This is a genomic window from Nocardia sp. NPDC050408 (assembly GCF_044458905.1).
Classification (GTDB): Bacteria; Actinomycetota; Actinomycetes; order Mycobacteriales; family Mycobacteriaceae; genus Nocardia.
On sequence record NZ_JBITIL010000028.1, the window covers coordinates 1 to 57227 of the forward strand.

At 65.0% G+C, this 57227-nt stretch carries 49 protein-coding genes and 2 pseudogenes (1 of these 51 running past the window's edge); 23 read left to right on the forward strand and 28 right to left on the reverse strand.

Annotation, left to right across the window (positions count from 1 at the left end; all coding sequences use genetic code 11):
• Positions 1-165 precede the first annotated feature (165 nt).
• The gene (locus ACIBJI_RS39100; RefSeq protein WP_397088090.1) at positions 166-639 is read left to right on the forward strand and encodes a nuclear transport factor 2 family protein; all 474 of its coding nucleotides are present in this window, start codon (positions 166-168) and stop codon (positions 637-639) included.
• Between the two features lie 85 nt (positions 640-724).
• On the opposite strand, the gene ACIBJI_RS39105 is transcribed toward ACIBJI_RS39100, so the two are convergent.
• From ACIBJI_RS39105 to ACIBJI_RS39115, 3 genes are all read right to left on the reverse strand, one after another.
• Positions 725-1243 carry a cytochrome P450 gene (locus ACIBJI_RS39105; protein ID WP_397088092.1) on the reverse strand — a complete coding sequence of 173 codons (519 nt, stop codon included), beginning with the start codon at positions 1241-1243 and terminating at the stop codon, positions 725-727.
• Positions 1212-1544: a hypothetical protein gene (locus ACIBJI_RS39110; RefSeq protein WP_397088094.1), complete on the reverse strand. Its 333-nt coding sequence runs from the start codon at positions 1542-1544 to the stop codon at positions 1212-1214. The genes ACIBJI_RS39105 and ACIBJI_RS39110 overlap by 32 nt, the downstream gene beginning before the upstream one ends.
• 262 nt (positions 1545-1806) lie before the next feature.
• A complete protein-coding gene (locus ACIBJI_RS39115; protein ID WP_397088096.1) occupies positions 1807-2691 on the reverse strand; it encodes an NmrA/HSCARG family protein in 885 nt (294 codons plus the stop codon).
• Positions 2692-2803: 112 nt separating this feature from the next.
• Between ACIBJI_RS39115 and ACIBJI_RS39120 the strand changes: the two genes are divergently transcribed.
• Both ACIBJI_RS39120 and ACIBJI_RS39125 read left to right on the forward strand, forming a co-directional pair.
• Positions 2804-3025 carry a hypothetical protein gene (locus tag ACIBJI_RS39120; RefSeq protein ID WP_396956343.1) on the forward strand — a complete coding sequence of 74 codons (222 nt, stop codon included), beginning with the start codon at positions 2804-2806 and terminating at the stop codon, positions 3023-3025.
• On the forward strand, positions 3022-3849 hold the full coding sequence (locus tag ACIBJI_RS39125) for a helix-turn-helix transcriptional regulator (RefSeq protein ID WP_364344779.1): 828 nt from the start codon (positions 3022-3024) through the stop codon (positions 3847-3849). The genes ACIBJI_RS39120 and ACIBJI_RS39125 overlap by 4 nt, the downstream gene beginning before the upstream one ends.
• Here ACIBJI_RS39125 and ACIBJI_RS39130 read toward each other — a convergent pair.
• The 3 genes from ACIBJI_RS39130 to ACIBJI_RS39140 are packed head-to-tail and all read right to left on the reverse strand — an operon-like array spanning position 3842 to position 4996.
• Positions 3842-4030, reverse strand: a complete 189-nt coding sequence (locus tag ACIBJI_RS39130; RefSeq protein WP_364345202.1) for a DUF6886 family protein — start codon at positions 4028-4030, stop codon at positions 3842-3844. The two genes, ACIBJI_RS39125 and ACIBJI_RS39130, sit on opposite strands and share 8 nt — an antisense overlap.
• Positions 4031-4033: 3 nt before the next feature.
• Positions 4034-4399, reverse strand: coding sequence for a hypothetical protein (locus ACIBJI_RS39135; RefSeq protein WP_397088098.1), 366 nt, complete (start codon positions 4397-4399; stop codon positions 4034-4036).
• Between the two features lie 33 nt (positions 4400-4432).
• Positions 4433-4996, reverse strand: a complete 564-nt coding sequence (locus tag ACIBJI_RS39140; protein WP_397088100.1) for a TetR/AcrR family transcriptional regulator — start codon at positions 4994-4996, stop codon at positions 4433-4435.
• Positions 4997-5096: 100 nt separating this feature from the next.
• Between ACIBJI_RS39140 and ACIBJI_RS39145 the strand changes: the two genes are divergently transcribed.
• From ACIBJI_RS39145 to ACIBJI_RS39155, 3 genes are all read left to right on the forward strand, one after another.
• Positions 5097-5534, forward strand: coding sequence for a DoxX family protein (locus ACIBJI_RS39145; protein WP_364344770.1), 438 nt, complete (start codon positions 5097-5099; stop codon positions 5532-5534).
• A gap of 278 nt (positions 5535-5812) precedes the next feature.
• Positions 5813-6916 (forward strand): MAB_1171c family putative transporter, encoded by a 1104-nt coding sequence (locus ACIBJI_RS39150; RefSeq protein WP_364344767.1) that lies wholly within the window; start codon positions 5813-5815, stop codon positions 6914-6916.
• Positions 6917-6962: 46 nt separating this feature from the next.
• Positions 6963-7721 (forward strand): dienelactone hydrolase family protein, encoded by a 759-nt coding sequence (locus tag ACIBJI_RS39155; protein WP_396956338.1) that lies wholly within the window; start codon positions 6963-6965, stop codon positions 7719-7721.
• Positions 7722-7858: 137 nt separating this feature from the next.
• Here the strand turns inward: ACIBJI_RS39155 and ACIBJI_RS39160 are convergent.
• A pseudogene (locus tag ACIBJI_RS39160) lies at positions 7859-8965 on the reverse strand (transcription termination factor Rho, short form); the annotation flags it as partial.
• A 410-nt stretch (positions 8966-9375) separates the two neighbouring features.
• Between ACIBJI_RS39160 and ACIBJI_RS39165 the strand changes: the two are divergent.
• A complete protein-coding gene (locus ACIBJI_RS39165) occupies positions 9376-10233 on the forward strand; it encodes a cyclopropane mycolic acid synthase family methyltransferase (protein ID WP_397088103.1) in 858 nt (285 codons plus the stop codon).
• Between the two features lie 93 nt (positions 10234-10326).
• Here ACIBJI_RS39165 and ACIBJI_RS39170 read toward each other — a convergent pair whose 3' ends face one another.
• From ACIBJI_RS39170 to ACIBJI_RS39185, 4 genes are all read right to left on the reverse strand, one after another.
• The gene (locus ACIBJI_RS39170) at positions 10327-10728 is read right to left on the reverse strand and encodes a PaaI family thioesterase (protein ID WP_364344758.1); all 402 of its coding nucleotides are present in this window, start codon (positions 10726-10728) and stop codon (positions 10327-10329) included.
• Between the two features lie 4 nt (positions 10729-10732).
• Positions 10733-11932 (reverse strand): MFS transporter, encoded by a 1200-nt coding sequence (locus ACIBJI_RS39175; RefSeq protein WP_397088105.1) that lies wholly within the window; start codon positions 11930-11932, stop codon positions 10733-10735.
• 145 nt (positions 11933-12077) lie between these two features.
• On the reverse strand, positions 12078-12827 hold the full coding sequence (locus ACIBJI_RS39180) for an SDR family oxidoreductase (RefSeq protein ID WP_364344752.1): 750 nt from the start codon (positions 12825-12827) through the stop codon (positions 12078-12080).
• A gap of 54 nt (positions 12828-12881) precedes the next feature.
• Entirely contained in the window at positions 12882-13247 is a 366-nt protein-coding gene (locus ACIBJI_RS39185) for a hypothetical protein (protein ID WP_364344749.1), read from the reverse strand.
• A gap of 220 nt (positions 13248-13467) precedes the next feature.
• Between ACIBJI_RS39185 and ACIBJI_RS39190 the strand changes: the two genes are divergently transcribed.
• From ACIBJI_RS39190 to ACIBJI_RS39205, 4 genes are all read left to right on the forward strand, one after another.
• Positions 13468-13989, forward strand: a complete 522-nt coding sequence (locus ACIBJI_RS39190) for a sigma-70 family RNA polymerase sigma factor (RefSeq protein WP_397088108.1) — start codon at positions 13468-13470, stop codon at positions 13987-13989.
• Between the two features lie 207 nt (positions 13990-14196).
• Entirely contained in the window at positions 14197-15705 is a 1509-nt protein-coding gene (locus ACIBJI_RS39195; RefSeq protein ID WP_397088110.1) for an N-acetylmuramoyl-L-alanine amidase, read from the forward strand.
• A gap of 219 nt (positions 15706-15924) precedes the next feature.
• Positions 15925-16986: a CobW family GTP-binding protein gene (locus ACIBJI_RS39200; protein WP_364344740.1), complete on the forward strand. Its 1062-nt coding sequence runs from the start codon at positions 15925-15927 to the stop codon at positions 16984-16986.
• Between the two features lie 198 nt (positions 16987-17184).
• Positions 17185-17376, forward strand: coding sequence for a hypothetical protein (locus ACIBJI_RS39205; protein ID WP_364344737.1), 192 nt, complete (start codon positions 17185-17187; stop codon positions 17374-17376).
• A 33-nt stretch (positions 17377-17409) separates the two neighbouring features.
• Here ACIBJI_RS39205 and ACIBJI_RS39210 read toward each other — a convergent pair whose 3' ends face one another.
• From ACIBJI_RS39210 to glp, 4 genes are all read right to left on the reverse strand, one after another.
• Positions 17410-18420 carry an AraC family transcriptional regulator ligand-binding domain-containing protein gene (locus ACIBJI_RS39210; protein ID WP_396956324.1) on the reverse strand — a complete coding sequence of 337 codons (1011 nt, stop codon included), beginning with the start codon at positions 18418-18420 and terminating at the stop codon, positions 17410-17412.
• Positions 18421-18568: 148 nt separating this feature from the next.
• Positions 18569-19006, reverse strand: a complete 438-nt coding sequence (locus ACIBJI_RS39215; RefSeq protein ID WP_364344731.1) for a molybdenum cofactor biosynthesis protein MoaE — start codon at positions 19004-19006, stop codon at positions 18569-18571.
• Positions 18993-20033 carry a bifunctional molybdenum cofactor biosynthesis protein MoaC/MoaB gene (gene moaCB, locus ACIBJI_RS39220; protein ID WP_397088113.1) on the reverse strand — a complete coding sequence of 347 codons (1041 nt, stop codon included), beginning with the start codon at positions 20031-20033 and terminating at the stop codon, positions 18993-18995. The genes ACIBJI_RS39215 and moaCB overlap by 14 nt, the downstream gene beginning before the upstream one ends.
• A complete protein-coding gene (gene glp / locus ACIBJI_RS39225; protein WP_397088115.1) occupies positions 20030-21298 on the reverse strand; it encodes a gephyrin-like molybdotransferase Glp in 1269 nt (422 codons plus the stop codon). Before glp ends, moaCB begins: the two co-directional genes overlap by 4 nt.
• Before the next feature lie 155 nt (positions 21299-21453).
• Here glp and moaA point away from each other — a divergent pair, with 155 nt between their 5' ends.
• From moaA to ACIBJI_RS39240, 3 genes are all read left to right on the forward strand, one after another.
• Entirely contained in the window at positions 21454-22497 is a 1044-nt protein-coding gene (moaA, locus tag ACIBJI_RS39230) for a GTP 3',8-cyclase MoaA (protein WP_396956498.1), read from the forward strand.
• Entirely contained in the window at positions 22490-22732 is a 243-nt protein-coding gene (locus ACIBJI_RS39235) for a MoaD/ThiS family protein (protein WP_364344718.1), read from the forward strand. Before moaA ends, ACIBJI_RS39235 begins: the two co-directional genes overlap by 8 nt.
• A gap of 83 nt (positions 22733-22815) precedes the next feature.
• Positions 22816-23223: a DUF1003 domain-containing protein gene (locus ACIBJI_RS39240; protein ID WP_364344715.1), complete on the forward strand. Its 408-nt coding sequence runs from the start codon at positions 22816-22818 to the stop codon at positions 23221-23223.
• On the opposite strand, the gene nadE is transcribed toward ACIBJI_RS39240, so the two are convergent.
• Complete coding sequence (gene nadE / locus ACIBJI_RS39245; RefSeq protein ID WP_364344712.1) at positions 23224-24090, reverse strand: ammonia-dependent NAD(+) synthetase; 867 nt, start codon at positions 24088-24090, stop codon at positions 23224-23226. It abuts the gene before it with no gap.
• Between the two features lie 6 nt (positions 24091-24096).
• Complete coding sequence (locus tag ACIBJI_RS39250) at positions 24097-24738, reverse strand: helix-turn-helix domain-containing protein (protein ID WP_364344709.1); 642 nt, start codon at positions 24736-24738, stop codon at positions 24097-24099.
• A gap of 115 nt (positions 24739-24853) precedes the next feature.
• Here ACIBJI_RS39250 and ACIBJI_RS39255 point away from each other — a divergent pair, with 115 nt between their 5' ends.
• The 4 genes from ACIBJI_RS39255 (at position 24854) to nrdE (ending at position 28782) form a co-directional block, all read left to right on the forward strand.
• Positions 24854-25468 (forward strand): NAD(P)H-dependent oxidoreductase, encoded by a 615-nt coding sequence (locus ACIBJI_RS39255; RefSeq protein ID WP_397088117.1) that lies wholly within the window; start codon positions 24854-24856, stop codon positions 25466-25468.
• Between the two features lie 426 nt (positions 25469-25894).
• Positions 25895-26128 carry a glutaredoxin-like protein NrdH gene (gene nrdH / locus ACIBJI_RS39260; protein WP_062985026.1) on the forward strand — a complete coding sequence of 78 codons (234 nt, stop codon included), beginning with the start codon at positions 25895-25897 and terminating at the stop codon, positions 26126-26128.
• A gap of 48 nt (positions 26129-26176) precedes the next feature.
• Positions 26177-26638: a class Ib ribonucleoside-diphosphate reductase assembly flavoprotein NrdI gene (gene nrdI, locus ACIBJI_RS39265; protein ID WP_364344702.1), complete on the forward strand. Its 462-nt coding sequence runs from the start codon at positions 26177-26179 to the stop codon at positions 26636-26638.
• A 38-nt stretch (positions 26639-26676) separates the two neighbouring features.
• Positions 26677-28782 carry a class 1b ribonucleoside-diphosphate reductase subunit alpha gene (gene nrdE, locus ACIBJI_RS39270; protein ID WP_364344699.1) on the forward strand — a complete coding sequence of 702 codons (2106 nt, stop codon included), beginning with the start codon at positions 26677-26679 and terminating at the stop codon, positions 28780-28782.
• A gap of 60 nt (positions 28783-28842) precedes the next feature.
• On the opposite strand, the gene ACIBJI_RS39275 is transcribed toward nrdE, so the two are convergent.
• The 4 genes from ACIBJI_RS39275 to ACIBJI_RS39290 form a co-directional block, all read right to left on the reverse strand.
• Positions 28843-29211 (reverse strand): RDD family protein, encoded by a 369-nt coding sequence (locus ACIBJI_RS39275; protein ID WP_364344696.1) that lies wholly within the window; start codon positions 29209-29211, stop codon positions 28843-28845.
• A gap of 247 nt (positions 29212-29458) precedes the next feature.
• Entirely contained in the window at positions 29459-30451 is a 993-nt protein-coding gene (locus tag ACIBJI_RS39280) for an LLM class F420-dependent oxidoreductase (RefSeq protein WP_364344693.1), read from the reverse strand.
• Positions 30452-30512: 61 nt separating this feature from the next.
• Complete coding sequence (locus ACIBJI_RS39285; RefSeq protein WP_364344690.1) at positions 30513-30956, reverse strand: RDD family protein; 444 nt, start codon at positions 30954-30956, stop codon at positions 30513-30515.
• Between the two features lie 287 nt (positions 30957-31243).
• Positions 31244-32236 carry an LLM class F420-dependent oxidoreductase gene (locus ACIBJI_RS39290; RefSeq protein ID WP_364344687.1) on the reverse strand — a complete coding sequence of 331 codons (993 nt, stop codon included), beginning with the start codon at positions 32234-32236 and terminating at the stop codon, positions 31244-31246.
• A gap of 156 nt (positions 32237-32392) precedes the next feature.
• Between ACIBJI_RS39290 and ACIBJI_RS39295 the strand changes: the two genes are divergently transcribed.
• The 3 genes from ACIBJI_RS39295 (at position 32393) to ACIBJI_RS39305 (ending at position 35210) form a co-directional block, all read left to right on the forward strand.
• Positions 32393-32902: a hypothetical protein gene (locus ACIBJI_RS39295; protein ID WP_364344684.1), complete on the forward strand. Its 510-nt coding sequence runs from the start codon at positions 32393-32395 to the stop codon at positions 32900-32902.
• Positions 32903-33236: 334 nt separating this feature from the next.
• Positions 33237-34601 carry a magnesium transporter gene (gene mgtE / locus ACIBJI_RS39300; protein ID WP_364344681.1) on the forward strand — a complete coding sequence of 455 codons (1365 nt, stop codon included), beginning with the start codon at positions 33237-33239 and terminating at the stop codon, positions 34599-34601.
• 165 nt (positions 34602-34766) lie between these two features.
• Positions 34767-35210 (forward strand): hypothetical protein, encoded by a 444-nt coding sequence (locus ACIBJI_RS39305; protein WP_397088121.1) that lies wholly within the window; start codon positions 34767-34769, stop codon positions 35208-35210.
• A 61-nt stretch (positions 35211-35271) separates the two neighbouring features.
• Here the strand turns inward: ACIBJI_RS39305 and nrdF are convergent, their stop codons facing one another.
• On the reverse strand, positions 35272-36234 hold the full coding sequence (gene nrdF, locus ACIBJI_RS39310) for a class 1b ribonucleoside-diphosphate reductase subunit beta (protein WP_364344675.1): 963 nt from the start codon (positions 36232-36234) through the stop codon (positions 35272-35274).
• Between the two features lie 58 nt (positions 36235-36292).
• Complete coding sequence (locus ACIBJI_RS39315; protein ID WP_364344672.1) at positions 36293-36445, reverse strand: hypothetical protein; 153 nt, start codon at positions 36443-36445, stop codon at positions 36293-36295.
• Positions 36446-36670: 225 nt separating this feature from the next.
• Between ACIBJI_RS39315 and ACIBJI_RS39320 the strand changes: the two genes are divergently transcribed.
• Both ACIBJI_RS39320 and ACIBJI_RS39325 read left to right on the forward strand, forming a co-directional pair.
• Positions 36671-38791, forward strand: a complete 2121-nt coding sequence (locus ACIBJI_RS39320; protein ID WP_397088123.1) for an MMPL family transporter — start codon at positions 36671-36673, stop codon at positions 38789-38791.
• 87 nt (positions 38792-38878) lie between these two features.
• The gene (locus ACIBJI_RS39325; RefSeq protein ID WP_364344666.1) at positions 38879-39292 is read left to right on the forward strand and encodes a hypothetical protein; all 414 of its coding nucleotides are present in this window, start codon (positions 38879-38881) and stop codon (positions 39290-39292) included.
• Between the two features lie 56 nt (positions 39293-39348).
• Here ACIBJI_RS39325 and ACIBJI_RS39330 read toward each other — a convergent pair.
• From ACIBJI_RS39330 to ACIBJI_RS39350, 5 genes and pseudogenes are all read right to left on the reverse strand, one after another.
• A pseudogene (locus ACIBJI_RS39330) lies at positions 39349-40224 on the reverse strand (dioxygenase).
• A 435-nt stretch (positions 40225-40659) separates the two neighbouring features.
• Positions 40660-53967, reverse strand: a complete 13308-nt coding sequence (locus tag ACIBJI_RS39335) for an amino acid adenylation domain-containing protein (protein ID WP_397088125.1) — start codon at positions 53965-53967, stop codon at positions 40660-40662.
• Between the two features lie 264 nt (positions 53968-54231).
• On the reverse strand, positions 54232-54690 hold the full coding sequence (locus ACIBJI_RS39340; protein ID WP_364344657.1) for a hypothetical protein: 459 nt from the start codon (positions 54688-54690) through the stop codon (positions 54232-54234).
• Positions 54691-55081: 391 nt separating this feature from the next.
• Positions 55082-56287: an ABC transporter substrate-binding protein gene (locus tag ACIBJI_RS39345; protein ID WP_397088127.1), complete on the reverse strand. Its 1206-nt coding sequence runs from the start codon at positions 56285-56287 to the stop codon at positions 55082-55084.
• Between the two features lie 136 nt (positions 56288-56423).
• Positions 56424-57227, reverse strand: partial view of a VOC family protein gene (locus tag ACIBJI_RS39350; protein WP_364345200.1) — the 3' portion only. Its footprint extends 21 nt past the window's final position; only the last 804 of its 825 coding nucleotides appear in the window; its start codon lies off the right edge, out of view; it ends in the stop codon at positions 56424-56426.

Genomic DNA, 57227 nt, shown 5'->3' on the forward strand with positions numbered 1-57227 from the left:
CCGGCGCACCACCACCCGGCTCGGACCCAACGACTCCATCCAACAACCCCTTCGATCACTCGACGGTGCTGTTGCAATCACCCCTTGAGCCCAAGTCGGGCGATGCCGCCATGGATTCCACCTGATCTTGTTCGGGGGACTACTCGAGCACCAGGAGAGGCTGAGATGACGAGCAGCGAGCTGGCCGACATCGCTATCGAAGCGATGCGATTGCAGAACGGATATGCGCGTGCGATCGACACGCGCGACTGGGATCTCTTTCGGGCGTTGTTCACCCCCGACGTTGTCGCGGAGTATCCGGGCATGCCGTTCGCGGGGATCGAGCAGTGGTTGGAGTTTTTCGTGCCCTTTCACGACGACTGCACATGGATCCAGCACGCCATGACCAATCACGTCGTGGGTGTGGACGCCGACGGTATCTGGGCGACTTGTTACGGGTTCGTCGAGTGGACGATGCGCGATCGACCGAAACTCATCAATCGCTCACGAACGCTATACCGTGACCGATTGATTCAGCAGAACGGATCGTGGGTCATCGCCCGGCGCAAGTGCGATCTTCTGATGCATCAGCCCGATGCCCCCATTCCTGATGGCATCACCTACCCCAGCTCCGTTCTCGACCTTGCCGACATCTCGTAGACCCTTAGGCGCGCAGCCGATTTCACGGCTTCCAGGTCGTGGCACCTCGCTGAAACCGCATCGGTGCCACCGGCGACTCCCGGCGCTACCCGCGGGGGTCGAGAACCATCGGTAGGGCGAGCGGCCCGCAGGTGATGAATTGCGGGCTATAGGGAATGGCGGCGGGGTCGCAGGCCAGGCGCAAGCGCGGGAACCGGTTGAACAGGGCGGACAATGCCGTACGGCCCTCCAGTCTGGCCAACGGCGCACCGAGACAGAAATGCGGTCCCCGGCCGAACGCCAGCTGGTCTCGGTGATCGTGGTCTATGTCGAAGTTATCCGCGCTCGGGTAATGACTCGGATCCCGCCCGACGCCGCCGTACCATCCCACAATGGCCCCGGCGGGAATATCGACGCCGTCGATCGTAACGTCCTGTAGCGCATACCGGTTGAACATGTTGCCCACCGGGGAGCGGAAACGCAGCATTTCTTCGACGACATCCTCCCACCGGTCCTCGGCCCGAGCCTTGGCCAGCTGCTCGGAGTGGGTACACAGTGTGACCATCGCATTGCCGAGCAGATGCACCGAGGTCTCATGTCCGGCCATGATGACCAGCCACAACATGTCGACCAGCTCCTTGTCGGTCAAACCGTTGTTGCATCGGCCAATCCGCGGGAATCGTACCGTCGTGCAGCGCCGGGCAGTTTCGCGCATTCTTGCTGAACAATGTGCCGTCACCGGCGAGGATCTCACCGACTGCCTGGTAGCTCACCGCGACCCAGGCCGCGACGTTGCCAGCCAATTCGATCGGAACGACCGGACCGCGCCGGCGGATTCGCTCGAACGTCTCGAACATTGGCTCGCCAGCGGTCGGCAGCTGAATGACGGACTCGTTCATTGTGTCTCCAAGGGTGCGATCGGTCATGCGAGACCCGGCCGGTGTGTGCCCGACCAGTGTCGCGCGCGGCCGCTCATCGGACGGTGGGAACCGTGATCCGTTGCCTCGCAACGAAACTTTGACGCCACCTCGCCGAAGTTCGGGCAACCGCCATCAGCGCCCACCTGCCCTGGCCTTCGGCACCGTCATCTTCCGGCCAGGTGTCCTCGATGACGAGGCGGCCGGATTGCATTGCCTGCGTGCACTTTCCTGTGCAGTGTGCTCGATATCCACACGCGCGCAGCCATTTTCACGGCTTCCAGTTCGTCGCCCGCAGCCAGGTCGCCAGATCCATCAGCTCCGGGTGCTCCGACCGCAACGCCGCGAGATCGAGCGGCTCGTCCGGCCGCTCGTTGAAATAGCCGAACATCTTGCCCACCTGCTCGTCGAATGCGCGGACCTGTTCGATCGGCACCTGGAAACTGCGCGCGGGTAATCCCGCTGTCCGGCCGAATGTTTCGGCGATCTGCGGTGGAGTCAGCCGGTCGCCTGCAATGGGGACCGTGCGGCCGAGGAAGTCCGTCGGCCGGTCGAAGGCGATGGCGGCGAAGGCGCCGATATCGTGTACCGAGATCAGTGATACCGGAATATCCGCACGCACAGCGAGATTCAGTACGAGCCCGTCCGCGTCGAGCACCGGACGGTTGAACGCGTTGAAATTGTCCATGAAGAAGACCGGACGCAATACGGTGGCCGGAAGGTCGAGTGCTTTGATGTGTGCTTCGATCGCTTCCTTTGCCGCGTAGTACTCGACACCTGAATTCTCGCCCGCACCCTTGAGCGAGCTGTATACCAAATGCTCGATGCCGGACTCGGCGGCGATCTCGGCCACCGCCTTGCCCCGCCGTTGTTCGGCCGCAATGCCCTCGGCGGTGATGTGCACGCCAGTCATCATGGTCAGCATCAGGAAGATGCCGTAGGTGCCGTCCATGGCCGCTCGCACCGACGCGGTGTCGTCCAGATCGCCTTCGATGAGGTTCGCACCGCTTTCGCGCAATGCGCTGGCTGCGGGCGAGGTCAGATCACGCACGAATGCGTGGACTTCCCAACCGCGTTCGAGCAGTTGTCCCGTGGTCGCCCGGCCCTGCTGTCCGGTCGCGCCGATGACGAGAACCGGTCCCTTGCTGCCTGTCATGCCAAACTCCTTGTGCTGGGTGATCGTTTCTCGATCTCCTGTTGCACTCGACGCTAGAGACGGGCGGTGGCGCGGTCCTGTTACCGATACTGCTACCCACAGAGGGCATGTGATGACAGATAACGACCGCGCCGAACTTGCCGCATTCCTGCGTGCGCAACGCTCCCGGCTGCGGCCGACCGATGTCGGGATGCTGCCGGATCTGGAACCGGGCCGACGGCGCACGCCCGGCCTGCGTCGTGAAGAAGTCGCCGAACTCGCCGGGGTGAGATGTCGGTTACACACTCCGAGTGTCCAACTCGGCAAACGTGCAACCCACAAGGGATCTCGATGACCGACAAGCATCGCGCCGAACTCGCCGACTTTCTCAAGGCGCACCGCTCCCGGTTGCAGCCCACCGATGTCGGTCTGCCCGGGGATCTGATCCCGGGGCGTCGGCGCACCCCGGGCCTGCGTCGCGAAGAGGTTGCTGAGTTGGCCGGGGTAAGTCTCACTTGGTACACGTGGCTCGAACAGGGCCGCAAGATCGCGGCGAGTCCGCAGGTGGTCGACGCGCTGGCCAGGGCATTGCGTCTCGATGACGGACGGCACCGCCATCTGCGCCGCCTCGCCGGTCTCGCCGATCCGGTCGCCGCGCCTCAGCCTGGAGAGGCGATATCGCGCCTACAGCGTCTGGTCGATTCGATGATGCCGAGTCCTGCGGTAATCCACGACGGGCACTTCGATTTCGTGGTCTGGAACGAGGCCTACACACGCCTGCGCCTCGACCCCGCCGAATTCGACCCGGATCACCGCAACCTGCTCTGGATGATGTTCACCCACAAGGAGAACCGCGCCGCCATGCGCAACTGGGAGCCTGCGGCCCGCGCGGTCCTCAGCCAATTCCGTGCCCTGGTCGGCCGCCGCCCCGACGACCCCCGCCTCACTGCCATCGTCGGCGCACTGACCGAGGCCAGCCCCGAATTCCGCACCTGGTGGTCGGAATACCCGGTCCAAGACTTCCGCGCCGCCACCATCGGCATCGACCACCCCGAAGCGGGCCCGGTGAACTTCGAACTATTCCAACTCCGCCTCGCAGAAAACCCGGATCTCCTTCTGGTACTACAACTCCCAGCCGCCGATACCGATCACACCACCATCGCCACCCACCTCACCTGACCCGCGGCTGCGCCCTCCCCAGCCGAATCCCACTGAAGCCGAGTGAGCTTGCGGTCACCGCATCCCGGAACGCACACAGGTTGGCCAGCATCCGGAGTTGAATTCCCGCCTGCGCGTGCAGCGCTAGAAGGTCGCCGACCTGTTCGGGCGGTCCGAGCGGATCTGACCCGGGTCGGGGTATACCTCAGTCGCCCTCAGCGGCGTCGTCCTCGTCTGGCCAGCTGTCCTCGATGATCAGGCGGCCGGATTGCATTGCCTGCGTGTACTGTTCGGCGACTACGGCGGTGGGGTAGGTGGGCCAGTAGGAGATGGCGCCGGTGGGTTTGTCGATGACGCAGACCGAACCGCCGATGGCCGGGGGGAGTGGGGGTTTGTGTGGGTCGATGCCCGGTGGTGGCGGGAAGATGGCGACGACGGTGAAGCCCACCTCGAATTCGGTGAGCAGGTTGCTGATGCCGTCCTCGGTGGGCAGGTAGTGGTCGGCGAGGCGTTGTGCCTCGGGGAGATCCACCGGGATGTTCGCCTCGGTGGGGTAGGCGTGGATATCCATGCCTGAGAATTTACGGCCAAGGCGAACGGGTGGTCATTCGAAGTGGACGGTGGCGATCATCCGGCGGGCCAGGGTTTCCGGATCCGAGCTATCCGCCGCATCCTGTAGTGCCCCGTCGCGCCATAGTGCCGCGAAGCCGTGGACCAGCGACCAGGCGGCGAGGCGGGTGGCTTGTTGCTGCTCGACGGTGTTGTCGGGTTGCATGAGCGAGACCCCGGAACGCAGCGCCGCACCCGCCGCGGTGCGGGCGGCGACCAGGCGCTCGTCGTCGGCGTGCAGGAGCTCGCGTCGGAACATCACATCGAAATGGCCCGGATGTTCGCGGGCGAAGCGGGTGTAGGCGACCGCGACCTCGCGAAAGTCCGGTCCGGCCGCGGTCAGCTGTTCGGCGAGCAGATCGAAACCTTCGATGGCGAGCGCGGTCAGTAGTCCGGCGCGATCACCGAAGTGGTGCGCGGGGGCCGCGTGCGAGACATCGGCGCGGCGCGCCAGCCCACGCAGGGATATCGCGTCGATGCCATCGATCGCGATCTGGTCGGCGGCCGCGGCCAGGATGGTGGCCCGCAGATCGCCGTGGTGGTAGCCGCTCTTCGCCATGTCTCGATGGTCGCCGAAAATCTAGTCATTGACAAGTTCCCGGCGGAAACCCTAATCTAGTCACTGTCAAGATTAGGTGTTCGACCCACAGGAGACTCTGATGGCACCGCTGGTTGTACTCATCGTCATCGCCGGACTCGCGCGGTTCATCGGCTGGCTCGGCAACCTCGGTTGGCTCGACTCCTGGCCACACGCCGCCGCACTCGGACTGGCCGCGATGTTCGCCCTCACCTCGAGCGCGCACTTCGTCGAGCCGAAGCGCGGCGCACTGATCGCCATGGTTCCGCCGCGGTTGCCCAATCCGGCGGCCTGGGTGAGCTTCACCGGCCTGCTCGAAATCGGCGGCGCGATCGGCCTTTTGATCCCGCCCATCGCCAAACTGGCGGCTGCGGGCCTGATCCTGCTGCTGATCGTGATGTTCCCGGCGAATATCCGTGCGGCACGGGCGGATATCGGCATCAAGACCATGCCGCTGCCGCTACGCACCATCGTGCAGTTCATCTTCCTCGGGGCAGGCGCGCTCGTCCTGCTCGGCTGACCTCTAAACCACCGTCGGCACACCGGATTCCGGTGTGTCGACGCTTCTTTGTGTCGGAGCCGCACGGGCTGCTGGTGTAGTGATACGCATCGTGTGTTGCGGCTTGATCGGCAGCACTGCGACATCCCTTGATAGCGACATCCCTAGATTTGGATACCGACCTGCGACAGTTGCTCGGCCTGACTCGTGCCGAGGCCAGCGGTCCGCAGCACGATGGCGTGGGAGTTCGCAGCTGTATCCTCCGACAGGCACGAGTTCCGCGGCCGAGGAGGGTATCGATGGCATCACTGATTCCCGCGACACTCGGCTGGCTGGTCCTCGGCTACGTCGGCATCATCACGCTGGGTCGGCTGATGTTGTTGCGGGACACGATCATCGATCAGCTCATCAATAGCAACCTGCTCTGGAGCATCGCCGCTCTGCTGTGCTACCGATGCGCCCAGGCGAGTGTCACCAGTCCGGTCTACGTCCTCGCGCTGGGGTGCGTGGTAATGACAACCATGCACCTGTTTGTCATAGCCCGATATATTCTCGCCGAGACCGATTCGACAGTGGTGTGGCGGCGGCTGCGTCGGTGCGGTTTCGTCGCCGCGGCGGCCACAGTCGTCATGTTGCTCGCCGGAATGATGGCACAGGACAACGGACGACCGGTCGATCTGAGCGCACACGGGCCCGCGGCGATCTTCGGGATCGCCTATGCCGCACCGCTTGCGGTCAGTATGGTCGTTTTCCTGCTCTCGGGCATCCACGAGCTGCGCTTGGGCGACCTCAGCGCCAAGATGCAGGTGGTCTGCTGGATTCTGGGCATCAGCGGCGGCTTCGTCTTGAGTAGTCAGGCACTTTCCACCGCGCAGTTGCTGACGGGGCGACCCGCCCTCGGTCCGCATTTGCCGCGTGGAGAACTCGATTTCGTGCTCTGCGTGACCCTCAACGTGACCCTGCTCGCCATCCCTTTGCTCAGCGCGCTACTCTCGCTGGCCGGTTGGGATCGCGACGCTCGAATCTGTCGCCGACTGCGGCCGCTGTGGCGCGACCTCACCGCGGCGGTCCCGGAGATCGTGCTGCCCGCCGACGCACGACACGGGGCGGATTCGGTCACCCGACTGTTCCGCATGACCGTTGAAATCCGCGATGCACTGCTGCACCTCGGCTCATACCTTCCCGCCGAGACCGCGAAACCGCAGCATCAGGTCGAATCGGACTGGGAGATAACCGATTACGCTCACCGCTTGGCACACGCCGTGCGCGCCAGAAAGGCAGGCGAACTCCCCGCCACCGTCGGATCCAGCTCCCGGCTGGCCATAACCGCACACGATTTCGACGCCGAACTCCGGCATCTGCTCGGCCTGGCCCGCGTCTGGCCGAAGACGGCGGTGCGTTGAAGTTGCATCAGGCGCCGCACACCACGCACGGCCATAGGCTGTATCCATGACCTACAAGATCGTTTCTCGGCAGTTCGACCTCGATGTGGACGGCTCACCGCTGACCGGCTATCTGGCCCGCCCGGAAGGTGACGGCACTTTTCCCGCCGTGCTGGTCGGCGCCGAGCTGTGGGGACTCACCGAGGACGCGCGCCGGATCGTCGATCGGGTCGCTGAACTCGGCTACGTGGCCTTCGTGGTGAACGTCTATCACCGCTCGGGTCCGGAAACGGCCGCGGGACTGGCCGAGACCGATGAGAACCGGACGCGTGCCTTCGGCCTGCTCGGCGAGCTGACCCGCGATGGTGTCGAGGCCGACTTCCGGGCCGCCATCGCCTACGCCCGCGAGCACGGTGGCGCCACCGATAAGACCGGTGTGCTCGGCTTCAGCCTCGGCGGCCACCTTGCTTACTTCGCGGCCACCCGACTGGAACTGGATGCCGCAGCGATCTTCTACCCGGGCTGGCTGACCACCGCGGGCACCGCCCTGAGCAGGCCGGAGCCGTTGCTGGCCGCGACCGAGAACATCGCCAAGGGGGATGTGCGGATGCTGCTGTTCTTCGCCGAACTCGATCACGTCATCGATGCCGAACAGCGCGAACAAGTCGAGGCGGCCTTGAATCAGGCCGGTGTGCGGCACGAATCGGTGGTCTTCCCGGGTGCGAAGCACGCCTTCTTCTTCCCTGGCCGGGAACCGTACGACGAAGCCGCCGCTCAGGATTCGTGGCAGCGGACCGCCGAACTGTTCGCCACCGAATTGGCCTGAGACCGAATCGAATACGACGAGAGCCCGACCGGCCCTGTCTCCCCCTCCGAAGACAGGCCCGATCGGGCTGTAATAAATATTCCTCGGAGAACTTGACAGGGCCTTAAAGGAGCCTTAATGGAGACGTGTCAGGCGGATCAGTGCCGCTTGGCACCGAGTTGGGCCAGGAACTCGGCATTGGTCGGAGCCTGACGCAGACCCTCCAGCAGCAGGTCGATGCTCTGCTGACCGTCCACTGCGGCGAGGGTGCGCCGCAACAGGTGCGTCGCCGCCAATTCATCCGGGGTGAGCAGCAATTCGTCCTTGCGGGTGCTGGAGCGTGCGATATCGATGGCCGGGAAGACCCGGCGGCTCGCGGTCGCGCGATCCAGTTTCACCTCGGCATTGCCGGTGCCCTTGTACTCCTCGAAGATCACGGTGTCGGCCAGCGAACCGGTCTCCACCAGCGCGGTGGCGATAATGGTGAGCGAGCCGCCGTTCTCGAAATTGCGTGCGGCGCCGAGAAATTTCTTCGGCGGCGCGAGTGCGGCTGCATCGACGCCGCCGGAGAGTACACGTCCGGAGGACGGGGCAGCGTTGTTGTAGGCGCGGGCGAGGCGAGTCAGCGAGTCGAGCAGCACGACGACATCTCGGCCCATTTCGGCCAGGCGCTTGGCATGTTCGATGGCGAGTTCGGCCAATGCGATCTGCTCACGCGGGGTTTGATCGAAGGTGGCGGCTGCGACATCGGCGGGAACCGACCTGGCCAGATCCGTAACCTCCTCGGGGCGCTCACCGACCAGTACGAGCATTAGTTCGCACTCCGGGTGGTTCTTCGCGATTCCGTGCGCGATCGCTTGCAGCACAGAGGTTTTGCCCGCCTTCGGCGGTGCGACGACGAGTGCGCGCTGACCTTTGCCGATGGGCATGACCAAGTCGGTGACCCGGGTGGTCATGGCATGCGGTTCGGTTTCCAGCCGCAACCGCTCATTGGGATAGATGGGAACGAGATTCTCGAAATTGGGCCTGGCCGGGGCCCGCTTGGGGCCCTGTCCGTTGACCGATTCGATGCGGGTCAACGGGTCGAGTTTGCCGCTGTGCGCGGGTTCGGCGATGCCGACGATGAAATCGCCACGGCGCAAACCGAATTCGCGAATGAGCCGAGGTGGCACGTGCGCGTCATGCGGGCTGGGGAGGTAGCCGTCGACCCGGAGGGTGGCGGCGCGGTTGTCGGTGATATCGAGGATGCCACTGACGGATCGGACGGGGTGCGCAGCGGTCTCGGCCGCCGTATCCCCGTCTTGTGGTACGGGAAATGCGTTGTCTTTCATGGTTTTCCTTTGCGTGGGTACGGCGAGCGGCCGTATGAGGCAGCGGCGATCGGGGTCGCTGCGGTGAAATGCCCTCTAGGCTCCGGGAACGAGGTGGACTACCATCGTGATCGGGGAATTGAGAGATCTTGTGGGGGTCCGGCGCTGATCGGCCGGGATACCAACATCCACAAGGACAAGGCCGAGGGTACATCGTCGAACGGCTGTTGCGCAACGATTACAGCCCGACTATGGCAACCGGAAAAGGCCACATTTTCGTATCGGTAGCCGACCATGCGAACGGTTCGGCGGTGTGTCTCGTATCAGTCCATATCCGGCCAGACCGACGGAAGGTAGGAGCTGCAATGGCCGAGTTCGAACCGTTCTACCGGCAAGTCCAATCGCACTACGACGTCTCCGACGACTTCTACCGGCTATTCCTCGACCCGTCGATGACCTACAGTTGCGCCTACTTCGAGCACGACGATATGACCCTCGAGCAGGCTCAACTCGCAAAGATCGATCTCGCGCTCGGCAAATTGGATCTGCGGCCCGGGATGACCCTGCTCGATATCGGATGCGGTTGGGGTACGACGATGTTCCGTGCGGTCGAGCGCTACGGGGTGAAGGTCGTCGGTCTCACCTTGAGCCGCAATCAGTACGAGCACGTCCGCTCGCAGATCGATCGGCGCGGTGTGGCAGGCGTCGAGATTCGGCTGCAGGGCTGGGAGGAGTTCGACGGGGGTGCGGACCGGATTGTCAGCATCGGTGCGTTCGAACATTTCCGCCGCCAGCGGTATCCGGCGTTCTTCGAGTGCTGCAGCCGCATGCTCCCGCCCGACGGCCGGATGCTGCTGCATACGATCATCGGCCATACCCTCAACGACCTGCGTCGCATGAATATTCCGGTGACCCGGGAGGCCGCGCTTTTCCACATCTTCATGAAGCGCGAGATCTTCCCCGGCGGACAGTTGCCCCAGCCCGCCGAGGTCACTCGCTTGGCCGGGCAGGCCGGACTCGGCACCGAACAGATCCAGCCGCTGCGCCTGCATTACGCGCGCACGCTGGATCAGTGGGCCGACGCGCTGGTGGACCATCACGATGAGGCGGTGCGGATCGCCTCGGAGGAGGTCTATGCCAGATACCTCGAGTACCTCACCGGATGTGCCCAGTACTTCCGCAGCGGGCACCTCGATGTCATGCAGTTCACAATGGTGAAGTGAGCCTCGAGGCTCCGGCGGTGAAGTGAGCCTCGAGGCTCCGGCGGTGAAGTGAGCCTCGAGGCTCCGGCCGTGAAGTGAGCCTGGGGCTCGGCGTCAGAGTACGGCCTGGGTCTGAGTGACCTTGGCGACGAGTTTGTCTGCGTCATTGTGGATTTCGGTTTCCACCACGATGAAAGACCGGCCCGCGTGTAGCGGTCGTGCCGTCGCGGTCGCATAGCCGGAACGCACGGCCCGCAGGAAATTCGTCTTGGACTCCACCGTCGTGGTCCCCTGCTTGCCCTCCGGCAGATTCAGGAACGCACACACCGCGGCGGTCCCATCGGCAAGCGACATCAGCACCCCACCGTGCATTACCCCGCCCAGCGTGCACAGCGACTCGTCCCACGCGATCCGACTGCGCACCAGTGCGACACCGTGTTCGAGCACCTCGACCCCGAGGCGCTCGGTGAACGGCATGGACTGGTGAAAGAGCTTGGTGCCCACTTCATCGATCATGGAGTCAGCTTGCCCGATCCACCCGCCGTGCGTCGATTACTCCAGAGGTAATGAGCAGTACGAGCAGCGCCGTCGCGCCGCCGCAGACCAGCACCGTCCCGGGTGAGGTCCGATCCACGATCACCCCGCCGACCAATGCACCGACACAGAAGGTCGCCTGGAACGAGGCGGTGAACAGCACCGACGCCACCTCGGGGGCATCGGGCTGCGCTACGGCGAACCAGGTCTGCAGTACCACCGGCACACCGCCGTATCCGATACCCCAGACGATGAGCAGCGCCACCGCACCGAACTCCCAGCGACCCAGCGTCGGCAGCAGTAGCATCGCGGCCGCCATCGCACTCGCCGCGAAGCCGAGCGCGAGGCGGGGACGACCGAGCAGAGTGCCGCCGAGGAAGTTCCCGGCAATGCCCGCCACACCGTAGATCAGCAGCAGCACCGTGATCGTGGCAGCGGTCACGTCGGTGACCTGCTCCAGGAACGGCGTGACGTAGGTGTAGCTGCCGAACTGCGCGATCACCACGAAAAACGTTGCGAGCAAAGCGGTTCGGACTTCCGCACGGCCTAGACCGACGCGCAGTGTGGTCAGGCGAAGAACCTGCTCGGCGGGCAGCGCGGGCAATGCGACCGCGAGCATCACCAGCACCACCCCGGACAGCACGCCCAAAACCACGAACGCGGCCCGCCAGCCCGCGATATTCCCGACGAAGGTGCCCACGGGCACGCCGAGCGCCGAGCCGAGCGGGACGGAGGAGAAAATCACCGCCGTCGCCCGGTGCACCGACTCCGCCGGCACCAATCGTCCGGCCAGTCCGGCCGCGATCGACCAGTAGCCGCCGATGGTGATCCCGATCAGTACGCGCGAAGCCAGCACCACCCAGAACTCAGGCGCGCTTGCGGCCACCGCATTGGCGATCACCAGCAATAGCGTGCAGCCGCACAGCAGCAATCGGCGATCGATCCGGGCTGCCGCGACGGTCACCATGGGCGCGGCGATCGCGGCCAGCAGTCCGGGCAGGGTCATCATCAGCCCAGCCATGCCATCGGAGATCGTGAAATCGGCTCCAATCGAGGTCAGCAGGCCGATCGGCAGAATCTCGGTGGTCACGATCGAGAAGATGCCGAGCATGACCGCGACGACGGCGAGCCACCGGATCAGCGGCGGCCGGGCGACGGTGGGGGAGGGCGCAAGGACTGTGGACATGTGCTCCAGTCCAGCAATCCCGCGCGCCGAGTTCTGGCGGGTTCCAGCCGCGAATGCCACTGTGGTGCCAACTATTCGGCGCGAGTGCGGTGCCCGGCGTCCGTCAGGAAGTCGACGGAGCCGATCGCTGTCGCGTCGACTGGCTTCAGCTCATGCGGGCAACGACCGCGCGCGGCAGATGTGGCAGCACCACATCGATGAGTCGCCACGGCCACCCCGGCACGCAAGCGCGAATCTTCTCGTGCTCGATCGCCCGCACCATCGACGCCACGCCCTTCGCCAGTGGCGCGACCATGCGCGCGTCACCGGCCTGCGCCGCCATATCGGTGGCGATGAATCCCGGAAGCAATGTGGTCACCGCGATCGGTGAGTTGGCGAACTCGACCGTGAGCGCCTCGCCGAGTGCGGCCAGTCCGGCCTTGCTCGCGGAATACGCGGCCTTCTTACCCGGCAGCCCGCGCACCGCGCTCATCGAGGACACCAGCACCAGGTGTCCCGACTCCTGGGGGCGGAAGATCTCCAAGGCCGCCTCGGTTTGGGCGAGAGCGCTGACGAAATTGGTGGTGGCCGTGGCGATATTGGCATCCGCACGTCCGGTGCCGAGCCGCGCGCCCTTGCCGATACCCGCATTGACGATCACCCGATCCAGTCCGCCGAGTTCATCGCGCAGTTCCGCGAAAACCCGTTGGACGGCCGCATGGTCATCGACGTCGAGCGCGCGGACCGCGACGGTAATGCCCGGGTGCGCGGCGGTGAGTTCGTCGCGCAGGGCTTCGAGCGCATCCAGGCGTCGGGCGCACAGGGCCAAGTTCCGGCCCTTTGCGGCGAAATCCCGCGCCATGGCCGCACCGAGTCCGGCGCTCGCGCCGGTGATCAGGATCTTGCTCCGCGTCATGGTTGCGAACCATAGCGGTTACTGAACGCGAGTCAATATCCCGTGGGGTTCGACTCAGCCGCCGAATGAGCCGGTGCTCGGTGGCAGCATGTGCCAAGCGCCGCAGTTCACGGTCTTGAAGGCGACATCGGTCGGCGCGATCTCGGCGCGGACCGGACTGTTCCTGGTGAACTCGTTATTGATGATGTAGTGCTGATCGGTGTTATCGCCCTCGACCTTGCGCAGCCGCCGCCAGTCACAGCCGACGGCCGGGTCGGGAGTGCCTTGGCCCTCCCAGACGCCGGGGAAGATATCGACGCCGACCAGATAGACACCGTCCTCGGTGATGGTGTTGCGGGGCTGGGCGGCCGCGGTGCCGGTGCCCAGCAGTGTCACGGTGGACGCCATCGCCCCCGCGATCACGAGCGTGCTTGCACGCATACTGCTGTCTCCTCGAATTGCTCTGGCCGCCACTGGCGGCTGACCTGCGGAGATCCCCGTATCTCCGGGGCCAAGGTCTACCAGACTCAGTGGTCGATTTCGGGGGAATCGTCAGATTTCGGTCGGGCGTGATTCCACTTGGCCGGATTCCCGCGATATCTGTTGTATGAGTGGTATTTGTCCGGTGGTCGATGTCGTGGGCCGGCGGTCGACTTGCGGGATGGCATGTGCTGGGCTCTGTACCGACGATGGGCTCGCCGCCGTGCTAGCCGCGGACCGGGCGCTCCTACATTGGCGCGCCATGCGTGGACTCGGCGATTCGGGCCTCGCCGAGCACGCGGTGCAGGAGACGCTGCTGCGAGCCTGGCGCTCATGCTCAGTGTTCGATGAACGCAAGGGCACGGTGCGCACCTGGCTGCTCGCGATCGAACGCAACGTCGTGATCGATATCGCCCGCGCCCGCGCCGCCCGGCCCGCGGATACCGGCTGGGATGAGATCACCGAACTCAGCGATGTCCGCTTCGCGAAGCCGGACTTCGCCGAGCGTCTCGTCGACGGCCTGCTCGTCGCCGATCTACTCGCCCGGCTGCCCGAATCGCAGCGCGCGGCGGTGGTGGAGGTGATCCTGCGGGACCGGGCCTATCAAGAGGTGGCCGATGACTTCGGAGTTCCGGTCGGCACGGTCAAGACCCGGGTGCACTACGCTCTGCGGTCTTTGCGCCGCTTGCCGATAGGCGCTTGAGCCCGCATCCGGTTGGCAAACCCCGTCTAACGGCGGTGTGATCCGAGTTTTGGTCGTCTGATCAGCGCTAATACGCTCGAATGCGCCGATAACATTTTGATAACGGAGCTTGCTTTGCTGATGCTGGCGTTGCCAGAGTGAACCACTGGGTTTGGTGTTACTAGTGGGAAGGGAGGGGTGCTCCGTCCCGGGGCACCGACACCGCACATGAAGCCAAGCATCATCAGTACCGGTATCTGCGGCGCCGTCACGGCCGCCGTGGTGGTGACGCTCTCGGGGCTGACCCCCGCCGCGATCGCCGATCCGACATCGCCGGACATGTCCGTGAAACTCGCAGGCAAGACAATATTCCTCGACCCGGGTCATCAGGGTCCCAACCACGCCGAGAACTTGGCGAAGCAAGTCGGCGACGGTCGCGGCGGCACCAAGGACTGCCAGACCACCGGCATGACCACCGTCAACGGCGTGCCCGAGCACACCGTCAACTGGAAGGTGGCCGAGCTGGTTCGGGCCGCCCTACAGGATCTGGGCGCCAAGGTGGTGCTCAGCCGTCAGGACGACTCCGGATGGGGCGGCTGCGTCGACGAACGCGCTCAGGCCGCCAATGTCTCCGGCGCCGATGTCGCGGTGAGCATCCACGCCGATGGCGCACCGGCGCAGGACCGCGGCTTCCATCTGATCGTGCCGCAGCTGCCGATCCCGGATCCGAAGGTCGATCAGGTCCAGTCCGGACTCGGTCTCGCGGCGAGCAAGGCGGTGCGCGACGCGTATATGGAGGTCGGATTCCCGGCCGCGAATTATGCGGGCGCACAGGACGGTCTGCAGACCCGTGCGGATGTAGCAGGTCCGGCAATGACCACCGTGCCAGATGTATTCATCGAGATGGGCAATGGCGCCAATGTCGAAGATGCCGCACTGCTGGAGACTCCGGAGGGGCAGGTCAAGCACGCCCTGGCCATAACGACCGGCCTGGTCGGCTTCCTGCTCGGCGCGCAGCAGCAGGCGACGACGGCACTCGGCACGATTCCGGCGCAGACCGGGTCGACCGATCGGCCGGCCTCGGCTCCGCTGTCGAATACACCGCAGGAACAGTCGGTTCCGCAGGATTCCGCCGCAGTTCCTGGTGGAGCACAGGCTGCGGCCGTCCCCGAACCCGCAACGGTGCCGAATGCCGCGGGGACGGTGCCGACCGCCCCCGCATCGTTGAATCCGCCGCAAGGGTATGCACAGGCACCGGGGTACGCAGAGCTGCCGAACTCGCCGGGCACGCAGACACCGGGGTCGGCGCAGTCCCCCAGTGCTCCGCAAGCAGGCACACCACAGTCGCAGGGGTTCGGGGTCTCGCCCAACACCCCACAGTCGCAGGGGTTCGGGGTCTCGCCCAACAGCCCGCAGTCGCAGGGGTTCGGGGTCTCGCCCAACAGCCCGCAGTCGCAGGGGTTCGGGGTCTCGCCCAACAGCCCGCAGTCGCAGGGGTTCGGGCTCTCGCCCAACACCCCGCAGTCACCCGGTTTGGGTCAAACACCCGGTTCCCAGTTCTCGCCGGGCCAGACCGCGCCGAGCACGACCGGCACCCTGCCAGCCCTCGTCGGCACGATCATGCAAATGATGCTGCCGTTGGCGAAGTCCCTCGGCATGGACAACACCGTGATTACCTCGGAGCTGATCAACCTGGCCTACACCTTGGCCAGCACCCTGCTCGGTCCAACGAAGTAACACGGCCGCCGGACTGTGGACAAGTCGCGAGTGGCCCGCATTCGTAACTACCACGGAAGCGAGTCCTACGAGTGACGTTCGCCGCCCGTCTCGCATCCGCGCCGAAGGCGCGGCCATCGAACACTTCGTCAGCGACTGCTCGCAGGTCGCTCGAAGGTTCGGACGCGAGACGGGCCGCGAACACGCAGCGCCGAAGGCGCTGCCAATAGACTCAGCCGGGTGGCTCAGCGGATTCCTGTTCTCATAGTCGCCGGGTTTCTCGGATCCGGGAAGACGACGCTGCTCAACCATCTGCTGCGCAACAACCGGGGTACGCGGATCGGGGTGGTGGTCAACGACTTCGGAGCCATCAATATCGATTCCATGCTGGTGGCAGGCCAGGTCGATGCGATGGTGTCACTCGGCAACGGATGCGTCTGCTGCGCGGTGGATGTCGGCGAGCTCGACGATTTGTTCACCAGGCTCGCGCAGCCGCGCGCCAAGATCGACGTGATCGTGGTCGAGGCCAGCGGACTTGCTGAACCCCGCAATCTGATTCGGATGGTGGTCGGTAGCGAGAACCCGCGCATCCGCTACGGCGGTTTGGTCGAGGTGGTCGATGTCGAGCAGTTCCCGGACAGTCGCGAGCGTCATCCGGAACTCGCCACCCATCTGCGGTTGGCGGATCTGGTTGTACTCAACAAAGCCGATCGAGTGTCGCCGGAGCGGCTGGACGGGTTGCGGCAGGAGATCGCCGAACTGATCGGGCAGGCGCCGGTTTACGCGACCACCCATGGCCGCATCGACCCGGGCCTGTTGTTCGACGAGCCGCTGCGGGAAATCCCGCGGGTCGCCGAACAATTGAGTTTCGACGAACTGCTTCACGACCACGACCATGACGATCTTGTCGAGCGGCCTGCAAGCAGTCGCTACGGGCCGCACCGGCATCTGCACGACGACTACACCAGTGTGTCCTTCACCAGCGACCGGGAATTGGATCCGCGCCGCCTGGTCGAATTCCTCGAGGATCCGCCGCCCGGACTGTTCCGCGCCAAGGGATTCGCCGCCTTCGGGGTCGCCGCCGAGCGTCGGAAGTTCGTGCTACACATGGTCGGTCGCCATATCGTCTTCGAACCGGACTCCTGGTCGCGCGGCGAATCGCGCACGACCCGATTGGTGCTGATCGGTGCGGGGCTGCCCGCCGACGCGGCTTTGGCGCGGCTGCACGATACCGTGCACACCGCCGCCGAACCGCTGGACCAGCAAGCCATGCTCGGCGTCTGGCGCTATACCCCGCACTGATGCCCGAAAGGTTGGCGCGTTCCGCTAGAAGCTGGCGCGTTCGGTACTTGGCGCGGCGATCGCACGGACATAGAACTGACGTATTGCCCCGCCGCGCGCGGCATGTGCGCAACGGAGCGAACGTGGCGCGTGCGGTGTCGGTTCGACCCACGAACCGTGATCGACCGTATTTGTCTCTACGACCGATTGGAGAGTTCCGTGTCAGAGACCTGGGAGAGTGCCACCGCGTACGTGGTCGCGGCGTTGGAGGCCAAGGGCACCGCGACTCGCGATGATTTCGATGTGCCCGCCATCGTCGCCGCCACCCGAGATATCGCCGATGGCTGGGATTTTCGTGCCATCGAGGATTCGACCTTCTGGCGGATCGCGGCGACCTTCCTGAAGGTCTGACCGAGCACGGGTGACGGTACGGGATGCGGCGTATCAGGCCGGTAGTTCCGATCGGTGTATGAGCTGGGTCATGGATCGACGGCGGGCTGCCCGCCGCATCGAACCCACATCCGAATATCCGAGCAATTCGGCTTGGCGCGATCGGCTCAGCGTGATGCCATTCGCGCTCGACTGCGCGAGGCGGGCATCACGAGCCCGCTCCAATTCCGTCCGCCATGTGGTACCCGCCTCCGTCAGCCGACGCTGCAGCGTCCGCGGACTGGTGGCGAGCCGGTGTGCTACCCGATCCAGCGATACCGCACCCTCGGCCAATGTCTCGGCCAGTGCGGCCGCCACTCGATCCGGCCATGCGGTCGCCAAGGGCGGCGGTGGCGGCAGGGCGTTGGCGAGCGGCCGCAGTACGGTCGCCAGTACCGGATCGCTGGTGGTCAGCGGCAGTTCCATATCGGCGGCGCGGAAGGTCATGGTATCGACCGGTGCGTCGAATTCGATGGCGGTCGTGCCGAACACCTCGACGTAGGTGTCGATTTTGTCCGGTGCCTGCTGCCGCAGCATCACCCGCAGCGGAATGAGCGGATCGCGGACCACGCGTCGCGCGCGGCTGAGCACCGCGGTCAGTCCCCACAGCTGGGTCAGGTCGCGGCCGCGGCCCTCGCCATTGATCATGTCCAGATAAAGCGTGACCTCGTGCTCGTTCTCGGTGACCAGGTCGAAGCGATGATTGGTGGTCACTGCGGCCACGTAGGGACCACAGGTGGCCAGGCCCGCACCGAGCGTCGGCGCGGTGGAGAACAGATAGTCGTAGAGGCCGAGACTGTTGAGTTTGTAGCGGCTGGCCACATGCAATGCGACATTCGGATCACCGAGCCCGTGTTCGCCCAGTTCCCACAGTCGCGAGAAGGTGTGACTCGGCAGGTGGACGTCCTCGCCGACCATGGTCCATTCGGGTAGGCCGGTCTCGCGGATCAGCCGATCCCGATCCAGCCCGGCGTCCGTGAGTTGCGAGATGACGAATCTGTGCAGCAGTACCTGATCGGTTCCCAATGCGCCCCCTCTACCGCGGACCGACGTATCTTGTCCGGGGAGAACGCTATCCCGCGCCTATTGAATCGTCACTGAATTCGCGTCACAGTGTTGTTTCGGGTAACAACAGCAGGCGCTCACGTCCCGGTTATGCACAGGCAATGGGCCTTTACCCGCAGGCGTTCACCCATTCCGAGAGTCCGTCGGCGAAGAGCTGGCGCTTCCAGATCGGCACCTCGTGTTTGATCCGATCCACCAATTCCGCACAGGTGGTGAAGGCTTCGGCGCGGTGTGGGGCCGCGACGGCGACGACGATCGCGAGATCGCCGATGGTCAACTGACCGATTCGGTGGACGGCCGCGACCGGGAGTCCGGAGCGCTCGGCGAGTTCCGAACAGCAATTTCGCAGGAACCGTTCAGCTTCCGGATGCGCCGAATATTCCAAAGCGGAAACCGCTTGTCCGCCATCGTGATTGCGCACTTTGCCGGTGAAAACCACAACGGCGCCGTGTTCCGGTCCGGTCACCGCCGCCTCGACAGCCGCCGGATCGAGTGGCTGATCGCTGATACCGGCCAGGTGTACGGCCGCGAATTCACTTGTTGTCATGGTTGCCGCCTCCGGCTACTTGCGCGAGCAGATGATCCAGCAGCGGCTCGAGCACCGCCATACCGTCTTTGACCCCACCGGGAGAGCCGGGCAGATTCACCACCACCGATCGGCCCGCCAGTCCGGCCACCCCGCGACTGAGCGCGGCAAGTGGGAATTTCGCGGTGCCGCGTTGCCGAATCGCCTCGGCGACACCGGGCAATTCGCGATCCAGGACGGCCAGCGTCGCCTCGGGTGTCGCATCGGTGGGCGAGGCGCCGGTGCCGCCGGTGCTGATCACCAGCGACGGTCCGAACCGCAGGGCATCGGCCAAGCCGATATCGATTTCGGCGTCGGCGTAGATCAGCGGGCCGCGCACCGAGAAGCCGAGTTCGCCAAGCCATTCCGCGAGAACGGGACCGGTGGTGTCCACCCGGGTGCCGCACGCGGCGCCGGTGGAGGCGACCAGGACGACGGCGGAGCGCTGATCGAAATCCGAGATCTCCTCCGGCGCAACGTCTTCCGTGTCGGGCTCTGGTTCGTCGGAAAGCGCGGGAATATCCACGAACTCCCGCTCCGCGGGCCGCTCCCAATGTCCGTGCTTGCCACCCTCTTTGGTGAGCAGTCGGACGCCATTGAGCGTCGCGGCCGGGTCGACCGCCTTGACCATGTCGTGCAGGGTGAGTCCGGCCACCGCCACGGCGGTCAGTGCTTCCATCTCGACACCGGTGGGGCCCTTGGTCTTCGCGCTCGCCTCGATCGTGATGCTGTCCTCGGTGAAGCCGAATTCGACCTTCACCGAGGACAAGGCCAACTGATGGCACAGCGGAATGAGTTCGGAGGTCTTCTTCGCACCCGCGATACCGGCGATCCGCGCGGTCGAGAGCACATCGGCCTTCGGCATATCGTCGGCCCGGACCAGTGCGACCACCTCGGCGGTGGTTTGCAGCTCACCGGCCGCGACCGCGATCCGAGTGGTGTCGGATTTCGCGCTCACATCGACCATGCGGGCGCGACCTTCCTGATCGACATGGGACAACTCGCTCATAATGACCACACTCGCACAGGTGCGCCGACCGGCAGCGAGGTGACCTCGGCGGGCACATCGATCAGGACATCCGCCCAGGCCATGCCCGCGATTAGATGCGAACCCGGGCCAGAGGCGACCTCGACGGCCGTCGGCCTGCGATGTAATCCGGGCGCCGCGGCGTCCTCGCGCACCAGTTGACCGCGCAGGAATTGGCGTCGTCCCTCGGGGGAGCGCACCGCATTGCGCAGCGGCACCTCGTAGATCTCCACCTCGGGCAAGCCAGCGATGTGACGCAGTATCGGCCGCGCGAACACCTCGAACGACACCATGGTGCTCACCGGATTCCCGGGAAAACTCAGCACCGGTACGCCGTTGACGACGGTAAGCCCTTGTGGTCCACCGGGTTGCACCGCGACCGAGCCGAATTCGCCGCCCAGCGGTTGCAATACGTCCTTGACCACCTCGAAATCGCCTTTGGACACCCCACCGGAGGTGAAGACGATATCGGCGGATTTCGTTGCGGCGGAGAGCAATGCGCGGAACTTTGCCGGATTGTCGCTACTGTGCTCCACCGAGACGACGTTGACGCCATTGGCGCGCAGCGCGGCCGCGAGGGCGATGCCGTTGGAGTTGTAGATCTGACCGGGACGCAATGGTGTTCCGGCGGCGACCAATTCGTCACCGGTGGTGATGACCGCCGCCCGAATCGGTTGGAAAACCGGCACATTCGGCAGTCCGACCGCTGCCAGTGCGGCAATATGGCGGGGGGCCAGCGTGGTGCCCGCGCGGGCCAGCAGCTCGCCGGTGCGCACATCGGTGCCCGGTTCGCGCACGAACTCACCCGCCGTGCGGCCTTGTTCGACCGTCACTGTCGCGTCGTCACTGTGCGCATCTTCTACCGGCACCACACAGTCGGCGCCAGGCGGAATCGGCGCACCGGTCATCACCTTCATCGCGGTGCCGTGCGGCAATGGCGTCTGTCCGGCAGCGCCCGCCGCGACCACACCGACCAGCGGCAGCGTCACCGGAGTGACCACCACCGATTCGGCACGCACCGCATATCCGTCCATCGCCGAGTTGCGGAACACCGGCAGGTCGACCGGTGCGTGGATATCGTCGGCCAGTTGTCGGCCCAGCGCCGCGGGCACCGGGACGGATTCGACCGCACGGGCGGCCAGCGGGCGCAGCAGCGCCTCGATGGTGTCTCGGTATGCGTCGACGGACCGAGCGGTGGCGGGCGGGCTGGGCCGGTGGCCACCGGAGGTGTCGGCACGCGAGGTCATATGGTCAGCCTAATCGCCGAGCGGTAGCGAGTTCTCTTGTCGTATCGCACGAACGCTCACCCGTTGAACTCGGAGTCTGTGAGCTCGAGATGGTGCGGTCCGCCCATGGGCACAGCGTCCGGACCGGTCATAATGGACTGGTGACGTTGGTCGAGATGGGGATTCCTACCGTGCGGCCCAGGCTGCCCTCACTCGACGGACGGCCCGATACGCCGTATCTGGTTGATCGATTCGGGCGCACCGCACGCGATCTGCGCGTATCGATCACCGAGAAGTGTTCGCTGCGATGTACCTACTGCATGCCCGAGGAGGGCCTGCCCGCGATTCCGCAGGACGAACTGCTCACGGTCGAGGAGATTGTGCGACTCGTCACGCTCGCGGTGCGGGAGTTGGGGGTGCGCGAGGTCAGGTTCACCGGCGGTGAGCCGCTGCTGCGCCGCGATCTGGAGCGGATCATCGCGGGCTGTCATGAGCGAGTGCCCGAGGTCCCGCTGTCCATGACGACCAATGGCGTCGGGCTCGCTCATCGGGCCCGCGCTCTCGCGGCCGCCGGGCTGAGCCGGGTGAATGTTTCGCTGGATACCGTGGATCGGCTCGGCTTCGCCCGCCTGACCCGCCGCGATCGGCTCGAATCGGTCTTCGCGGGCATCCGAGCGGCCAGAGATGCCGGATTGGCGCCCATGAAGATCAATGCCGTACTGATGCGCGACACCCTCGCCGGGGCGCCGGATTTGCTGCGCTGGTGTCTGGACGAGGGCTGTGAACTGCGGTTCATCGAGGAGATGCCGCTGGACGCCGATCACGAATGGGCCCGCGCCAATATGGTGACCGCGGCCGAATTGCTCGCGGTGCTCGGTACCCGGTTCACCCTGACCGAGGTCGGACGGTCGGATCCCGCCGCCCCCGCGGAGAAGTGGCTCGTAGACGGCGGTCCGGCGGCGGTCGGCATCATCGCGACGGTGACCCGCAAATTCTGCGACACCTGCGACCGGACCCGGCTCACCGCCGACGGCATGCTGCGGTCGTGCCTGTTCAGCGATCAGGAATTCGATGTGCGCCAAGCGCTGCGGATGGGCGCGGACGACGATGAGATCGCGACGATCTGGCGCGGCGCCATGTGGAACAAATGGGCGGGACACGGGATCGATGCCGAGGATTTCGTCCCGCCGGAACGCACGATGGGAGCCATCGGTGGTTGAGATCCGCTACTTCGCCGCGATCGCCGACGCCGTCGGCAAGGACCGGGAAACCCTGGACTTTCCGGCCGACGCCACCATCGCCGACCTGCGCACCACCCTCGCCGAGTCCTACGGTCCCGACCTCGACAAGATGCTCGCCGTCTGCGCCTACCTCGTCGGCGACGAACTCACCCGTGACCCGTCGGTCGCGCTGACTCCGCGAGTCGACGTCCTACCCCCCTTCGCCGGTGGCTGACGGTGTGTGTGGGCAACTAGGTGCTCCTCGACCGGGTTAGCATCTGCGCCAATGCAGTGCGCCGGACCGGATCAGGAGTCGATATGCCCCAGCCCCCGAATCAGGTACTTGCGCAGCACCCGGTGGTGGTGCGGTTCCACCAGGTGCGGGGCGAGAGTCTGCAACTGCGGGTGGCGGACTGGATCACGAAGTTCGCCGGGTCTATGCGGTTCGTCTATATCCACGCCATAGGTTTCGCGATCTGGATGATTTGGGCCGAACAGAGTCCATGGCCGACGCTGACCCTGGTCGTCTCCCTGGAGGCGATATTCCTGTCCACCTTCGTGATGATCGGCCAGAATCGGCAGGCCCAGTTCCAACAGATGAAGGCCGATCACGACTTCAACGAGCAGGAGTTGGAGCTCAAGACCAATACCGAGCTGACCAGGGCCATTCATGAGATGACCAAGGAACTGCACCGCAGGCTGCTGGAGACTCCGAATCCGAAGTAGTCAGCGCCACCACGTGTCGAGCGGGGTGACCGGGACGGTGCGCTTGTGCCGGGTATTCACGAAGATCGTTTCGAGCTTCTCGGCGACCTCGGCGGTGACGTCCTTGCCCTCCAGGTAGTCATCGATCTCGCTGTAGCGCAGGCCGAGTGCCTCCTCGTCCGGCAGGGCGGGGCGGTCGTCCTCGAGATCGGCGGTCGGCACCTTGGACCAGATGCTCGATGGTGCGCCGAGTTCCTGCAGCAGCGCCGCGCCCTGGCGCTTGGTGAGGCCGGTGAGCGGCGTGATGTCGACGCCGCCGTCGCCGAATTTGGTGAAGAAACCGGTGACCGCCTCGGCTGCGTGATCGGTGCCGACGACGAGCATATTCTCCTGGCCGGCGATGGCGTACTGGATGACCATGCGTTCGCGGGCCTTGATATTGCCGCGCACGAAATCGCGCAGTTTGTCCACCTTCTGGGCGACGGCAGTCGGCGCAGTAGACGGGATGGATGAACTCAGCGCCGAGGCCACCTCGGCGGCAACGGCATTGGCGCCGGGGCGGATATTCACCACCACAGAGCGGTCGGGCTGGATGAACCGCAGCGCGATCCGCGCATCGGCCTCATCGGCCTGCACGCCGTAGGGCAGTCGCACCGCGATAAAGGCGGCATCCGCGCCGTCCGCACGCAGTTCCTCGACGGCGAGCTGGCACAGTCGTCCGGCCAGCGCGCTGTCCTGACCACCGCTGATGCCGAGTACGAAACCTCGTGCGGGACTTGCGTTCAGATAGTCCTTGAGAAAATCGACCCGACGGCGTACCTCGAGCTTCGGTTCGATATTCGATTGGACGCCCAACTCGGCGATGATCTGTTCACGCAGGTTCCCCATGACGCATCACTCTACTGGCCGCGCCGAGATGACAACCCGTCGAACGAACGCCTCCCAGTTATCGCCGATCCGACAGCGGTCGTAACCCAGGACATGCATTTGATGCATCACCAATGCGGCGCCGAGCAGGCCGAGCAGACCATCGGCGACCAACACCACATCGTCGTCGATCCGCGCTTGCCGCAACAGCATCGTCACGTGCGCACGCAGCAGTCCGTAGGGCGGGCCGGTGAAACGGTCGCCCGCCTCGCCGATTTCCGCGGCGCGATGCAGTTCGCCCGCGACCTCTATATCGAGTAGCCGGGCCCGGCCGAAGGCGACCAATCGCTCCACCGGTGCGGCGCCCGGTCCCAGCGGTGGTGGCCCGAACATGAACTCTTCCTGGAACTTTCGCTCGGCGTGGTCCAGGAGCGCGCGCAACAGCCCCGACCTACTGCCGAACCGTCGGAAGACGGTGCCCTTGCCGACGCCCGCCCGCTTGGCGAGTGCGTCCATGGTCAGGCTGTCCACACCTTGTTCGCGCACGATCTCCTGCGCCGCGTCCAGCAGTAGCTGGCGGTTGCGCGCGGCATCAGCGCGTTCGTGATTTCCGGGCAGGGGCGCACCGATGCCGAGCAACGGGCGCTCGGGCATCATTCCGTCCGGCATGGATGTGCTGTAGCTCACAGGCCTCTCGCGGTTCTCCCGGGAATGGAATCGGACCATGGTCCGGTTAGTGTAGGCAAAAGACCGGACACCACATTCAGTACACCAGGAGTCATCCATGAGCGAGCGAATCAACAACACAGCGCCCTTGGCGGACGGCGAAGCCGGGACCCGGACCCGGATCCTTACCCTTGTCGGCAGCCTTCGCGCCGCCTCGATCAACCGCAGGCTCGCCGAGGCCGCGGCTCAGACCGCGCCCGATGGCGTCGAGATCTCCATCTACGACGGCCTCGGTGATATCCCCTTCTACAACGAGGATCTCGACGTACCCGGCTCCGTACCCGCCGCCGCACAGGCGCTGCGCGACGCGGTCGCCGCATCCGATGGCCTGCTCCTGGTGACGCCCGAGTACAACGGCAGCATTCCCGCCGTGCTCAAGAACGCCATCGACTGGGCCTCGCGCCCGTACGGCGCCGGAGCGATCAAGGATCAGCCGGTCGCCGTGGTCAGTGGTTCGATCAGCCCGAATGCGGCCAAGTGGGCGCACGGCGATGTGGTCAAGGCGCTCGGCGTCGCGGGCGCCCGGGTTGTCGAGACCGCCCACCTGCACTTCGCCGGATTCGGCGAGCGGTTCGCCGCATCGCATCCGCGCGAGGATGCCGAGGCGCTGACGCAGCTCGGCGCGACCGTGCACGAACTGGTTCAGGCGACCGGCGAACTGGTGTCCGCCTAAGCGCCGAGGTCCCGCCAGCAGGGTCGCCCCCGACTCCATCCGTGGAGTACGGGGGCGACCCTTTTCGTTCGTCGAAAGAGGTTTGCTGGAAGGGCGCTACGGTATGAAATTGTGATCTGCGCCACTGTTGTGTCGGGTTGCGAATCGAGCGTCCAGGTACTTACCGCTTGGGAATTTCATCTTTGTGACTCGCAACATGTCGTGTTGTATGAATCTGTCGGCCACTAGGTGTAGTGTCTTCGATACTGGAAGACGGGATGAGATCAGCTTCGGCCGCGAGCGGCTGAGCAGGGATTTCAGGTACGGATCCAGGAGTTTGCGCAGCGTAGTCGGATCAAAGCGCCGCTAGCGACTCTTGCAGGTCGCTCGCAACGGTCAGCATACGGATCACAGGCTGTGGATCAGGCATAGGAGAGAGGGACATCAATGACCATCACCGTGTACACCAAGCCCGCTTGCGTCCAGTGCAATGCCACCTACAAGGCGCTCGACAAGGCTGGGGTGGACTACGAAGTCATCGACATCTCCGAGAACGACGATGCGCGTGATTACGTCATGGCGCTGGGGTACCTGCAGGCGCCGGTCGTCGTCGCCGGTGAGGACCACTGGTCTGGCTTCCGCCCCGACCGCATCAAGTCGCTCGCGACCGTGGCTGCCTGATCGCATCCAGCTTTCTGGTGTATCCGATGGAAGGGGGAGGAGGTAGCCATGTCTACAGGGACAGCGCTGGTCTACTTCTCCAGTGCCTCGGAGAATACGCACCGCTTCGTCGAGAAGCTGGGACTCCCGGCGACTCGCATACCACTGCACACCGCTGACTCACTGCGCGTAGACGAACCATACGTGCTGATCGTCCCCACCTACGGGGGCGGTCGGCACGTACTGGGGGGAAATAGATCCGATAGGGATTTCGTGCCGCGGCAGGTCGCCAAGTTCCTCAACGATCCGCACAACCGTGCGCTGCTGCGCGGCGTCGTCGCGGCGGGCAACACGAACTTCGGCGATACCTATTGCTATGCGGGCGAGGTGATCTCGCGCAAGTGCGGGGTGCCCTACCTGTATCGCTTCGAACTCATGGGAACCGCTGAGGACGTCGAGCGCGTCCGCGAGGGATTGGGATTGTTTTGGCAACAGCAACGACAGCACCGACCGGCAAGACAGCTCGCTTAGAGCAGCCTCCGGTCCGTACCGCCGAGACGGGCGAGGTCATGGACTACCACGCCCTCAACGCGATGCTGAACCTGTACGGCCCCGACGGAAAGATCCAGTTCGACAAGGACCGCGAGGCCGCGCACCAGTACTTCCTGCAGCACGTCAACCAGAACACCGTCTTCTTCCACAATCTGGACGAGAAGCTGGACTACCTGGTCGACGAGAACTATTACGAGGCAGAGGTTCTCGACCAGTACAGCCGCGCGTTCATCAAGTCGCTGTTCCAACAGGCCTACGCCAAGAAGTTCCGGTTCCCGACCTTCCTCGGCGCGTTCAAGTACTACACCTCCTACACGCTCAAGACCTTCGACGGTAAGCGCTACCTGGAGCGGTTCGAGGACCGGGTTTGCATGGTGGCGCTGACGCTGGCGGCCGGTGACGAGGTGCTCGCGAGCAAGCTGGTCGACGAGATCATCGACGGGCGCTTTCAGCCGGCCACCCCGACCTTCCTCAACTCGGGTAAGAAGCAGCGCGGTGAGCCGGTGTCCTGCTTCCTGCTGCGCATCGAGGACAATATGGAGTCGATCGGACGCTCCATCAACTCGGCGCTGCAGCTGTCCAAGCGCGGCGGCGGAGTTGCCCTGCTGCTCACCAATATTCGTGAGCACGGTGCGCCGATCAAGAAGATCGAGAACCAGAGCTCGGGTGTCATCCCGATCATGAAGCTGCTCGAGGATTCGTTCTCCTACGCCAACCAGCTGGGCGCTCGCCAGGGTGCGGGCGCGGTGTACTTGCACGCGCACCACCCCGACATCTACCGGTTCTTGGATACCAAGCGGGAGAACGCGGACGAGAAGATCCGCATCAAGACACTGTCGCTGGGTGTGGTGATCCCGGACATCACCTTCGAGCTGGCGAAGAAGAACGAGGATATGTACCTCTTCTCGCCCTACGACGTGGAGCGCATCTACGGCGTGCCGTTCGCCGATATCAATGTCACCGAGAAGTACTACGAGATGGTCGACGACAAGCGCATCCGCAAGTCGAAGATCAAGGCGCGCGAGTTCTTCCAGACCATTGCCGAGCTGCAGTTCGAATCCGGTTACCCGTACATCATGTTCGAGGACACGGTGAACCGGGCCAATCCGATCGCGGGCAAGATCACCCACTCGAATCTGTGCTCGGAGATCCTGCAGGTATCGACTCCGTCGCTGTTCAACGACGACCTGTCCTATGCCAAGGTGGGTAAGGACATTTCCTGCAACCTCGGCTCGTTGAATATCGCCAAGACGATGGATTCACCCGACTTCGCGCGGACCATCGAGGTGGCGATCCGGGCGCTGACCGCGGTATCGGACCAGACACACATTTACTCGGTGCCCTCGATCGAACAGGGCAACAACGAATCCCACGCGATCGGCCTCGGTCAGATGAATCTGCACGGGTATCTGGCTCGCGAGCGGGTGCGCTACGGGTCCGAAGAGGGGATCGACTTCACCAACATCTACTTCTATACCGTGGTGTACCACGCGATTCGGGCCTCGAACCTGATCGCGAAGGAGCGCGGTGCCTACTTCGGCGGCTTCCCCGAATCCAAGTACGCCTCCGGTGAGTACTTCGACAAGTACACCGATCAGGTGTGGGAGCCGAAGACCGAACGGATCGCGCAGCTGTTCGCCGATGCGGGCGTGCACATTCCGACCCAGGACGATTGGCGTGAGCTGAAGGCCTCGGTCATGCAGCACGGCATCTACAATCAGAACCTGCAAGCCGTCCCGCCGACCGGCTCGATCTCCTACATCAACCATTCCACCAGCTCGATTCACCCGGTGGCGTCGAAGATCGAGATCCGCAAGGAAGGCAAGATCGGCCGCGTCTACTACCCGGCCCCCTACCTCACCAACGACAACCTCGAGTACTACGAGGACGCCTACGAAATCGGCTACGAGAAGATCGTCGACACCTACGCCGCCGCCACCCAACACGTGGACCAGGGCCTGTCGCTGACCCTCTTCTTCAAAGACACCGCCACCACCCGCGACCTCAACCGCGCCCAGATCTACGCCTGGCGCAAGGGCATCAAAACCCTCTACTACATCCGCCTGCGCCAAATGGCTTTGGAGGGAACCGAAGTAGAGGGCTGCGTCTCCTGCATGCTGTGATTTGCGGCTCTGCGGCAACGGATTCCGTTGCCGCAGGCCTGCGCCCGGTCATCGTAAGGCTCAGCCGAAGAGTTGGAGGGGAGTTACTACGACGGTGAAGGTGCCTACACACCAGAGCTTGATCAATTGCCAGAGGGTGGGGAAGGTGCCATCGGGGTAGCGCAGGCGCAGGTCGAAGAAGGCTTTGCCGAGGGTTGTGCCGGTTATGCGCTGGATGAATGTGCGGTGCACGAAAGATGTTGCGACGGCGGCGGTTACGGCCAAGGGTATGGCCTGCTTGGGGTCTGGGGAGTATTCGGTGATCGTGAGCCAGACGGCGCCGCCGATTGCTGCGTGCAGCAGCAGATCGATGGCGAAGGCGATCAGCATCGACCATCTCGGCTCTTCGATGGTGCCGTCGGGGCGCGGCCGACCGGCGTTCAACGACATCGAATCGTATTTTGTCGCTTCAGGGTCGGGTACCGGCTCGACGTAGCGCAGTGACCCGTTCGGGTCGTGTGCGAATTGCGACTGCATAGCCGGAGGCGGCGCGTCCGCATAGTGGCCCGGATTGCCATGCACTACAGATATCTCCCAGGTCATCGTGTCGTGAGCTGATCGCCGACCATTGTGTCATCGGTCCCAGTGGTGGGAAGTCCGAGGTCCACAGGCACAGCGGCTTGCGGACCTCCAGCGGTTACCGCAGGGCTGGGGCTATTTCGCGTTCGAACAGGTCGATTCCGCTGGTGTCGTAAGCGGCTTCGGGGAAGTTGAAGATGGCGTAGCCGAGGCCGAGATCACGGACGTCGGAGAGGGTTTCGATGATCTGTTCCGGGGTGCCGACGGTGCGGGAGGTACGAAATATGTTGTCGACAAAGGCGGTCGCCTGGTCAGCGCCGACGACGGTGGCCACGCGGGCATGCACGGCGGAAAGACGTTCTTCGACTTCGGCTTCCGTTGACCCGATGATCGTGTTGAAGTTCGAGGATCGGACGATGGCGTCGAAGTCGGTGCCGACATCGGCGCAGTGCGCGCGCAGGATTTCGGATTTGCGGGTGAACTCTGTGGGATTGCCGCTGAAGTTGGTGTATTGGGCGTACTTTGCCGCAATGAGCAGGGTCTTCTTCTCCCCGCCGCCGGCGATCCACAGCGGAATTCCTTTTTCCTGCAGCGGAAGAGGGCGGACAATGGCACCGTCGACCTGGTAGTACCTGCCGTCCATGGTGGCCGTGCCCTCGGTCCACGCCTGTCGGAAGATCTGCACGCCCTCGTCCAGGCGACCGAGCCTCTCAGCGGTCGACAGGAAACCATAACCGTAGGCGCGCCATTCGTGTTCGTACCAGCCGCCGCCGATACCCATCTCGACCCTGCCGCCAGAGATCAGGTCCACTGTCGCCGCGATTTTCGCGAGGTAGACGGGATTTCGATAGCTGATCGAGGTGCACATCTGGCCCAGTCGCACTCGCGACGTCGATGCGGCGAGCGCCGACATCAATGTCCATGCCTCATGCGTTGCCTCCTCGGTCGGCATCGGCACCGTATGGAAGTGGTCACAGACCCAGATCGACTCCCAGGTGTCACTCGCATCGATTCGATGGCCGAGACCGCGCAGCACTCCCCACTGCGCCGCCGGGTCGATGTCAACCAGATCTAGCCACCACCCCTGCGGAATGAAGATCCCGAATCGCACAGATATCTCCTTCGTGTGTTTGCAGAATCTGCTCAGCACAGGGGCCGGGTATTTCTCGTGGTCACCCCAAAAACTGCAATGGGGTCGCGACGACGGCGAAGGCTGAGAAGAGCCAGAGTTTGATGAGTTGCCACAGGGTGGGCTGAGTTTCGTCCAGGTAGTGGAGCCGGAGGTTGAACAGGGACTTGCCGAGTGTGGTGCGGCCGATGCGTTGGATGACGGTGCGGTGCATGAAAGATGTTGCGATCCAGGTGACTACGGCCGCAGCCACGGCCTTGTCCGGGTTGGCGTATTCTGTGACGACAAGCCATGCGGCTGTGCCGACGCCGCTATGTAGAAGCATGTCGATCATGAAGGCGATCGTCGTCGGCCCGCCGGGGTTCTCGATTGATCCGTCCGTCCGACGGCGTCCTGCTGTCAGCGAGGTGGACTCGCGGTCGGGCTTCTGTGTCGGGTCGACGTAGCGCAACGACCCGACCGACGGGTGCTCGAAGCGCGCCTTCACCGCGGCAGGAGTATTCATACCGCAAGAGGTCGCCGGTTGCTCGTGGCCCCATTCGCCGATGACCGAGTATGCGGGCAGGATGCGCTCGGTTCGGTCGTCGGTTGGTGACGGCCTTGTCTCAGGACCGGTCTGGCGGCTGTCTGTCGAATTATCGTGGTACACAGTCGGAATCCCCCCGGAGTCGTGCATTCGCAGTCACCGCGAATCGTATTCGATGCCATTGTGCCAGCAGTGTCGTGCCGAAAGCGGCGGCCGCCGTCGGGGCGGCCACCGCTTTGGCGGTGGCCTCAGCGCAGGGGCGAGGCTATTTCGCGTTCGAAGAGGTCGATTCCGCTGGTGTCGTAGGCGGCTTCGGGGAAGTTGAAGATGGCGTAGCCGAGGCCGAGTTCGCGGACGACGGACAGGCGCTCGGTGATCTGTTCCGGGGTGCCGACGGCGGGGGAGGTGCGGAGCATACCGTCGACGAAGGATTTGGCCCGGTCGTCGCTGATCACCGTGGCCAAGCGGGCTTGCAGGGTCGAAAGGCGTTGCTCGACTTCGGCTTCGGTGGATCCGATGACCGCGTTGAAGTTCGAGGAGCGCACGATGGCATCGAAATCGGTGCCGACCTCGGCGCAGTGCGCGCGCAGAATTTCGGACTTGTGCGTGAATTCCTCGGGTGCGCCGCTGAAGTTGGTGTACTGGGCGTACTTCGCCGCGATTCGCAGCGTCTTCTTCTCACCGCCACCCGCGACCCAGATCGGAATACCGCCCTCCTGCAACGGAAGTGGCCGCACTATCGCACCGTCGACCTGGTAGTACTTACCGTCCAGCGTGGCCTTGCCCTCGGTCCAGGCTTGGCGGAAGATTTGCACGCCTTCGTCGAGCCGCCCGAGTCGCTCACCCGCCGACGGGAATCCGTAACCGTAAGCGCGCCACTCGTGTTCGTACCAGCCGCCGCCGATGCCCATCTCCACCCGGCCGCCGGAGATCAGATCCGTGGTCGCGGCGACCTTGGCCAGATATGCCGGATTGCGGTAGCTGATCGCGGTACACATCTGCCCCAGCCGAATGCGTGATGTGGTGGCCGCGAACGCCGCCATCAGCGTCCACGCCTCGTGCGTGGCCTCCTCGGTCGGCACCGGCACCGTGTGGAAGTGGTCGTACACCCATAGCGATTCCCAGGTATCTCCGGCATCCGCCCGCTGGGCGAGATCGCGCATCACCCCCCACTGCGCCGCCGGGTCGATATCGACCAAATCCAGCCGCCACCCCTGTGGAATGAAGATGCCGAAGCGCACAGATCTCTCCTTCGTGTGTTTACACAAAAACTAGCCGCAACGATCCTCGCGGGCCTCCCAAGATTGGCGCAGAGTTCGACTCGGCCTGCGTCGAATCACCTCCCGACCGGGAAATCGCTGGCGGGGCAGGCGCGGTACGGGTAATGCTGAAGGTCGATGAACAACGAAAGACAACAGCGACTCGGCATCGACTTCGGCCGGGTCATCCAGGGCGCGGCCTTCGCGGCGGGCGCCGCGGACACCGTATTTCTGTCCGGGGGTATCGAGCAGGCGCTGGCATCACCGCCGAGTGCAGACGCGTTCGAGGTATTGGCCCGGTTGGTGCGTCGGTTCGACGGTCAGGCCTGGGTCATCTCGAAATGCGGGCCACGGGTTCAAGAACGCACCCTGCAGTGGCTGGACCACCACGGGTTCTACGACCGCACGGGCGTGCCGAAGGACAATGTGCGGTTCTGTCGGGCCCGGTCGGATAAGGCGAAACACTGCGCGCAATTGGGGATCACACACATGATCGACGACCGCATGCAGGTGCATGAGGCCCTGCGCGATCTGGTGCCGCATCTGTATCTGTTCGGCGTACAGGATGGGCCGATACCGGACTGGGTCGAGCACACCCTCACCTGGCCCGATGTCGAGATCGCCGTCGGTGCCACGCTGACAGCCTGACACCGGATGTGGGTCCGGTCATATCCGAGCGGGATATCGTCGATCTTTACGCGATTCGAGTGTGAACACCCGCCTCAGCGCATGTATCCTTCAACCGGAAGCTGTGCGGTCGGCCCGATCCGGGCGGCGCCTTCGAGTAATCCGCAGTGGTGACGGCCCTGTGGCGGCATTGAGGAGGTGGGGTTGCGATGCGCAGCGAACCTCCCAGTCGAAGGCCGCGCGGCGCCGCCCCTTCGTAAAACCGTCCTGCAGTAGTCGGTCCAGGGGTTGGTGCCCGCGGTGTGACTTCGTTTTCGATTCACTCGCTTACTCGCCCGCGTGCTGAGGACCTCCCATGTCGCAGACCGATCTCATCGAAGCACGTCCGACGCTGTCCGCATCCCTGCAGGACATCGTGGACACCCATCGTGTCGCCGCCGCGCTCGACTGGCTCGACAACCAGCAGCCGCATGTCATAGCGGACGAGCTCGCGCGCATGGACGCCGTCCAGGCGGGCATCGCCTTCCGTCTGCTCGACAAGGATCTGGCGCTCGCCGTGTTCGAGGAACTCGAACCCGTTGACCAGCAACAGATCCTGGAGGGTCTGCGTGATCAGAGCTTCCGCGATCTGGTCGAGGCCATGGATCCTGACGACCGCGCCAGGATGCTGCGTGAGGCGCCGGCGAAGGTCGCCAAGAAGGTGCTGGCCGGACTGAGTGCGCGTGAACGCCGGATGACCGCTTCATTGCTCGGCTATCCGGAGGGTTCGGTCGGGCTGTACATGACGCCGGAAGTCGTTGCGCTGCCGCGGAATTTGAGTGTGCCGGATGCTTTGCAGACCGTGCGGATAAAGGGCATCAATGCCGAAACGGTGTACACGCTGCCCGTCGTCGACGCCGGTCGCCGACTCACCGGCATTGTCGAATTGCGCGAGCTGGTACTGAGTCGTCCCGACGCCATGGTGTCGGATCTGGTCGTCACCGAGCCGACATTCGTGCGCGCGACCGACTCCGCCGAGAAGGCGGCGCGGCTGATGCGCGAAACCAATGTCATCAACCTGCCGGTCGTCGACAGCGAGGACCGGCTGGTCGGACTTCTCACCATCGATGACGCCGTCGAGGTCATCGAGGCCGCCGACAGTGAGGATGTCGCCAAGCAGGCGGGTTCCGCACCCTGGGAGGGCCACTACATGGCGGCCAAAGTGTTCCAGCTGGCCCGCTACCGCGCACTCTGGTTGCTGCTGTTGCTGTTCGCGGCCACCCTGACGGTCAGTGTCACCGACTTCTTCGAGGGCACCCTGCAGCAGGCGGCGCACCTCGCATTGTTCATACCGCTGCTCATCGGCGCGGGCGGGAATGCGGGGGCCCAGGCGGCGACCGCGTGCGTGCGCGCGCTCGCCGTGGGTGAGGTACGCGGCTCCGACCTGTTCAAGGTGATCTGGCGCGAATGCCGCGTCGGCCTGGTCCTCGGCATCATGCTGGCCACGGCGGGCATCGCCATCGGCGCGCTGTTCGTCGATCCGGGCACCGCCCTGGTCGTCGGCATCACGTTGGTCATCATCTGCGGCTGGGCCGCGACCATCGGCGGCACGATGCCATTGCTCGCCAAGCGATTCCGCATCGATCCGGCGGTGGTCTCGGCCCCGATGGTCACCACCCTGGTCGACGCCACCGGCCTGATCATCTACTTCACCACCGCCAAACTGGTCCTCGGCATCTGAGGCGAATCGCCCTGACGCACAAGGCTTGCCGTCTCTCGAACGTGCGTGTCCGCGTGTCTCCCGTGTGTCGGAAAAGCATTCCGACCGAAGCTTGGCAGTTGTCAGAGCCGAACGCTATTGTCGAACATGCTTTCGATGTCGAGTGGCCAAGGGGAGGGTTCGACCATGAGTACCAGCGGGAAGTCTCTTGAACAACGGGTATGGGAACTAGAACTGTGGCGCGATCACCAGATCACCCGGGATACTGTGACGGTGACGCAAATCCACGAGCAGTTAGCTGCTATCCACGCCAGCATGGGCGGCATCCGCACCAGCATCGGTGATCTGGATGGCCGTTCGGTCGCGTCGCGCTTGATTTCGATGAATGTCGACATGGGAAATATGGCTTCGCGTCAAGACGTGATGGATGTACGACTGGCATCGATAGAGTCGGATGTGGGCATACTCAAGTCGGATGTCGGCACACTCAAGTCGGATGTGGGCACGCTGAAGTCGGATGTGGGCACGCTGAAGTCGGATGTGGGCACGCTGAAGTCGGATGTCGGCACACTCAAGTCAGACGTTGCTCAGATTCTGCAGATTTTGCGGAAACCCAACGACGACAAGTAGTTTCAGGCGAAGAAATCTGGCTCGGCTCCTCTGGGGCCGAGCCAGATTTCGTTGCGGTAGCTCAGAACTCCCAGTCTTCGTCTTCGGTATTGACGGCCTTACCGATGACGTAGCTGGAGCCGGAGCCGGAGAAGAAGTCGTGGTTCTCGTCGGCATTGGGGGACAGGGCCGAGAGGATGGCCGGGTTGACTTCGGTTTCGTCCTTGGGGAACAGGCCCTCGTAGCCGAGGTTCATCAGCGCCTTGTTGGCGTTGTAGCGCAGGAACTTCTTGACGTCCTCGGTGAGGCCGACCTCGTCGTAGAGGTCCTGGGTGTATTCGACCTCGTTGTCGTAGAGCTCGAAGAGCAGCTCGAAGGTGTAGTTCTTGAGGTCTTCGCGCTCGGCCTGGCTGAGCAGTTCCAGACCCTTCTGGTACTTGTAGCCGATGTAGTAGCCGTGCACCGCCTCGTCGCGGATGATCAGGCGGATCAGGTCGGCGGTGTTGGTGAGCTTGGCCCGCGAGGACCAGTACATCGGCAGGTAGAAGCCGGAGTAGAACAGGAAGCTCTCCAGCAGGGTGGAGGCCACCTTGCGCTTGAGCGGATCGTCGCCGCGGTAGTACTCCAGCACGATCTCGGCCTTGCGCTGCAGGTTTCGGTTCTCCTCCGACCAGCGGAACGCGTCATCGATCTCGCGGGTGGAGCACAGTGTGGAGAAGATGGAGCTGTAGCTCTTGGCATGCACCGACTCCATGAACGCGATATTGGTGAGCACCGCCTCCTCATGCGGTGTCACGGCGTCCGGGATGAGGCTCACCGCACCGACCGTGCCCTGGATGGTGTCCAGCAGCGTCAGGCCGGTGAAGACCCGCATGGTCAGTTGCTTCTCGTCGGCGGTGAGGGTGTTCCAGGACGGAATGTCATTGGACACCGGCACCTTCTCGGGCAGCCAGAAGTTGCCGGTCAGGCGATCCCAGACCTCGGCATCCTTCTCGTCGGGCACCCGATTCCAGTTGATGGCCGACACCCGGTCGATCAGTTTCATCCTGCCTCCACACCCTTCCCGAGCACGCTGCCGTCACGGAATTGCTACGCCCTGAACACTACTCCTTGGGGGTGACAAGTCCGTGCAGCACAACACCTTGTGTCGCAGCGGCGTCTTTCGCGATGGCGCAGATGCGCCGGTGACCACCGCGTGCGGCACCCATTGTGCGGCACGCGATGTGAAATCCGTGCATCGATACCGGCGCTGTCATCGTGGTCGCCTGCCGTTTGCCATCCGGCCCGTCGCGGGCCCGGTGCACCGGGGATGCGTGGTTGTGGTGTCGGCGCCGAGATTGCTGCAATTGCTCGGTGACAACCGCTGGTGCGCCTGGCAGCCTCGGCCGCACCGAAGTGGGCGCAGTGTCACATTTTCGCTCGCGGGTGTCGGAGCCCGGCAGTAGCATCGGTCCGACTGTGGCGGCGACCGAGAGGGCCAGATGTCCGCACCGACCGATCCGGATATGTCCGATCTGCTCGGCCGACTCTCACGTGTGCCGAGTGGCCGCCGGAGCAAATGGGTGGTTCTCGGCGTTTGGATCATCGCCCTGCTCGCACTGGGCACCTTCGCTGGAAAGCTCACCGGCGCGCAGAAGAACGACAATGTCACCTGGCTGCCGGACAGCGCCGAATCCACCCAGGCATTCAAGCTGGCCGAGAAATTCGGCAATAGCGATCAGGTTCCGGTAGTACTGGTGTACGAGCGCAGGGACGGGATCGCCGAGGCCGATCGACTTGTGGTCGGCGCCGATGCCAAGCGGTTTCGGCAGGTCGAGCATGTGGTGTCCGATGAGGTGCTCGGCCCGATCCAGTCCGGCGATGGTCAGGCGCTGGAGATTCTGGTGCCGATCTCGATGGGATCCGAGGGCTTCAACCGACTGACGAATGTCGTCGCTGCGATCAATGATGCGGCAGGGGAGCGACCCGACGGATTGTCCTTCTACGCCACCGGACCGGCCGGGTACGCGGCCGAATTCGGCGAGGTGTTCAAGGGGATCGACGGTTTGCTGCTGTATTCGGCCGCCGCGGTTGTCATCGTCATTCTGCTGATCACCTACGGTCCGATGCTGTGGCTGTTTCCGCTGCTCACGGTCGGTTTCGCGCTGGTGATATCGCAGGCCGCCGTATTCGGCGCGACCAAGGTGGGGCTGACCGTCAACGCGCAGAGCCAGGCCATCCTCACCGTCCTGGTCTTCGGCGCGGGCACCGACTATGCGCTGCTACTGGTTGCGCGCTATCGCGAGGAACTGCGCCGCCATCCCGATAAACATGAGGCGATGGCGGTCGCGCTGCACCGCGCCGGACCGGCGGTGCTGGCCAGCGGTTGCACCGTGATCGTCTCGATGCTGGCGCTGCTGGTAGCGGAAATGAACTCCACCAAGGGCGTCGGGCCAGTCTGTGCCATCGGGATCGCGGTGGCGCTGCTGGCAATGTTGACCCTGCTGCCCGCGCTGCTGGTGATCGTCGGCCGGTGGATCTTCTGGCCGCGGCATCCGAATTTCGGCACCGTCAACGAGACCGAATCCGGTATTTGGGCGCGCGTCGGATTCGCCATTGCCCGGCGGCCGCGCACCGTCTGGATCGGCACCGCACTGGCACTCGGTGCACTCGCACTCGGTGTCAGCGGGTTGGAGGCCGAGGGCGTCGCGAATAAGGATGCCTTCGTCGGCTCATCCGCCGCAGTCACCGGAACCGAAGTGCTGGAACGGCATTTCGAGGCGGGCACCGGTCAGCCGGTGATGGTCGTCGCCTCGTCCGCACGCATCAGTGCGGTCGGCAGCGCCTTGGGATCGACACCCGGAATTACGGCGCCGTCGCGACCGATCGTCAAGGACGATCTGGCCTATCTGGAGGGCACGCTCACGGATCCGCCGGACAGCCGGGCCGCCGAGGCCACCATCGACCGGGTGCGTGCGGCTGTGCACGCGGTGGATCCGCAGGCCAGGGTCGGCGGGCAGACGGCCGTCGTGCTGGACATCAAACGCGCTGTGGCACATGACAATCGGGTCATCGTGCCGGTGGTGCTCGCCATCGTGATGGTGATCCTGATGGTGCTGCTTCGCGCGGTGTTCGCGCCGATTCTGCTCACGGCGACGGTGGTGCTGTCCTATTTCGCCGCGCTCGGGCTGAGCCGCTGGATCTTCGATCTGGCTGGTTTCAAGGGCGCCGATGCCGGACTGCCGCTGCTGACATTCGTCTTCCTGGTGGCACTCGGAATCGACTACAACATCTTCCTGATGTCGCGGGTGCACGAGGAGGCGGTAAAGCATCGCACCAAGGCGGGCGCACTCATCGGTTTGGCCGCAACGGGCGGGGTGATCACCTCGGCCGGACTGGTCCTGGCAGGCACATTCGCGGTATTCGCGACCATGCCGGTGGTGACCTTCGCCGAAATGGGCATTGTCATCGCCGTCGGCGTGCTGCTCGACACCGTGATCGTGCGTTCGATCCTGGTCACCGCCCTGACGCTGGATATCGGCGATCGGATCTGGTGGCCGAGTGCGCTGGCCCGGCCGCGTGTGGCGGCCGAACCCGAGCCGGAGATCAGTCTCAGTAGGTGACCCGCCGCCGCGCTGCGGCGTTTCGGGCGCGTCGAAGGTTACGTTGTGGCCGTCGGTTACCACGCGTTTCGCCAAGGAGGGTGTGTTATGACCAGTCCCGGCCCGACCAAAACCGGACCCGTGCTCAATGACATGACGATCTTCGCGGGCGTACTGATTCTGATCACCGGCGCGCTGCATCTGCTCACCGCCATAGCGGCCATCGCCAAGCGTGACTTCTTTGTTTTGACCGAGGATCAGGTTTTCCAGGTGAATGTCTCGGCCTGGGGCTGGGTCCACCTGGTGATCGCGGTGCTGATCATTATCGCGGGCATCGGCATTGTCACCGGACAGACCTGGGGTTATCTCGCGGGTATCGTGATGGCCTCGATCAGCCTCCTGGACAACTTCCTGTTCGCGCCCATGTACCCGTTCTGGTCATTGGTAATGATCGCGCTCGATGTGCTGGTGATCTGGGCGCTGGCGCGGCAGATCGGCGCGCAGAGCACAGTCGTCCGATAGGTTTCGCGTAATCGGCCCCCGATCCGTCGAGTACGGGTCGGGGGCCGAGTTGTTGCCTAGCGGGTGCGCGGCGGCGGTCCGCCCGGTCCGCCTTGTCCGCCGGGACCGCCCTGTCCGGGCGGCGTGCCCTCGGCCTGGGTGTTCTGCGATTTCTCTGCGACTCCGATGGTGATCGAAACGGTCATCCCCGAACTCGGCGTGCCGGTGACCGTGGCCAGTTCGGCATCCCAGCCGTCACCGAAGACATTGTCCGAGGCGAGTGAGATCTGGGAAAGGTTGCTGATGCTCTGTGCGTATCCGGAGTCGGCGGCGAAGACGGTGCTGCACACGTCTCAAGGCAGTGCGATCTGTGAGGTGAGGTGGGCGTTATCGCCCGCGACGGCGGTGCTGAGCGAATCGTAGACCTCGAAGTGGATATGCGGCCATCGACCGGAGTAGCAGGCGGGGAAGATCGAGGTGAAGCTCACTTCGCCATTGGCATCCGCGACCTGCACGCCGCGCAGGTAGTTCTGGTCGGTAATGCTCTTGCCGTAGAGCGAGTATTCGCCGGAGCGGTCGCAATGCCACACGTAGACGGCCATACCCGCGCCCGCCGCGCCGTTCTTGGTCAGGTCCTGCAGCTTCAATCGCAGCGTCATCGGAACACCTTGTGCGACACCGGAATACGAGCCGAAGCTGGTGGTGATGTCGGATCGGACCACACCGGATTGAATCAGCACATTGGGCCCGTTGGAGCCGTCGCCCGGGTACGGGCCCGCGGTCTCCTGCGGTGCCGCAGCGACCGTGCCGGTGCTGGTGGTCGTGGTGCTCGCGGCGGCCGTGGTGGCGGAGGTGGCGCTGGTGGTCGTCGCCGATGCGCAGCCCGCCGCCACGGTCGCCGCACCAGCGGCGCCGAAGAAGACCAGGGCGCGGCGACGCGACATCACCTTCATATCGTGGGCGAGTCCGAGATCGTGCTCGTGTACGTCGCCGTCGCGGTGGTGCGCGGGCTGTGCGCTCACTGCGTTGTCCTTCCGTCGTATCGATTGCCGTCGACTGTGACGCTATGGACGCAGGCTGGGCGGTATGTGGGCCTGGGCTGGGAGCGAGCTGTGAGCGAGCGGGCCATCAACACAGCGCGCAATCGCGCACGACGGAGCCGAGTACCAGCGAGGCGCAGTCATGAGCGGGCGCCGACCGCCACCAGCCCGGTCTGGCGAGCCGCGTTTCGGCGCGCTGCTCGATCAGCGAGATCTGATCGCGCCGCCCTACGCACAATTTGGTTCGGCCGGGTAGCTGCGGTGTACCGCCGTCACGACCTCGACCCGCATGGACGGTGGTATGCCACCGCTACGCGCGCCCTGCGCTGATGGGAACAACGATTCGGGTCATGTGCGCGGTTGCGGCGATGGGGCTGCCGCGAGATGCTCATCGAGTACCGGCGCGATGATCGAGAGTGCGTGCGGTGAGGTCAGGTCGTTGTGGGCGAGCTCGATATCGTGGTTGATCACCCGGCCGGAGGCGTAGGGCCGCCAACCGTCCGGCCCGACGATATCGGAGCTATCCACGGTGGCGCTGAAATAGAGCAGGTCGCCCTGGTAGACGGGGCGGTGGTAGCCGGTGCGGGTGCGCGTGGACGCGTTGTAGGAAGCCGCCATTCGCTCGATGATCTCGGCGTCGATCAGTTCCACACCGAGCCGGGCCTCGATGAGTTCGGCGGCTTCCTTGGCACTCGCCTCGGCGGGCACGTCGTCGATGCCGAAGATCGCGCCGAAGCTATTGACGAATGCGCCCGCGGACAGCTGTTCGATGGTATCGCTGTCGATGTCGGCATGGTCGGTGTCCAGAAGGGCCACGACACCGACGGTTTCGCCCTCGGCCTGCAGCTTCGCCGCCATGGCGTGCGCGATGAGGCCACCGAAGGACCAGCCGAGCAGATGGTACGGTCCGGTCGGCTGGACGGCGCGGATTTCGCGGATGTACCGGTCGGCGGATTCGTCGATGGAACGCGCCGCCGGTTCGCGGCCGCTGAGTTCCGGGGCCTGTAGACCATAGATCGGGCGGCCGGGCCGCAGTCGTTCCGCGAATCCGAGGTAACTCCAAGACATTCCGGACGAGGAGTGGATGCAGAACAGTGCGGGCTCGGTGCCGCCGAGTCGGATCGGCAGCAGCACGTCCAGACCGAGTCCGCCTGGTGCGGCGGCGGTTTCGCGTGCGGCCACCTGTGCGGCGATGGTCGCCGATTCGTCGTCTGCGGCGCGCTGCGCTGCCGGGGTGTGCACGAAATGGGCTGTAGCAGAGAGTATTTTGCGCCAGAGGCGAGCCAACGCGAAGATCTCGGCGCGGTCCACAAGTGTTTCGGGGAAGCGGAGACTCGCGTGCAACCGATCATCGATGACGACTGCGCTGATCTCGAGTGCGGACGCGACCGGGAGTTCGGGATCCGCATCGGCGTGCAGATCGCCGAATTCATCGGTGGGGGACCAGCCGAGCCCTTCGAGTCCGGCGGGAATATCGACCTCCGAGTGCCGACCGAGGTATTCGAAGCTGACACGTCCTGGTGATCGAGACGGAAGCTGTTCTGCCGCAGTTGGATTGAGGTAACGCAGCATCCCGTATCCAATGCCCTGGTCCGGTATCGCGAGTAGTTGATGTTTGATCGCGCGGATCGCCGCGCCCATCGCAGCACCGCCCGCGCAGGCATCAGCGATATCGATCGCGGACAGATCCAGCCGCGCCGGGTAGCTATTCGTGAACCAGCCGAGTGTGCGGCTCAGGTCCGCACCCGGGATCACGTCGTGCCTGCCATTGCCCGTCAAACGCAGCAGGGTCGTCGGTTCGCCTGCACGCCACCGCGCCAGCGCCAATACCAGCGTGGCAAGCAGGGCGTCGGTAACCATGCCCTGGAACAGTTTCGGCAGTGTGGTGACCAGTGCGGTGGTGACCTCCTCGGATGCCTCGAATTCGACCGTGCGCGTTGTGTGCGCCTGATCGATCGCCGGATCGAGCTCGCGAGCGCCGATCAGCGAATCGGGACCGTCGATCATGCCCCGCCAGTAGTCGAGTTCGGCGCTGCGGCGCTCGGTCCGCGCTTGCTCGACGAGGGCATGCGCCCACCGCCGCATCGACGTACCGACGTCGGCGAGCACGGGTGTGTTCCCGACCGATACCTGCGCCCACGCGGCGATCAAGTCCGCCGCCAGAATTCGCCACGACGCACTGTCTACGGCGAGGCGGTGCACCACCACGATCAGGCGGCCCGATCGCGTTCTCGCCCCGGCATCACCGACCGGATCCAGCCAGACAGCTTGCAGCACAATGCCACTCGCCGGAGACAGTCGGTCTGTCGCTGAACTCAGCTCGGCGACGGCGTATTCACGCAGATCGAGCAAGTCGGCGGCGGCATCGAATTCGATGCGGTGCACCAGTGCGTCGACGTCGACCGAGCCGGGCGCGTCGATCTGCCAATTCCAGCCGTCCTCCGCGGGCCAGAGTCGCGAGCGCAGTATGTCGTGCCGATCGACCACGGCGGCGAGTGTCGCGACGAGCTGTGCACGCTCGATTCCGACCGGAAGTTGCAGCACCACGGACTGCGCGCAGCGGTCGATATCGCCGCCGCGCTCGACCAGATCGCGCATGTTCGGGGTGAGCGGCACCTCGCCGATGCCGCCACCGGGCAGTTCGTCGAGCCGCACGACCGGCCCCGCCACCACAGCGGCCAATGCGGCCACCGTGCGATGTTCGAAGACCTGCAGCGGCGTGCACTGGATTCCGTGCATTTTCGCGCGGGAGACCAGTTTGATCGCCATGATGCTGTCACCGCCGAGCGCGAAGAACGAATCGTCGACGCCGACCTTGTCGCGATGGAGCAGCTCGGCGTAGATCTGCGCCAGGATCTCCTCGGTCGGAGTCGTCGCAGCGCGATATTCGGTCTCCTCCACGACGAATTCCGGTTCCGGCAATGCTCGTCGGTCGAGTTTGCCCACGGCATTGAGCGGGATGGCATCCATGACCACGAAGGCGGCGGGCACCATATACGCGGGCAGGGTATCGGAGGCGAGCGCGCGCACCCGGGCGGTATCGAGTTCGACACCGGACTTGCGCACGAGATACGCCGCAAGCGCTGTGGCTCCGGTCGGCCCGGGAACGCCGAGGGTGACGGCGAAGTCGACCCCGTCCGCGCGGCCGAGAACGGCGTCGATCTCACCCAACTCGATGCGCTGACCGCGCACCTTGACCTGGAAGTCGGTGCGGCCGATGTACTCCAGCTCCAGTCCCGTCGCCCGGATCCAGCGCACCAGGTCACCGGTGCGGTACATGAGTTCGCCGGGACCGCCGTAGGGGTTCGCGATGAAGCGCGCGGCGGTCAGACTCGGCCGGGCGTGATAGCAGCGGGCCAGTGCGGAGCCCGCGAGGTATAGCTCACCCGCGACACCGACTGGCACCGGACGCAGCCGATCGTCGAGGACCAGTGCGGCCGCACCGCGAATGGGCGCACCGATGGTGACCGGTGCGTTCGCGACCAGCGGCGCGGAACCCGTTGCCCAGATGGTGAATTCGGTCGGACCGTACAGATTCAGCATGGTCCGGCCGTCACACCAGCGTTCGACCAATTCGGCGCCGACCGCCTCGCCCGCCACCGCGAGCACCCGCAGACTCGACACCTCGGCGGGATCGACGGTGGCCAGCGCCGATGGAGTGATAACCATATGCGTGACCTGTTCGGCGGCAATCAATTCGGCGAGTGCGCTACCACCGAAGACTTCCGGCGGTGCGACCACCGATGCGCCGCCGGAGCCGAATGCCATCAGCGCCTCGAAAACTGATGCGTCGAAACTCGGTGAGGCGACCTGCAGTACCCGCGAGTTCTCGTCTACGCCGAGCGATTCTCGTTGTGCCGCAATGAGGTCGGCGATACCCCGATGGGAGACGGAGACGCCCTTGGGTGTTCCGGTCGAACCCGATGTGTAGATCATCCAAGCAGGGTTGTCCGGACGGATCGACCCCAATGACAAAGCGGCGTCACTTGTCGCCTGTTGGCGCGCAATGAATTCGGCATCGTCGAGCACGAGCCACTCGGTGCTGTCGGGCAGCAGCGGCCGGTAGGCGGTGAGGGTGAGACCGACCCGGGCACTCGAATCGGTGAGCATGTGATCGATCCGGTCCACCGGATGTTTCGGATCGACCGGTAGGAAGGCGGCACCGGCCTTGGCGGCCGCCCACATGCCGATCAGCAGTTCGGCGGAGCGGGGCAGACCCAGCGCCACGACGGTTTCCGCGCCGCTGCCAACCTCGAGCAGGAGCCGGGCCAACCGGTTCGACTGGGCGTCTAGCTCACGGTAGGTCGTTGTCCGCCCGTCGGCGACCAGGGCTGGGCGGTCCGGGTAGGACGTGGTGGATGCGGCGAGCGCCTGGGTGAGCGTCGTGGTCCCCGCGGTTTCGGTGCCGCGTACCGGAACCAGTTCGGTGCGTTCGGATTCGGCGAGGATATCGATATCGGCCAGGCGGATATCGATATCCGAGACGATCGCGGCGAGCACACGACGCCATCGATCGGCAAAGGTCGTCACGGTGGCTTCGTCGAAAAGGTCCGTCGCGTAGGTCAATACACCCTCGACGCCGTCCGGGCCGTCGGCGGTGAAACGTTCACGCAGATCGAGCGTCAGATCGAATTGCGAGGCACCGCGATCGAAATCTTCCACCTCGAACCGCAATCCGGGCAGTTCCAGGACCGGTTCCACGAAATTCTGCAGTGACAGCGATACCTGGAATATCGGATGGTGTGCGGTCGATCTGGTCGGATTGAGCACCTGGACGAGCCGTTCGAACGGCACATCGGTATTGCCGAAGGCATCCAGATCCGCGGACCGCACGCTCGCGAGGAACTGCCGGAATCCAGTCCCCTGATCGACCGGCGTGCGCAGGGCCAGCGTATTGACGAACATGCCGACGAGGTCGTCGAGGGCCTGCTCGCCACGCCCCGCGACGGGCGTGCCGATCACGACATCGTCGGTACCGCTGAGCCGTGCCAGCAGCACCGCGAGCGCGGCGTGCACGACCATGAATACGCTGACATTGTTGGTGGCGGCGAATTCAATTATGGCGCTGTGCAATTGCGCGTCCAGCGTGAAATCGACATCGGCGCTGCGCATCGACTGCACTGCGGGGCGCGGGCGATCGGCGGGCAGCTCCAACACATCCGGCGCACCGGTGAGGGCATCGGTCCAATACCGGGTCTGCCGGGCCGCAAGCGATTCCGGATCCGCCTCGTTACCGAGCAACTCTCGATGCCACAGTGCGAAGTCGGCGTACTGCACGGTGAGTGGCACGCGGGAGGTGCCGGCCCCGCTGGTCCGTTCGGAGTACGCCGCGACCAAATCGGCTGCCAACGGCGCCATCGATGCGCCGTCGGCGCTGATGTGATGCACCACGAGCACCACGACATGCACCGAGGGCACTTCGGTCACCACTGGAGCCGGGGCCAGGACCGGACTCGACGACACCGGCGAAACGTCCATCGACGCATGCGAAGCCACCGGCGAAACGCCCACGGTGGGGCTGGAGGACACCGGCACCAAACCCTTGCCGTCCGCACCGGTGCCCTCGGCGATGCGGAAGATGCCGACCCGCAGCGGCGGTTCCTTGGTGATATCGAATCCGGTGCCCGCCAAGGCGGTGATCCGATGACGCAGGGCGGCAGTGTCTTCGGCAGCGATCACCGTCAACTCCGGCGCGGCCGCCGCGGTGCTGATCACCACCTGCCGGGGTCCCTCGGCGTCGGCGGGGTAGATGGTGCGCAGACTCTCGTGCCGCTCGACCACATCGGCCAGCGCATATTGCATCGCCGCCACATCGAGGTTTCCGGTGAGTCGCAAGGCGATCGCGATGTTGTAGGCGGGCGAGGTGGGATCCATCCGATTGAGTACCCACATGCGTTGCTGCGCCGGAGACAACGGAATTCGGTCCGGACGGATCCGCGGTGCCAGCGCGAACCGGCCAGGCTTGCCGTCGGTGGCCGGGATGACCCGTGCGGACAGTTGGGCCACGGTCGGCGCGTCGAACAGATCGCGCAGCGCGATGGTGGAGCCGAGGGACGAATTGATTCGGGCGACAACCTTGGTCGCGCTGAGCGAATTGCCGCCGAGTTCGAAGAACGACTGGTCGACGCTCACCTGCTCGTTGCCGAGCACCTCGCCGAATACCGCGGCGACCGCCTGTTCGACCGCCGTCCTTGGCGCGAGATACGGCCGGTCGGTGGCCGAGAAGTCCGGCACCGGAAGGGCTTTGCGATCCAGTTTGCCGACTGGGGTCAGCGGAATCTTATCGAGCACGACCAGGTATCCGGGCACCATATAGCTGGGCAGTTCGGCCGCCACCTGTTCCCGTAGGCGCTCGGGATCGAGTTCGGCGCCCGGGGTCGGCAGGACATACGAGACCAGCACGGTCGCGCCCGCCGGTCCGGTGAGGCCGATGGTCACCGCGTATTCGACCTGTTCGTCGCGTGAGAGCACGGCATCGATTTCGCCGAGTTCGATCCGCAGACCACGGATCTTGACCTGGAAGTCGCTGCGGCCCAGATACTCGAGCACGAGTGCGCCATCGGCGCCGGTGACCCATCGGACCATATCGCCGGTTCGATACATCCTTTCCCCGGCCGCGCCATACGGATTCGCGATGAAGCGCGCCGCGGTCATCGCGAACCGGTTGAAGTAACCACGTGCCAGCGCCGGACCGGCCAGGTACAGCTCACCCGCGATGCCCACTGGAACCGGGCGCAGCCAGGTATCGAGCACCAGATTGGACGCGCCGCGGATCGGGCCGCCGATGGTGACCAGTTTCCCCGGCAGCAGTTCGGCGGGATTGGTCGCACATACGCTGAATTCGGTGGGGCCGTATAGATTCACCATCCGCCGCCCGACCGCCCAACGGTCGATCAGTTCGGGTGCGCCGGCCTCGCCCCCGATCCCGAGCACCCGCAGGTCGGGCAGATCGGTCGGTTCCATGGTGGCCAGCGCCGACGGCGTGATCGCGGCATGGGTGACCCGTTCGGTGCGCAGCAGATGTTCGAGATCGCTGCCGCCGTAGACATCCGGTGGCGCTACCACCAAGCGGCCACCCGTCGAATGCGCCATCAGCAGCTCCATGACCGATGCGTCGAAACTCGGCGAAGCGACCTGTAGCGAACTGGTAGAGGGACCGAGTTCGAGGGCCTCTTGTTGTGCGGTCGCCATATTCGTCAGGCCACGATGGCTGACCAGGACCGCCTTGGGCTTACCGGTGGAGCCCGAGGTGTAGATCAGGTAGGCGGTCTGGTCGATATTGATGGGGCCGCCGCGCTCTTCGTCGGTGATGGGTGCGTCCGAGACGAGCATGACCCGTCGAATCGTGTTCAGGTCGTCGAGCAGCAGCCAGTCGATGGTGCCGGGCAATGTTTCACCGGTCGCCGTGACGGTCACCCCGATCGGCGCCTTCGAATCGGTGAGCATGTGCTCGATCCGCTCCACCGGATAGCTCGGATCCAGCGGTAGGAAGGCCGCTCCGGACTTGGCGAGCGCCCAGACTGCCACCACGGATTCCAGTGATCGGGTGAGTGCGAGTATGACGAAGATCTCCCGACCGACACCGCGGCCGAGCAGTACCCGGGCGAAGCGGTTGGACCAGGCGTCGAGCTCGCCATAGCTCATGCTGAGATCGCCCGCGGTGATCGCGATGGCATCGGGATCGATGCGCGCGCCTGCCGACAGGATGTCCGGAAGTGTTTGTGGCGGAACCGACTCCGCGCCTCGTACCGGCAGCAGTGTGGCCAGTTCAGCGTCGTCGCAGTATTGCAGTTGGGAGACGAGGGCATTCGGGCTGTCGGCGATTTGGGTCAGCAGCCGGACGAAGCGATCCAGCAGTGGTTGTGCCGCCGTGAGATCGAGCTGGTCGGCCATGAATTTCAGGTTGATGCGCAGCGTGTCGTGCCCGTCTTCGCCGTGCACCGGAATGACCATGATGCCCAACGGGTAGGGCGTCGCGTCGGTGCCTTCGACATCTAGCACCCGCATACCCGCGATATCGAGCGCCTGCGACAGCGCCTCCCGGTCGATCGGATACGACTCGAATACTGTGAGCGTGTCGAAGAGTTCGGCGAGGCCGACGGCCCGGTGGATGGCGGCCAGCCCCACATGCTGGTGGTCCAGCAGGCGCGCCTGCTCGGCCTGGAGGCGGGTCAGTAGGTCGGCGACCTTCTCCGCGGGATCGAGCTGGACCCGTACCGGGAGCGTATTGATGAACAATCCGACCATCTCTTCGACACCGGGCAGCTCCGGTGGCCTACCGGATACGGTGCCGCCGAACACCACATCCGTGCGCCCGGTCGACATGGCGAGCAGCATTGCCCATGCGGCCTGCACCATCGTATTCACCGTCGCGCCGGATTCGCGTGCGATGGCCTCCAGCCGCTCGACCGTGGCGCGGGTCAGGTCGTGAGTGATCATTCCGGCCTCGGTCGATTCGATCCCGGCCAGCGTCGGGACCGCGCGCGTCGGCGTATCCACGCCGGCCAGCGATTGCGTCCAGGCTGCGATCGAGGCCTCGTTGTCCTGCTCATCGAGCCACGCCAGGAACTCTCGATACGAGTGCGCGGGCGGCAGTACGGCTGTGTCGCCCCTCGCGACGTAGAGCGTTAGCAGCTCGCGCACCAGCAGCGGCGTCGACCAGCCATCCAGCACCAGATGGTGATTGGTCATGACCAGCCGATAGATATCGGCCCCGGTGCGGATGAGGGTGAAGCGGATCAGCGGTGGGCGGTCGAGTTCGAATCGGGTACGGGCATCGAGGGCGATGAGACGGTCGAGTTCGCGGTCGCGTTCGTCGGCGTCGGCGATATCGGTGAGATCGATATCGTGCCAGCGGATTTCGCCATCGGCGAGAACGAGTTGGCGCGGACCGTCGTCGGTTTCGGCGAAGGCGACGCGCAGGTTCTCGTGCCGCTCCACCAAGACCTGCGCCGCACTGCGCAGGCGGGCGGCATCGACGGTGCCCGCCAGGGTGAGCAGTGATTGGACGGTGTAGTCGTCGGCGGTATCGGTGTCGTAGAGCGCATGGAAAAGCAGACCGTACTGCAGCGGTGAAAGCGGCCAGACATCGACGAGGCTCGGGTAGGTGCGTTCCCAGCTCTCGATCTGCTGTTGTGGCACAGCGACGAGTTCGAAGTCGGACGGGGTGCGTCCGCCCGCGCCCGGCGAGCCGGCGTGCACCGCGAGCGCGTGCAGCGCCTGCGACCACAGCTCAGCGAGTTGACCGACATCCGCCTGGTCGAGCAGCCGCGAGGCGTAGGCCCAGGTGACCTCCAAGCCGACATCGGTGAGCACGGCATTGATATCGACGACCGCGGCGAGCGGCGCCGACTCGTTGTGCGTCGCCGCGAAACGCTGTGGTAGCCACGCTCCCGCTTGCCCGCCGGTGAGCGCACGGCCGAGATAGTTGAAGCTGAGCTGCGGGATCGGCGCGTCCGCGAGGGCGCCGGCGGACTCCGGATGCTGATAGCGCAGCATGCCGTAGCCGATGCCCTTATCCGGCACCGCGCGCAGCTGTTCCTTGACCTTCTTGATCGCGGTGCCCGCCGCGCCGCCACCGGCGAACGCGTCGTCGAGATCGATGCCGCTCACATCTATAGCCAGCGGGTAGATGCTGGTGAACCAGCCGACCGTGCGGGCGATATCGGCGCCGGGCAGCAGCGTCTCGGAGCGGCCGTGGCCTTCCAGGGTGAGCAGCGCGGTATTGCGATCGCGCCAGCGGCTCACCGCGAGAGCGAGTCCGGTGAGCAGCACATCGTCTGCGCCACAATGGAATTGGTCGGGCAGAGTGGCCAGTACGGTGTTGGCGATATCCCGGTCGACGGTGGTCTGGTACTGGCCCATCGTGGCGACGACGTCGACCGTGGGATCCAGTGCCGCCGAGCCGATGACCGGATCCGGGGTGGCCAGCATCTGTTGCCACAGTGGCAGTTCGGCCACCCGCTCGGGCGCCTGTTCGGCTTGACCGTATGCCCATCGCCGGAAGGAGGTGCCGACGGGCACGAGTGCGCCGCCCGCCGCCGCGATCGCTAGGTCCGGCAACAGGATTCGCCAGGAGACGCCGTCGGTCACCAGATGGTGCAGTACCAGCCAGCACAGTGGATCGGCCCCCGCGCGCTCGATCAGCACGAAGCGCGTGACGACACCCGCCTCGGGATCGAGCAGATCCGCCGCCTGTTGTAATTCGCGCTCGTAGCTGTCGTCGGAGTCCGCGTCGGCCGCGACTACCTCGATCAAATCATCGGCAGTTATCGAATCAGGCTCGGCGACAATCCATTCCCAGCCTCGCTCGGTGTGCCGAAGTGTAGAGCGAAGCACATCGTGATGGTCGATGAGCGCTTGGACCGCGGCGCGGAGCTGGTCGCGGTCGAAGGCCTCCGGGAGACCGATCAAGACGGCCTGACCGAAGCGGTTCCAGGTCGGTCCCTGCTCCACCATGGCGTGCACGATCGGCGTGAGCTCGATGGTGCCGACCCCGCCACCGGGCAGTTCGGTGACCGTCTGCGCGCGCACGTCGGTCGCGATCGCGGCCAGCGCGGCAACGGTCTTGCGCTCGAACACATCTCTTGCACTGAAGCCGATCCCGGCGGCCTTCGCACGCGAGACCAGCTGGATGGAGACGATACTGTCACCGCCGAGTGCGAAGAAGCTGTCGTCGACACCGACCGTTTCGAGTCCGAGGGCATCGGCAAACAAGTCGGCCAGTGCCGCTTCGCGCGGCGTCGACGGCGCCCGGCTCACAAGTTCTCGGACCCTGAAATCCGGTGCGGGCAGGGCCCTGCGGTCCACCTTGCCGAGCGGTGTCAGCGGAATGCTGTCGAGCACCATGATGACCGAGGGGATCATATAGGCCGGAAGTGTCTCTCCGGCAGCGGCTTTCAGCGCCTCGGGGTGAATCTCGGTGCCGGGCTTGCCGAGCACGTAGGACACCAGTGCGGTCGCTCCGGCGGGGGTCTCGGCGCCGATGGTGAGTGCGAAGTCGACATCGGGCTGTCGTTGCAGCGCCGCATCGATCTCGCCGAGTTCGATGCGGAACCCGCGCACCTTGACCTGGAAGTCGCTGCGGCCCTGGTACTCCAGTTCGTCGTCCGCGGTCCACCGTACGAGATCGCCGGTGCGGTACAGCCGCTCACCCGGCGCGTACGGGTTGGCGACGAAACGGCTGGCGGTCAGCCCGTTGCGCTGGTGGTAGCCGCGCGCAACGCCCGCGCCGGCCAGATACAACTCACCGACCACGCCGCGGGCCACCGGCCGCAACCACGGGTCGAGCACGACAGCGGTGACGCCGCGAACGATGCTGCCGATGGTTACCGGCCCGCCGGGGCGCAATGGCCCGCTCAAGGTTACGGTGACGGTGGTTTCGGTGGGCCCGTAGCCGTTCAACAGCGTCCGCCCGGACCAGGTGGTCACCAGCTCCCGCGGACACGCGTCACCACCGACGACGATCGTCTGCAGATCCGGCAGCGTCGCCGGGTCCAGTGAGCCCACCACCGTCGGGGTGACATTGAGATGGGTGACCCGGTGCGCGCGCAGAACTTCGGCCATCTCCTCGCCCGCATAGGCCGATGGCGGCACGACGGCGAGCGTCGCCCCTGCCGCGAGGGTGACCAGGATCTCCTCGACGGAAATATCGAAACTCGGCGAAACCGCATGTGCCACTACGGAATCGGCGTTGACACCGAATCCGGCGCCGGAACCGGTGACCAGATTCGCCAGGCCGCGATGCGACACCAGCACACCCTTGGGCAGTCCCGTCGATCCGGAGGTGTAGATGATATAGGCGATCTGATCCAGGTGTACCGGCCCGCGGCGTTCGACATCGGTGATCGCCGCAGAATCTTGCACGTCCACCGTTTCGGCGGTCGCGTCATCGTCGAGCAGCAGCCAATTCACGCGGTCCGGCAAGGACTTTCGTGCCGGGTGCACGGTCAAGCCCGCGGCGACCCCGCTGTCGCCGACCATATGCTCGATCCGGTCGGCGGGATAGGTCGGGTCGATCGGGACGAATGCCGCACCGGATTTCGCCACCGCGAGCGTGGCGAGGACGGATTCGACCGAACGCGGAATCGAAATCGCAACGGTGCGTTCGGGTCCGGCGCCCGCCGCGATCAGCACGCGGGCGAGGCGGTTAGTGTACTCGTCGACCTGACGGTAGGTCATGCTGGTATCGCCGCTCCGCAGCGCTACCGCCTCCGGGTCTAGTGCGGCACCGGCCGCGATGATTTCGGGGAGGGTGCGCGGTGCGACCGCCTCGGGTCCACGCGCGGGCACCAGCCGATCCTGCTCCTGCGGGGAGACGACCTGGACGGTACACAGCGGCGCATCCGGTCCGGCGGCCAGGAACGCGTGCAGGAACATCAAGAAGCGGGCATGGTGTGCCGCCAATTCATCGGTGCTGTACAGGTTCCCGTTGCCCTGCAGATCGATGTGGGTGCTCTCGCCGCCGACGCCCGGATACAGATTGAAAAACACGTCATCGATCAACCCGGATGTCAGCACGTGCAGTCGTCCGGTGACCGAGCCGAGCTGAATCCTGGTGTCCACCATCATCAAATTGACGGCCGGACCGAACGACGACGCCTCGTCCATCGACCAGCCGAGATCACGAACGATGTCCTCCTGCCGGTAACGCTGTCTGCGCAGCGCCCCGGTCAGCTCACTCTGCGCTGCCCGGATCACATCACCGACCGTGGTGGTCGGTGACAACATCAGGCGCATCGGAACGACATTGGCGACCATACCGCCGGAGCGGCGCAGTGCCGCAGTGGTGCGTCCCGACACCGGCAGGCTCAGCACCACTTCGGGCGCACCGGTCATCGCGGCGAGATAGGCGCCGAAGGCGGCGACGATGGTCGGTGCGGCGTTCGAGTCGGCCGCCTTCGCCACGGTATCGAGCAATTCGGCCGTCGCGGCGGGCAGTGCGCCCGAGACCCGGCTCGGCGGCGCGTCGACATCGGCCTCGCGACCTGCGAGATTGACCGGGGCGGCCATCCCGGCCAGATGCTCGCGCCAGTACTCGCGGTCGGCGTCGAATCGGTCCGAGCCGCGGTAGGCCAGATCGGCGTCGACGATCTTCTGCAGTGGTTCGGCCTTGGCGGGCGGCGCCTCGCTGCCCTCGATGGCGGCGTTGTAGATCTCGCCGGTGCGCTGTACCAGTGCGAGCGCACCCATACCGTCCAGCACGATGTGGTGCATGCGCGAGTACCAGAACCAGCGGTCATCGGCCAGCCGCAGCATGGCCACCGCGACCAATCGGTCGTGCGTCAGATCCAGCGGCGCGGAGTACTCCGCGCGCATCCAGGCATGTGCCGCTGCCTCGGGATCGGGTTTATCGCGCAGGTCGATGACGGTGAGTTCGTCGACAATGGTGGTGTCGACGAGCTGGTACGGCTGACCCTCGACATCGAGCAGCCGGACATATCCGGTCCCGAATTCGCGCCCGGTCTGCTTGGCGGCCGCGGCGAGCGCGTCGAGATCTAGTTCGCCGATCAGTTCGACGTACTGTGCGATCGAGATAGGCGTGTCGCCCGCGATGTGCTGGGCGAACCAGATGCCGCGCTGGGCTGCCGACAGCGGGAACGCGCTGTCGGGCGGTGCGGTGCCTACTTTTCCGTTCGAGGACGATGGCTGTTGCATAAGCACACCTGCGTTCTGACGTCTGGAGCGGTGGCGCACCGCTGGTCCCGACCGTCGCGTAGTAGCAAGTTCATTTTGGACCGGCGCCGAGCCGACCGAAGGCGTATTGACAACACTGTGTTCGATCGGTGGCGTCCCCGGCGGTTCGATGGGCGGCGTCCAAGGGGCTCGAGTGGTCGCGCGGTAGTGCCGCCTCCGGGTCCGGCATACGCGCCGCTGCGCGCCCGACCTCGGTGGGTTCGGGCGCGCAGGCTGAATAGCGGATCAGGCAGACTTCCGCTCGGTCAGCCGATCGGCAGCGGTGATCGGGGAGTCGGAGCTGACCAGGTAGCGCTGCAGCGTCGAGCGGTCGTCCAGGAGCAGCCAGTCGATCGCATCGCTGAGCTCAGGGCGGCGGGCCTTGGTGGTGATGCCGAGGTAAGCACCGGGGACGGCGGTCGCATCCTCGGCCACCGACGCCGGAGTCGCGCCGAGTTTGACGACGGCGGATGCGGCAACCGTGGCTTCGATCTGCGGGTCGATCGCCAGCGCGATCCGCGCGTTCGCGGCGGCGCCCCGGTCGATCAGCACTCGGGCCAGCCGGTTCGCCCAACGATCCAGCTCGACGTTGGCGAGCGTCTCGGAGTTGCTGGCGACCGCATGCAGCTCGCGCTCGGCAGCGTTGCGCAGGCGCGGCTGCAGCTGGATGACGTTGGTGGCGGGCGATTCGACCAGAGTGCTCATTGTGCTGTCCCCTCAAAGGATCCGTCTTGTTCTCGGTGTCCTTCTAATCTCGCTGACGGGAGGGTTTGGCGACAGCTACCCAAGCGCTGGTGAGAGCACTCCAAGGGTGAGCGAATCCATACCCAAGGTGTGCGCGCTCGAGGACGATCAAGTCACTCGCAACGGCCACGGAGCGAGTCTTACGAGCGACGCCCAAGGTGCGCGCGCTTAGAGGACCGATCAGCTCACTCGCGACGGCCACGGAGCGAGTCTTACGAGCGACGTTCGCGGCCCGTCTCGCGGCCGAGCTGTCGAAGCGCATGCGCCGTAGGCGCGAGTCTCGACGGCTCGGCCGCGAGACACGAGGGGGCCGCGAACACGCCGCGCCGAAGGCGCGGCCAATTCAATACAGTCAGTCGGTGACGTAACCGTTCAGGCTGCTGCGCAGGTCGGCGAGCAGGGCACGGGCCGCGGTGAGCCCGGCACCGTGCCACACGGTGTCTTCGACCGCGAAGACGCGCTTATCGGCGGCAGCTCCGAGATCCTTCCACGCATCGCTGCGCAGCACCGTTTTACCGCGCTGCTCACCGGCTTCGCCCGCGAAGATGACGTAGATGATGTCGCCCTCGACCTCGAGCAGGTTCTGCTCGGTCACCTCGAAAGAGGTGCCGCGCTGCGCGGTCGGCCGCTGCACACCGACATCGGCGAGGACCTGTCCCGCGAAGCTATTGTTGCCCTGGACCTGATCCTGGTCGGCGGTGAAGCGCACCACCGAGGCCTGGGACTGGCTGGCGCCCAGAATATTACCGGTCTCGCGTGCTTCGTTGCGGTAGTTCTCCAATGCCGTTGCCGCGGCATTACGACGCCCGAGACCCGCTGCGAGCGTGCCGAATTCGGTCTGCCAGCCGCTGCCGGGATCGGCGAGAACGGTCGGTGCGATCGTCTGCAATGCTGCGAAACCGCCTGGGCCGCTGGAAATATCGCCGATGATCAGATCGGGATGCAAGGCGGCGATCTGCCCGATATCCGGCTGTGCCGGCGAACCGACCGCGGGAATCTTCAGCACGCCGTAACCGAGATACATCGGCTGAGAGCGGGGTCCGTCGATCGGGACCGCGCCGACGACCCGCTCCCACAGACCGACCGCGCAGGCGGCGTCCAAGGCGGAGGTGGACAGCACCACGATGCGCTGCGGATCGGCGGGCACCTCCGAGGTGCCCGCGGCATGGGTGACGGTGCGAGTCTTGCCGTTCGACGGATCGGGTGCGCTCGGCAGCGGGCAGGCCTGCGAGGTGTCGCGCTCCAGGCCGACCACACCCGCACCCGCGATATTCGTCGTGGTGCGAATGATCGAGCTGGCGTCGTCTTTCTGGCTGCAGCCCGCGATGAGCAATGCGGCGCAGAGCAGAGCGACCGCCGTGCCCCCCTGCCGGACCGCGCGATTGCTGGCGGTGCCGTATCGGCGGGAGTCTGCGTTGTTTCGAGCGACCTGCGAGCAGTCGCTATCGGTGTTGTTTCGAGCGACCTGCGAGCAGTCGCTATCGGTGTTGTTTCGAGCGACCTGCGAGCAGTCGCTATCGGTGCGGTTTCGGGTGCGAACAAGGGCGCTCACCGGCATGCGGGTGAGGGTACCGCGTGGTGTGGGTGCCGAGACGCGAAGGCCACCACCGCGCGCACATCGCATTCCGGACCGCAGTTGTGACCGCGCGGAATCCAGCTGTCGTACAGCGGATTCCGCGCGATCGTCGGATCGGCTACCCGGCGTTGCCGCCGATGCTGAAACGCGCCCCGGTCGGATCGGCGACCTGCGTGATCCGGCCGTAGGGGGTGTTCTCGGGCTCGGCCAGTACAGTGCCGCCCAGTTCGACGACCTTGGCGACGGCCGCGTCGACGTCATCGGCGCCGAAGTAGATCTTCCAGCCCGCGGGTACGCCCTCGGGCAGGAACGCCGAGCTATCCATGACACCGCCGAGCATCGGGGTGGTGGCGTGGATGGTGGTGTAGCGGAACTCCGGGGAGTCGGAGATGGTGAAGGTGTCGTTCCAGCCGAAGACGTCGCGGTAGAAGTCGAGCGAGCGCGCGTAATCGCGGGTGTGCAGTTCGAACCAGGACGGGATGCCGACGTGGTCGCTCCATTTGCCGCCGGAGGCGATGCCGATGGCCTCGAAACCGCCGAAGGTGCCGGTCTGCCAGATGCCGACACCCGCGCCGCCGACATCGCCGAGCACGGCCATCGCGCCGAGATCGCCCACGTCCATGGGCGGCACGACGACCGTGCCGCCGTGCTCGGCGGCCGCGTCGGCGGTGGCCTTGGCGTCGGGCGAGGCGAGGTAGACCGTCCATTGGTCGGGTCCTTCGACCCCGTCTCCGGTCTTGCCCATGCCGCCCGCGACGGCCTTTCCGTTCTTGCGGAAGGTGATGTAGCCGCCGAACTCCTCGTCCGCGCGGTCTGCGGTCCAGCCGAACAACTGGCCGTAGAAGGCAATGGCACCGTCTGGATCAGAGGTGTAAACGTCGCCCCAGCAGGGATCGCCGGTCTTCGGTGCGGGCCCACCTGT

Excerpts from the sequence above, each read along its gene's own strand:
- ACIBJI_RS39100 (WP_397088090.1), top strand. The coding sequence starts at position 166 with ATGACGAGCAGCGAGCTGGCCGACATCGCTATCGAAGCGATGCGATTG.
- ACIBJI_RS39105 (WP_397088092.1), bottom strand. The coding sequence starts at position 1,243 with ATGTTGTGGCTGGTCATCATGGCCGGACATGAGACCTCGGTGCATCTG.
- ACIBJI_RS39110 (WP_397088094.1), bottom strand. The coding sequence starts at position 1,544 with ATGACCGATCGCACCCTTGGAGACACAATGAACGAGTCCGTCATTCAG.
- ACIBJI_RS39115 (WP_397088096.1), bottom strand. The coding sequence starts at position 2,691 with ATGACAGGCAGCAAGGGACCGGTTCTCGTCATCGGCGCGACCGGACAG.
- ACIBJI_RS39120 (WP_396956343.1), top strand. The coding sequence starts at position 2,804 with ATGACAGATAACGACCGCGCCGAACTTGCCGCATTCCTGCGTGCGCAA.
- ACIBJI_RS39125 (WP_364344779.1), top strand. The coding sequence starts at position 3,022 with ATGACCGACAAGCATCGCGCCGAACTCGCCGACTTTCTCAAGGCGCAC.
- ACIBJI_RS39135 (WP_397088098.1), bottom strand. The coding sequence starts at position 4,399 with ATGGATATCCACGCCTACCCCACCGAGGCGAACATCCCGGTGGATCTC.
- ACIBJI_RS39140 (WP_397088100.1), bottom strand. The coding sequence starts at position 4,996 with ATGGCGAAGAGCGGCTACCACCACGGCGATCTGCGGGCCACCATCCTG.
- ACIBJI_RS39145 (WP_364344770.1), top strand. The coding sequence starts at position 5,097 with ATGGCACCGCTGGTTGTACTCATCGTCATCGCCGGACTCGCGCGGTTC.
- ACIBJI_RS39150 (WP_364344767.1), top strand. The coding sequence starts at position 5,813 with ATGGCATCACTGATTCCCGCGACACTCGGCTGGCTGGTCCTCGGCTAC.
- ACIBJI_RS39155 (WP_396956338.1), top strand. The coding sequence starts at position 6,963 with ATGACCTACAAGATCGTTTCTCGGCAGTTCGACCTCGATGTGGACGGC.
- ACIBJI_RS39165 (WP_397088103.1), top strand. The coding sequence starts at position 9,376 with ATGGCCGAGTTCGAACCGTTCTACCGGCAAGTCCAATCGCACTACGAC.
- ACIBJI_RS39170 (WP_364344758.1), bottom strand. The coding sequence starts at position 10,728 with ATGATCGATGAAGTGGGCACCAAGCTCTTTCACCAGTCCATGCCGTTC.
- ACIBJI_RS39175 (WP_397088105.1), bottom strand. The coding sequence starts at position 11,932 with ATGTCCACAGTCCTTGCGCCCTCCCCCACCGTCGCCCGGCCGCCGCTG.
- ACIBJI_RS39180 (WP_364344752.1), bottom strand. The coding sequence starts at position 12,827 with ATGACGCGGAGCAAGATCCTGATCACCGGCGCGAGCGCCGGACTCGGT.
- ACIBJI_RS39185 (WP_364344749.1), bottom strand. The coding sequence starts at position 13,247 with ATGCGTGCAAGCACGCTCGTGATCGCGGGGGCGATGGCGTCCACCGTG.
- ACIBJI_RS39190 (WP_397088108.1), top strand. The coding sequence starts at position 13,468 with ATGGCATGTGCTGGGCTCTGTACCGACGATGGGCTCGCCGCCGTGCTA.
- ACIBJI_RS39195 (WP_397088110.1), top strand. The coding sequence starts at position 14,197 with ATGAAGCCAAGCATCATCAGTACCGGTATCTGCGGCGCCGTCACGGCC.
- ACIBJI_RS39215 (WP_364344731.1), bottom strand. The coding sequence starts at position 19,006 with ATGACAACAAGTGAATTCGCGGCCGTACACCTGGCCGGTATCAGCGAT.
- moaCB (WP_397088113.1), bottom strand. The coding sequence starts at position 20,033 with ATGAGCGAGTTGTCCCATGTCGATCAGGAAGGTCGCGCCCGCATGGTC.
- glp (WP_397088115.1), bottom strand. The coding sequence starts at position 21,298 with ATGACCTCGCGTGCCGACACCTCCGGTGGCCACCGGCCCAGCCCGCCC.
- moaA (WP_396956498.1), top strand. The coding sequence starts at position 21,454 with ATGGGGATTCCTACCGTGCGGCCCAGGCTGCCCTCACTCGACGGACGG.
- ACIBJI_RS39240 (WP_364344715.1), top strand. The coding sequence starts at position 22,816 with ATGCCCCAGCCCCCGAATCAGGTACTTGCGCAGCACCCGGTGGTGGTG.
- nadE (WP_364344712.1), bottom strand. The coding sequence starts at position 24,090 with ATGGGGAACCTGCGTGAACAGATCATCGCCGAGTTGGGCGTCCAATCG.
- ACIBJI_RS39250 (WP_364344709.1), bottom strand. The coding sequence starts at position 24,738 with ATGCCGGACGGAATGATGCCCGAGCGCCCGTTGCTCGGCATCGGTGCG.
- ACIBJI_RS39255 (WP_397088117.1), top strand. The coding sequence starts at position 24,854 with ATGAGCGAGCGAATCAACAACACAGCGCCCTTGGCGGACGGCGAAGCC.
- nrdH (WP_062985026.1), top strand. The coding sequence starts at position 25,895 with ATGACCATCACCGTGTACACCAAGCCCGCTTGCGTCCAGTGCAATGCC.
- nrdI (WP_364344702.1), top strand. The coding sequence starts at position 26,177 with ATGTCTACAGGGACAGCGCTGGTCTACTTCTCCAGTGCCTCGGAGAAT.
- nrdE (WP_364344699.1), top strand. The coding sequence starts at position 26,677 with ATGGACTACCACGCCCTCAACGCGATGCTGAACCTGTACGGCCCCGAC.
- ACIBJI_RS39275 (WP_364344696.1), bottom strand. The coding sequence starts at position 29,211 with ATGTCGTTGAACGCCGGTCGGCCGCGCCCCGACGGCACCATCGAAGAG.
- ACIBJI_RS39295 (WP_364344684.1), top strand. The coding sequence starts at position 32,393 with ATGAACAACGAAAGACAACAGCGACTCGGCATCGACTTCGGCCGGGTC.
- mgtE (WP_364344681.1), top strand. The coding sequence starts at position 33,237 with ATGTCGCAGACCGATCTCATCGAAGCACGTCCGACGCTGTCCGCATCC.
- ACIBJI_RS39305 (WP_397088121.1), top strand. The coding sequence starts at position 34,767 with ATGAGTACCAGCGGGAAGTCTCTTGAACAACGGGTATGGGAACTAGAA.
- nrdF (WP_364344675.1), bottom strand. The coding sequence starts at position 36,234 with ATGAAACTGATCGACCGGGTGTCGGCCATCAACTGGAATCGGGTGCCC.
- ACIBJI_RS39315 (WP_364344672.1), bottom strand. The coding sequence starts at position 36,445 with ATGACAGCGCCGGTATCGATGCACGGATTTCACATCGCGTGCCGCACA.
- ACIBJI_RS39320 (WP_397088123.1), top strand. The coding sequence starts at position 36,671 with ATGTCCGCACCGACCGATCCGGATATGTCCGATCTGCTCGGCCGACTC.
- ACIBJI_RS39325 (WP_364344666.1), top strand. The coding sequence starts at position 38,879 with ATGACCAGTCCCGGCCCGACCAAAACCGGACCCGTGCTCAATGACATG.
- ACIBJI_RS39335 (WP_397088125.1), bottom strand. The coding sequence starts at position 53,967 with ATGCAACAGCCATCGTCCTCGAACGGAAAAGTAGGCACCGCACCGCCC.
- ACIBJI_RS39340 (WP_364344657.1), bottom strand. The coding sequence starts at position 54,690 with ATGAGCACTCTGGTCGAATCGCCCGCCACCAACGTCATCCAGCTGCAG.
- ACIBJI_RS39345 (WP_397088127.1), bottom strand. The coding sequence starts at position 56,287 with ATGCCGGTGAGCGCCCTTGTTCGCACCCGAAACCGCACCGATAGCGAC.